Source organism: Candidatus Nitrosopumilus sp. bin_32a (genome assembly GCF_054095935.1).
The window spans coordinates 1-56,202 of sequence record NZ_JBSWSN010000003.1 but is presented as its reverse complement, the minus strand read 5'-3'; the positions used below and the strand labels follow the sequence as shown (position 1 = coordinate 56,202).

At 32.1% G+C, this 56,202-nt stretch carries 68 protein-coding genes; 37 read left to right on the top strand and 31 right to left on the bottom strand.

Annotated features, from left to right (window positions below; genetic code table 11):
- Positions 1-208: 208 nt before the first annotated feature.
- Positions 209-1,411: a Cdc6/Cdc18 family protein gene (locus ACW9XH_RS03015; RefSeq protein WP_457759167.1), complete on the top strand. Its 1,203-nt coding sequence runs from the start codon at positions 209-211 to the stop codon at positions 1,409-1,411.
- Here ACW9XH_RS03015 and ACW9XH_RS03010 read toward each other — a convergent pair.
- A complete protein-coding gene (locus tag ACW9XH_RS03010) occupies positions 1,388-2,833 on the bottom strand; it encodes a DNA-directed DNA polymerase II small subunit (RefSeq protein ID WP_457759166.1) in 1,446 nt (481 codons plus the stop codon). The two genes, ACW9XH_RS03015 and ACW9XH_RS03010, sit on opposite strands and share 24 nt — an antisense overlap.
- Positions 2,834-2,981: 148 nt before the next feature.
- On the opposite strand from ACW9XH_RS03010, the gene ACW9XH_RS03005 reads away from it, so the two are divergent.
- Together ACW9XH_RS03005 and ACW9XH_RS03000 are read left to right on the top strand one after the other, a co-directional pair.
- A complete protein-coding gene (locus tag ACW9XH_RS03005) occupies positions 2,982-3,449 on the top strand; it encodes a stage II sporulation protein M (RefSeq protein WP_457759305.1) in 468 nt (155 codons plus the stop codon).
- An 84-nt stretch (positions 3,450-3,533) separates the two neighbouring features.
- Entirely contained in the window at positions 3,534-4,466 is a 933-nt protein-coding gene (locus ACW9XH_RS03000; RefSeq protein WP_457759165.1) for a cupredoxin domain-containing protein, read from the top strand.
- On the opposite strand, the gene cbiE is transcribed toward ACW9XH_RS03000, so the two are convergent.
- On the bottom strand, positions 4,463-5,179 hold the full coding sequence (gene cbiE / locus ACW9XH_RS02995) for a precorrin-6y C5,15-methyltransferase (decarboxylating) subunit CbiE (RefSeq protein ID WP_457759164.1): 717 nt from the start codon (positions 5,177-5,179) through the stop codon (positions 4,463-4,465). The two genes, ACW9XH_RS03000 and cbiE, sit on opposite strands and share 4 nt — an antisense overlap.
- Positions 5,180-5,181: 2 nt before the next feature.
- Positions 5,182-5,673, bottom strand: a complete 492-nt coding sequence (locus tag ACW9XH_RS02990) for a hypothetical protein (RefSeq protein WP_457759163.1) — start codon at positions 5,671-5,673, stop codon at positions 5,182-5,184.
- 73 nt (positions 5,674-5,746) lie between these two features.
- Between ACW9XH_RS02990 and ACW9XH_RS02985 the strand changes: the two genes are divergently transcribed.
- The gene (locus ACW9XH_RS02985; RefSeq protein ID WP_457759162.1) at positions 5,747-7,261 is read left to right on the top strand and encodes a peptidylprolyl isomerase; all 1,515 of its coding nucleotides are present in this window, start codon (positions 5,747-5,749) and stop codon (positions 7,259-7,261) included.
- 6 nt (positions 7,262-7,267) lie between these two features.
- Here the strand turns inward: ACW9XH_RS02985 and ACW9XH_RS02980 are convergent, their stop codons facing one another.
- Complete coding sequence (locus tag ACW9XH_RS02980) at positions 7,268-8,626, bottom strand: NAD(P)/FAD-dependent oxidoreductase (protein ID WP_457759304.1); 1,359 nt, start codon at positions 8,624-8,626, stop codon at positions 7,268-7,270.
- 60 nt (positions 8,627-8,686) lie between these two features.
- Entirely contained in the window at positions 8,687-9,352 is a 666-nt protein-coding gene (locus ACW9XH_RS02975) for an ACT domain-containing protein (RefSeq protein ID WP_457759161.1), read from the bottom strand.
- 104 nt (positions 9,353-9,456) lie between these two features.
- Between ACW9XH_RS02975 and hsp20 the strand changes: the two genes are divergently transcribed.
- The 4 genes from hsp20 (at position 9,457) to ACW9XH_RS02955 (ending at position 12,883) form a co-directional block, all read left to right on the top strand.
- A complete protein-coding gene (gene hsp20 / locus ACW9XH_RS02970) occupies positions 9,457-9,957 on the top strand; it encodes an archaeal heat shock protein Hsp20 (RefSeq protein ID WP_457759160.1) in 501 nt (166 codons plus the stop codon).
- Between the two features lie 26 nt (positions 9,958-9,983).
- Positions 9,984-12,125, top strand: coding sequence for a CDC48 family AAA ATPase (locus tag ACW9XH_RS02965; protein ID WP_457759159.1), 2,142 nt, complete (start codon positions 9,984-9,986; stop codon positions 12,123-12,125).
- Positions 12,126-12,154: 29 nt separating this feature from the next.
- Positions 12,155-12,373, top strand: a complete 219-nt coding sequence (locus ACW9XH_RS02960) for a hypothetical protein (protein WP_457759158.1) — start codon at positions 12,155-12,157, stop codon at positions 12,371-12,373.
- A gap of 72 nt (positions 12,374-12,445) precedes the next feature.
- Positions 12,446-12,883 (top strand): hypothetical protein, encoded by a 438-nt coding sequence (locus ACW9XH_RS02955; protein ID WP_457759157.1) that lies wholly within the window; start codon positions 12,446-12,448, stop codon positions 12,881-12,883.
- Between the two features lie 18 nt (positions 12,884-12,901).
- Here the strand turns inward: ACW9XH_RS02955 and ACW9XH_RS02950 are convergent, their stop codons facing one another.
- Together ACW9XH_RS02950 and ACW9XH_RS02945 are read right to left on the bottom strand one after the other, a co-directional pair.
- Positions 12,902-13,822 carry a transcription initiation factor IIB gene (locus ACW9XH_RS02950; RefSeq protein WP_457759156.1) on the bottom strand — a complete coding sequence of 307 codons (921 nt, stop codon included), beginning with the start codon at positions 13,820-13,822 and terminating at the stop codon, positions 12,902-12,904.
- A gap of 174 nt (positions 13,823-13,996) precedes the next feature.
- On the bottom strand, positions 13,997-14,188 hold the full coding sequence (locus ACW9XH_RS02945; protein ID WP_457759155.1) for a DUF1059 domain-containing protein: 192 nt from the start codon (positions 14,186-14,188) through the stop codon (positions 13,997-13,999).
- Positions 14,189-14,320: 132 nt separating this feature from the next.
- On the opposite strand from ACW9XH_RS02945, the gene ACW9XH_RS02940 reads away from it, so the two are divergent.
- A complete protein-coding gene (locus ACW9XH_RS02940) occupies positions 14,321-14,701 on the top strand; it encodes a fluoride efflux transporter FluC (RefSeq protein ID WP_457759154.1) in 381 nt (126 codons plus the stop codon).
- Positions 14,702-14,707: 6 nt separating this feature from the next.
- Positions 14,708-14,938, top strand: a complete 231-nt coding sequence (locus tag ACW9XH_RS02935) for a hypothetical protein (RefSeq protein WP_457759153.1) — start codon at positions 14,708-14,710, stop codon at positions 14,936-14,938.
- Here ACW9XH_RS02935 and ACW9XH_RS02930 read toward each other — a convergent pair whose 3' ends face one another.
- Positions 14,939-15,262 carry a hypothetical protein gene (locus ACW9XH_RS02930; RefSeq protein ID WP_457759152.1) on the bottom strand — a complete coding sequence of 108 codons (324 nt, stop codon included), beginning with the start codon at positions 15,260-15,262 and terminating at the stop codon, positions 14,939-14,941. It abuts the gene before it with no gap.
- A gap of 3 nt (positions 15,263-15,265) precedes the next feature.
- Positions 15,266-15,475 carry a hypothetical protein gene (locus ACW9XH_RS02925; RefSeq protein WP_457759151.1) on the bottom strand — a complete coding sequence of 70 codons (210 nt, stop codon included), beginning with the start codon at positions 15,473-15,475 and terminating at the stop codon, positions 15,266-15,268.
- A gap of 110 nt (positions 15,476-15,585) precedes the next feature.
- Between ACW9XH_RS02925 and ACW9XH_RS02920 the strand changes: the two genes are divergently transcribed.
- On the top strand, positions 15,586-15,885 hold the full coding sequence (locus tag ACW9XH_RS02920) for a hypothetical protein (protein ID WP_457759150.1): 300 nt from the start codon (positions 15,586-15,588) through the stop codon (positions 15,883-15,885).
- Positions 15,886-15,975: 90 nt separating this feature from the next.
- Positions 15,976-16,881, top strand: coding sequence for a transcription initiation factor IIB (locus ACW9XH_RS02915; RefSeq protein WP_457759149.1), 906 nt, complete (start codon positions 15,976-15,978; stop codon positions 16,879-16,881).
- An 83-nt stretch (positions 16,882-16,964) separates the two neighbouring features.
- Here ACW9XH_RS02915 and ACW9XH_RS02910 read toward each other — a convergent pair whose 3' ends face one another.
- Positions 16,965-18,437 carry a cation:proton antiporter gene (locus tag ACW9XH_RS02910; RefSeq protein WP_457759148.1) on the bottom strand — a complete coding sequence of 491 codons (1,473 nt, stop codon included), beginning with the start codon at positions 18,435-18,437 and terminating at the stop codon, positions 16,965-16,967.
- A gap of 104 nt (positions 18,438-18,541) precedes the next feature.
- Here ACW9XH_RS02910 and ACW9XH_RS02905 point away from each other — a divergent pair, with 104 nt between their 5' ends.
- Positions 18,542-19,084: a hemerythrin domain-containing protein gene (locus tag ACW9XH_RS02905; RefSeq protein WP_457759147.1), complete on the top strand. Its 543-nt coding sequence runs from the start codon at positions 18,542-18,544 to the stop codon at positions 19,082-19,084.
- A 36-nt stretch (positions 19,085-19,120) separates the two neighbouring features.
- Positions 19,121-19,636 carry an adenylyl-sulfate kinase gene (gene cysC, locus ACW9XH_RS02900; protein WP_457759146.1) on the top strand — a complete coding sequence of 172 codons (516 nt, stop codon included), beginning with the start codon at positions 19,121-19,123 and terminating at the stop codon, positions 19,634-19,636.
- Here the strand turns inward: cysC and ACW9XH_RS02895 are convergent.
- From ACW9XH_RS02895 to ACW9XH_RS02880, 4 genes are all read right to left on the bottom strand, one after another.
- Positions 19,628-20,443, bottom strand: a complete 816-nt coding sequence (locus ACW9XH_RS02895) for a 3'(2'),5'-bisphosphate nucleotidase CysQ family protein (protein WP_457759145.1) — start codon at positions 20,441-20,443, stop codon at positions 19,628-19,630. The two genes, cysC and ACW9XH_RS02895, sit on opposite strands and share 9 nt — an antisense overlap.
- A 10-nt stretch (positions 20,444-20,453) precedes the next feature.
- Entirely contained in the window at positions 20,454-20,660 is a 207-nt protein-coding gene (locus ACW9XH_RS02890; protein ID WP_457759144.1) for a hypothetical protein, read from the bottom strand.
- Positions 20,661-20,700: 40 nt separating this feature from the next.
- Positions 20,701-21,444: an SDR family NAD(P)-dependent oxidoreductase gene (locus ACW9XH_RS02885; protein WP_457759143.1), complete on the bottom strand. Its 744-nt coding sequence runs from the start codon at positions 21,442-21,444 to the stop codon at positions 20,701-20,703.
- A gap of 263 nt (positions 21,445-21,707) precedes the next feature.
- Positions 21,708-22,139, bottom strand: a complete 432-nt coding sequence (locus ACW9XH_RS02880; RefSeq protein WP_457759142.1) for a hypothetical protein — start codon at positions 22,137-22,139, stop codon at positions 21,708-21,710.
- Positions 22,140-22,219: 80 nt separating this feature from the next.
- Between ACW9XH_RS02880 and ACW9XH_RS02875 the strand changes: the two genes are divergently transcribed.
- Both ACW9XH_RS02875 and ACW9XH_RS02870 read left to right on the top strand, forming a co-directional pair.
- Positions 22,220-22,510 carry a hypothetical protein gene (locus ACW9XH_RS02875; RefSeq protein WP_457759141.1) on the top strand — a complete coding sequence of 97 codons (291 nt, stop codon included), beginning with the start codon at positions 22,220-22,222 and terminating at the stop codon, positions 22,508-22,510.
- A gap of 180 nt (positions 22,511-22,690) precedes the next feature.
- Positions 22,691-23,332, top strand: coding sequence for a Snf7 family protein (locus ACW9XH_RS02870; protein WP_457759140.1), 642 nt, complete (start codon positions 22,691-22,693; stop codon positions 23,330-23,332).
- A gap of 11 nt (positions 23,333-23,343) precedes the next feature.
- Here the strand turns inward: ACW9XH_RS02870 and ACW9XH_RS02865 are convergent, their stop codons facing one another.
- Together ACW9XH_RS02865 and ACW9XH_RS02860 are read right to left on the bottom strand one after the other, a co-directional pair.
- Complete coding sequence (locus ACW9XH_RS02865) at positions 23,344-23,811, bottom strand: transcriptional regulator (RefSeq protein WP_457759139.1); 468 nt, start codon at positions 23,809-23,811, stop codon at positions 23,344-23,346.
- Positions 23,812-23,974: 163 nt separating this feature from the next.
- On the bottom strand, positions 23,975-24,463 hold the full coding sequence (locus ACW9XH_RS02860) for a hypothetical protein (RefSeq protein WP_457759138.1): 489 nt from the start codon (positions 24,461-24,463) through the stop codon (positions 23,975-23,977).
- A 315-nt stretch (positions 24,464-24,778) separates the two neighbouring features.
- On the opposite strand from ACW9XH_RS02860, the gene ACW9XH_RS02855 reads away from it, so the two are divergent.
- From ACW9XH_RS02855 to ACW9XH_RS02825, 7 genes are all read left to right on the top strand, one after another.
- Complete coding sequence (locus ACW9XH_RS02855) at positions 24,779-25,066, top strand: winged helix-turn-helix domain-containing protein (RefSeq protein ID WP_016940139.1); 288 nt, start codon at positions 24,779-24,781, stop codon at positions 25,064-25,066.
- Between the two features lie 4 nt (positions 25,067-25,070).
- Positions 25,071-26,144: a helix-turn-helix transcriptional regulator gene (locus ACW9XH_RS02850; protein WP_457759137.1), complete on the top strand. Its 1,074-nt coding sequence runs from the start codon at positions 25,071-25,073 to the stop codon at positions 26,142-26,144.
- Positions 26,141-27,160, top strand: a complete 1,020-nt coding sequence (locus ACW9XH_RS02845) for a hypothetical protein (protein ID WP_457759136.1) — start codon at positions 26,141-26,143, stop codon at positions 27,158-27,160. Before ACW9XH_RS02850 ends, ACW9XH_RS02845 begins: the two co-directional genes overlap by 4 nt.
- Before the next feature lie 42 nt (positions 27,161-27,202).
- On the top strand, positions 27,203-27,397 hold the full coding sequence (locus ACW9XH_RS02840; RefSeq protein WP_457759135.1) for a hypothetical protein: 195 nt from the start codon (positions 27,203-27,205) through the stop codon (positions 27,395-27,397).
- A gap of 41 nt (positions 27,398-27,438) precedes the next feature.
- On the top strand, positions 27,439-28,152 hold the full coding sequence (locus ACW9XH_RS02835) for a 7-carboxy-7-deazaguanine synthase QueE (RefSeq protein WP_457759134.1): 714 nt from the start codon (positions 27,439-27,441) through the stop codon (positions 28,150-28,152).
- Positions 28,153-28,216: 64 nt separating this feature from the next.
- Positions 28,217-28,774 carry a GTP cyclohydrolase I FolE gene (gene folE / locus ACW9XH_RS02830; protein ID WP_457759133.1) on the top strand — a complete coding sequence of 186 codons (558 nt, stop codon included), beginning with the start codon at positions 28,217-28,219 and terminating at the stop codon, positions 28,772-28,774.
- Between the two features lie 43 nt (positions 28,775-28,817).
- Positions 28,818-29,069: a hypothetical protein gene (locus ACW9XH_RS02825; protein WP_457759132.1), complete on the top strand. Its 252-nt coding sequence runs from the start codon at positions 28,818-28,820 to the stop codon at positions 29,067-29,069.
- A 2-nt stretch (positions 29,070-29,071) separates the two neighbouring features.
- On the opposite strand, the gene ACW9XH_RS02820 is transcribed toward ACW9XH_RS02825, so the two are convergent.
- From ACW9XH_RS02820 to ACW9XH_RS02810, 3 genes are read right to left on the bottom strand one after another with little or no spacing between them, the layout of a single operon-like run.
- Positions 29,072-29,746, bottom strand: a complete 675-nt coding sequence (locus ACW9XH_RS02820) for a 7-cyano-7-deazaguanine synthase (RefSeq protein ID WP_457759131.1) — start codon at positions 29,744-29,746, stop codon at positions 29,072-29,074.
- Positions 29,747-29,757: 11 nt separating this feature from the next.
- A complete protein-coding gene (locus tag ACW9XH_RS02815) occupies positions 29,758-30,681 on the bottom strand; it encodes a homoserine kinase (protein WP_457759130.1) in 924 nt (307 codons plus the stop codon).
- Positions 30,682-31,440 carry a PRK13768 family protein gene (locus ACW9XH_RS02810; RefSeq protein ID WP_457759129.1) on the bottom strand — a complete coding sequence of 253 codons (759 nt, stop codon included), beginning with the start codon at positions 31,438-31,440 and terminating at the stop codon, positions 30,682-30,684.
- Positions 31,441-31,577: 137 nt separating this feature from the next.
- Here ACW9XH_RS02810 and ACW9XH_RS02805 point away from each other — a divergent pair, with 137 nt between their 5' ends.
- The 3 genes from ACW9XH_RS02805 to ACW9XH_RS02795 all read left to right on the top strand — a co-directional run bounded on the left by ACW9XH_RS02805 (position 31,578) and on the right by ACW9XH_RS02795 (position 33,673).
- The gene (locus ACW9XH_RS02805; RefSeq protein ID WP_457759128.1) at positions 31,578-31,736 is read left to right on the top strand and encodes a hypothetical protein; all 159 of its coding nucleotides are present in this window, start codon (positions 31,578-31,580) and stop codon (positions 31,734-31,736) included.
- Between the two features lie 85 nt (positions 31,737-31,821).
- Entirely contained in the window at positions 31,822-32,838 is a 1,017-nt protein-coding gene (locus ACW9XH_RS02800; protein ID WP_457759127.1) for a lysylphosphatidylglycerol synthase transmembrane domain-containing protein, read from the top strand.
- 34 nt (positions 32,839-32,872) lie between these two features.
- Positions 32,873-33,673, top strand: coding sequence for an SDR family NAD(P)-dependent oxidoreductase (locus ACW9XH_RS02795; RefSeq protein WP_457759126.1), 801 nt, complete (start codon positions 32,873-32,875; stop codon positions 33,671-33,673).
- Positions 33,674-33,675: 2 nt separating this feature from the next.
- Here ACW9XH_RS02795 and ACW9XH_RS02790 read toward each other — a convergent pair whose 3' ends face one another.
- The 4 genes from ACW9XH_RS02790 to ACW9XH_RS02775 form a co-directional block, all read right to left on the bottom strand.
- Entirely contained in the window at positions 33,676-34,077 is a 402-nt protein-coding gene (locus ACW9XH_RS02790) for a hypothetical protein (RefSeq protein ID WP_457759125.1), read from the bottom strand.
- A 6-nt stretch (positions 34,078-34,083) separates the two neighbouring features.
- Positions 34,084-34,404 (bottom strand): hypothetical protein, encoded by a 321-nt coding sequence (locus tag ACW9XH_RS02785; protein ID WP_457759124.1) that lies wholly within the window; start codon positions 34,402-34,404, stop codon positions 34,084-34,086.
- A gap of 152 nt (positions 34,405-34,556) precedes the next feature.
- Positions 34,557-35,792 carry a glycosyltransferase gene (locus tag ACW9XH_RS02780; RefSeq protein ID WP_457759123.1) on the bottom strand — a complete coding sequence of 412 codons (1,236 nt, stop codon included), beginning with the start codon at positions 35,790-35,792 and terminating at the stop codon, positions 34,557-34,559.
- A 30-nt stretch (positions 35,793-35,822) separates the two neighbouring features.
- Entirely contained in the window at positions 35,823-36,935 is a 1,113-nt protein-coding gene (locus tag ACW9XH_RS02775; RefSeq protein WP_457759122.1) for a thiamine biosynthesis protein, read from the bottom strand.
- An 84-nt stretch (positions 36,936-37,019) separates the two neighbouring features.
- Here ACW9XH_RS02775 and ACW9XH_RS02770 point away from each other — a divergent pair, with 84 nt between their 5' ends.
- The 3 genes from ACW9XH_RS02770 to ACW9XH_RS02760 are packed head-to-tail and all read left to right on the top strand — an operon-like array spanning position 37,020 to position 39,588.
- On the top strand, positions 37,020-37,733 hold the full coding sequence (locus ACW9XH_RS02770) for a phosphoadenylyl-sulfate reductase (RefSeq protein WP_457759121.1): 714 nt from the start codon (positions 37,020-37,022) through the stop codon (positions 37,731-37,733).
- Positions 37,734-37,746: 13 nt separating this feature from the next.
- Positions 37,747-38,889, top strand: coding sequence for a sulfate adenylyltransferase (gene sat, locus ACW9XH_RS02765; protein ID WP_457759120.1), 1,143 nt, complete (start codon positions 37,747-37,749; stop codon positions 38,887-38,889).
- Between the two features lie 30 nt (positions 38,890-38,919).
- Positions 38,920-39,588, top strand: a complete 669-nt coding sequence (locus tag ACW9XH_RS02760) for a hypothetical protein (RefSeq protein ID WP_457759119.1) — start codon at positions 38,920-38,922, stop codon at positions 39,586-39,588.
- Here ACW9XH_RS02760 and ACW9XH_RS02755 read toward each other — a convergent pair.
- Positions 39,572-40,222 (bottom strand): endonuclease III domain-containing protein, encoded by a 651-nt coding sequence (locus tag ACW9XH_RS02755; protein WP_457759118.1) that lies wholly within the window; start codon positions 40,220-40,222, stop codon positions 39,572-39,574. The two genes, ACW9XH_RS02760 and ACW9XH_RS02755, sit on opposite strands and share 17 nt — an antisense overlap.
- Before the next feature lie 55 nt (positions 40,223-40,277).
- On the opposite strand from ACW9XH_RS02755, the gene ACW9XH_RS02750 reads away from it, so the two are divergent.
- Positions 40,278-41,432: an aconitase X gene (locus ACW9XH_RS02750; RefSeq protein ID WP_457759117.1), complete on the top strand. Its 1,155-nt coding sequence runs from the start codon at positions 40,278-40,280 to the stop codon at positions 41,430-41,432.
- Entirely contained in the window at positions 41,429-41,818 is a 390-nt protein-coding gene (locus ACW9XH_RS02745; protein WP_457759116.1) for an aconitase X swivel domain-containing protein, read from the top strand. The genes ACW9XH_RS02750 and ACW9XH_RS02745 overlap by 4 nt, the downstream gene beginning before the upstream one ends.
- Before the next feature lie 131 nt (positions 41,819-41,949).
- Here the strand turns inward: ACW9XH_RS02745 and ACW9XH_RS02740 are convergent, their stop codons facing one another.
- Positions 41,950-42,642 carry a hypothetical protein gene (locus ACW9XH_RS02740; RefSeq protein ID WP_457759115.1) on the bottom strand — a complete coding sequence of 231 codons (693 nt, stop codon included), beginning with the start codon at positions 42,640-42,642 and terminating at the stop codon, positions 41,950-41,952.
- Positions 42,643-42,718: 76 nt separating this feature from the next.
- Positions 42,719-42,937 carry a hypothetical protein gene (locus ACW9XH_RS02735; protein ID WP_457759114.1) on the bottom strand — a complete coding sequence of 73 codons (219 nt, stop codon included), beginning with the start codon at positions 42,935-42,937 and terminating at the stop codon, positions 42,719-42,721.
- Between the two features lie 115 nt (positions 42,938-43,052).
- Between ACW9XH_RS02735 and ACW9XH_RS02730 the strand changes: the two genes are divergently transcribed.
- The 3 genes from ACW9XH_RS02730 (at position 43,053) to ACW9XH_RS02720 (ending at position 48,317) form a co-directional block, all read left to right on the top strand.
- Positions 43,053-43,826, top strand: a complete 774-nt coding sequence (locus ACW9XH_RS02730) for a hypothetical protein (protein WP_457759113.1) — start codon at positions 43,053-43,055, stop codon at positions 43,824-43,826.
- Between the two features lie 99 nt (positions 43,827-43,925).
- A complete protein-coding gene (locus tag ACW9XH_RS02725; protein ID WP_457759112.1) occupies positions 43,926-45,080 on the top strand; it encodes a glycosyltransferase in 1,155 nt (384 codons plus the stop codon).
- 120 nt (positions 45,081-45,200) lie between these two features.
- Positions 45,201-48,317 (top strand): prealbumin-like fold domain-containing protein, encoded by a 3,117-nt coding sequence (locus tag ACW9XH_RS02720; protein ID WP_457759111.1) that lies wholly within the window; start codon positions 45,201-45,203, stop codon positions 48,315-48,317.
- A gap of 102 nt (positions 48,318-48,419) precedes the next feature.
- Here the strand turns inward: ACW9XH_RS02720 and ACW9XH_RS02715 are convergent, their stop codons facing one another.
- Positions 48,420-49,070, bottom strand: coding sequence for a Snf7 family protein (locus tag ACW9XH_RS02715; RefSeq protein WP_457759110.1), 651 nt, complete (start codon positions 49,068-49,070; stop codon positions 48,420-48,422).
- A gap of 103 nt (positions 49,071-49,173) precedes the next feature.
- Between ACW9XH_RS02715 and ACW9XH_RS02710 the strand changes: the two genes are divergently transcribed.
- Entirely contained in the window at positions 49,174-49,938 is a 765-nt protein-coding gene (locus ACW9XH_RS02710) for a glutamate racemase (protein WP_457759109.1), read from the top strand.
- On the opposite strand, the gene cobM is transcribed toward ACW9XH_RS02710, so the two are convergent.
- From cobM to ACW9XH_RS02690, 4 genes are read right to left on the bottom strand one after another with little or no spacing between them, the layout of a single operon-like run.
- Entirely contained in the window at positions 49,919-50,689 is a 771-nt protein-coding gene (gene cobM, locus ACW9XH_RS02705) for a precorrin-4 C(11)-methyltransferase (protein ID WP_457759108.1), read from the bottom strand. The two genes, ACW9XH_RS02710 and cobM, sit on opposite strands and share 20 nt — an antisense overlap.
- A complete protein-coding gene (cobI, locus tag ACW9XH_RS02700) occupies positions 50,682-51,404 on the bottom strand; it encodes a precorrin-2 C(20)-methyltransferase (RefSeq protein ID WP_457759107.1) in 723 nt (240 codons plus the stop codon). The genes cobM and cobI overlap by 8 nt, the downstream gene beginning before the upstream one ends.
- Before the next feature lie 36 nt (positions 51,405-51,440).
- Positions 51,441-52,031: a precorrin-6Y C5,15-methyltransferase (decarboxylating) subunit CbiT gene (gene cbiT, locus ACW9XH_RS02695; RefSeq protein ID WP_457759106.1), complete on the bottom strand. Its 591-nt coding sequence runs from the start codon at positions 52,029-52,031 to the stop codon at positions 51,441-51,443.
- A gap of 28 nt (positions 52,032-52,059) precedes the next feature.
- On the bottom strand, positions 52,060-52,539 hold the full coding sequence (locus tag ACW9XH_RS02690; protein ID WP_457759105.1) for a hypothetical protein: 480 nt from the start codon (positions 52,537-52,539) through the stop codon (positions 52,060-52,062).
- 103 nt (positions 52,540-52,642) lie between these two features.
- Between ACW9XH_RS02690 and rqcH the strand changes: the two genes are divergently transcribed.
- Positions 52,643-54,571, top strand: a complete 1,929-nt coding sequence (gene rqcH / locus ACW9XH_RS02685; protein WP_457759104.1) for a ribosome rescue protein RqcH — start codon at positions 52,643-52,645, stop codon at positions 54,569-54,571.
- A 408-nt stretch (positions 54,572-54,979) separates the two neighbouring features.
- The coding region (locus ACW9XH_RS02680) for a hypothetical protein (RefSeq protein ID WP_457759103.1) at positions 54,980-56,202 on the top strand (1,223 nt) is incomplete at its 3' end.

Here is a 56,202-nt window from a genome sequence, read left to right as displayed (position 1 = left end):
CAACTCTGTTAACTCATACCTGATTTAGGATTAAACCCACACACCAATATTTCCACTCTATCTTTTTTTTTATTTTTTTTTAATAGAAAATCTAAAACTAACTAAAAATAATTAATTACAAACTAAACTACAACTACTATTCTATACTATACTCTCTTAATTCAGATGTAGTTGTGTTAGTGTTGAGAAGAAATGAAGGTGTGTGAGTATGTCTGATCCGATAGATGACTTGCTTAATGCAGCTGAATCTGGAAAATCAATAATTAAAAATCGAGATATTCTCCATTTTTCATACATTCCTGATATCATCCATCATAGAAAATCTGAACAAGAACAAGTTACCCAATCTCTCTTACCAATTTTAAAACAATCAAGACCATCAAATCTTTTAGTATATGGAAAACCTGGAACAGGCAAAACCTTAGTAGTAAAAAAGGTACTTTCTAAAATTCAAGAAAGGGTAGAGAAATCTAAATTTCCAATTAAATTGATTTATTCAAATTCAAAAGAAGAGACAACGTTATACGGATTATTAGTCAGTCTAGGCAGGCAATTAGACCTGAGTGAGAAAGAATTACCCACAACAGGACTTGCTATCAGTGAGGTCTTCAAGAGACTACTTGTCAAAATTGATGAGGGAAAACTAAACGCTATCTTTGTAATTGATGAAATTGATTATCTAGCCCAACTAGTAGCAAAAACAGGAAAGGATATTCTATACCAATTAACTAGAGCAAACGAGCGTCTCACTCAAGGCTCATTAACTTTGGTTGGAATCTCAAACGATCTAACATTCAAGGAAAAACTAGATCCCAGAGTAATTAGCAGTCTAGGAGAAGAGGAGGTTGTTTTCACCAATTATGATGTTGAACAAATTAAAAAAATACTAGAAGAAAGAATCCATGATTCATTTATTGAGAATTCGGTGGAGGAACCAGCTCTAAATCTTATTGCTGCACTTGCTGGAGGAGAACATGGAGATGCTCGACGAGCAATCGACTTGCTTCGGGTAGCAGGGGAACTTGCTGAACGACAACAATCAGATAAAGTTACGGCTGAGCATGTTAGGGAAGCCACTCAAAAAATGGAAGAAAATAAAGAAGAAAAATCTCTCAAATCCTTCCCACTTCACGAAAAACTGGTTCTTATTGCAATAATGAAGGCAAATGGTTCTTCCACTGGTGAGATCTACTCTTCCTACAAAAATCTCTGTAAAGCAGTTGGAAAAGATGAGCTTACTCAAAGAAGAATTACTCAGATGCTTAGTGAAATTGAATTATCTGGATTAATCTCTGGAAGACTTATCCATCAAGGAATTCATGGCAGGACGAAAAAATTCAAACTTACAATATCGTCTGAAATGATAAAAAAGACATTCAAAGATGATCTAACTTTGCAAGACATTGTCTAAGTTAGAACTATAGTTTTGATGGAAAACTTGGAAAGTTTTTAGATTGACAATTATAGCAATGCCTGGATTTGGAGTCATTCCTACACTAGCCTGAAAAGGTGTTTGTTTTTGCCAAGATCCGGAATTTATCAATAAAATTCCTTTGTACATGTCTAATTGGGCTCTATGAACATGGCCTACATGAAAGATATCTGGAATGTCTTGAATTACCAAAAGATCCTCCATTTCTGGCGCAATTGGTGTTTGACTACCATAAATTGGACTAAGATGTCTTGCTCTAAGGAGGTGTTTCATTACATTAGTAGGCCTATCATAACTAAGGCCTGGTGTAGTCTTTACAATATCATCTATACTTTGTCCATGAAACATTGATACAATAACTCCATTTAATGAGACTACGGCTGGATTGCCTACCATCATTACATTTTCTCTTTCCCATAAACCTGAATTGTATTTTTTAGGAATAGCTGGTTGCGGTAATGCCCTTCTACCAGGATCATGATTTCCTGGCATTATGATGACTTTGACATTTTTAGGAATTTTATCAATCAAATCCTCTGCTTTTTTTAATTGCTCTTGGATTGTCTGACATACTAATTCTTTATTCTGATTTGGATAAATTCCAACACCGTCTACCATATCTCCACCAATTAGGACAAATCGAATTTTTCTTGCAACCGGATCTGGACTAGATATCCACGATACAAAATCTGAAAATTCCTCTTCCATGAAATATTTACTTCCAATATGTAAATCGGAGAGAAATACTGCATATGCATCACTTTCTGACTTGTTTTTTGCTTGCTCTGGAATATCAGGTAAGATTAGATCCTTAATGATATATCCTGAGTTTTTAGCAGAACCTATTCTTGCCATGACAAATTGATCCATTAGTAAGGTTCCTGCAGTTTTTTGCAATTCTTCATCAAAAATTATGCCTTCAAACGAGCCTGAAGGATCCTCTAAAACTATCTTTGTAACATTTCTCTCAGAATTTCTAACAGTGACTAGTCCGCATACATACAAGTCATCATCAATTTTTGCATTTTTTAGAGATGCTGCAGATTTGAGAAGTTTTGATTCTGGTCTATCTGAAATGATTCGCTTAAGCTTGTTAAAACGACTTGAAAACAGGGCATTATACCCTTTGACCCCCTCTCCAGACGTAATTTTACCAGTCGGATCAGATAATATTTTGACTTCACTTTGTAATGATGAATCTTCTTTAATTCCAAGATATGTTTCAAGATCATCTTGATTAATTTGAAATAACTTTTGCCTAGTCTTTTCTCTTACTATTTCTTTAATTATCTTCTCTAATTTCTTAACATCCACATTTTCCAATATTTTAAAAGCATCAGGATGAATCTGAAATCCCTTGTTTAATGCATAGTTTAATGCAAAGGACAGTTCCCTTTTCATATCAAAAAATATCATTTGGTTTAATTAAATCTGCGCCTACACCAACCCTCAAATATTGTTCATGAGGTATGGCTATGTGAATAAAACTAGAATAATTACATTTTTTGTATTTCTTGGACTATTTGCCACTGCATATCAAATTGGGTCTATGTCTACTGTTAGTGAAGAAGAAGCCAATGCTTTCATGACAGAATTTGAAAATCTTATTTTAGATATTGATGCCTTTGGAATCTTCATTCATAATTTGACTATTTCACTTCCAATGTTTATTCCAGGTTTTGGCATAGCATGGGGTCTTTTCTCTGCCTGGTCTACTGGATTTGCTTTTGCCTCAATAGCACTAACGGCACCACAAATTGCTGAAATTCCTCCACTTTCAATTCTTTTCTTATCTCCATTTGGATTAATGGAATTAGTTGCATACTCTTTTGGAATTTCTAGAAGTTTTATTTTGATTAGAGCAGTAATTAAAAAAATTGATCTGGTTCCATTCATCAAACCAACACTAGTTGAAATTGGAATTGTAGTGGGTCTACTTTTTGCTGGAGGATATCTTGAATTCTACATGATTGAGTTAGCTCAACAAGAAGGACTAATGGATATGCCTGGATTCTAATTTTTAGGCTTAGCCACGAATTTGCCTATTCAGTCTAAAATAATTTAGTAGCAAATTATAAACCAAATTAGACCAAAATTAATCATGAAGGCAGGCTTAACGTTACTAGCTTTACTTGTAGTTTTATCAGGTTATTTTGTAAATGAATCATTTGCAGAAATTTCTGAAAATCATGCATTTCTTTTAGAAGGTTCGGGCTTTGCAGTAACTGAAGAAATTATTAAAATATCTGAAATTGATTTAGGTTTATCTTCTCAAGATCAAAGTGGAAGTACAATTAATTTTCTAACTGAAGATGGTTTCATTACATTAGATGATGAAGAATTTATTGTATCTAATTTAAAAGGAAAATTTTTACGTGAAGGCAAGTATATTCGATTGAACGGTAATATAGAAAGTTCAAGTGGATTTGATTCTTCAATTAACTTTTTTGGAAGACTAGTTGAGGAAAGTAAGGATGCATCAATTTACGGATTTACTGGTAGAATTACAACAACTGATGATACTTACAAAGTAATTTACACTACAAAATTATCTAGTTTGACTAAAATTGATTTAGTCTCTTCAAAAACACAAGAATCAGATGATCTTACACTTCATATCTTTAGGGGTTCAGCATCTAGAGGAATTGTAGCGGATCAAACCGTTCAAGGTGGCGGTGCTTTAATATCTGAAGCTGCATCAAAACAAAGTGCTGATTCGCCTCTTAGACTGAGATATTTCTCACAAGATAGAATTGAAGTTCCACCTGGTACCACTATTACCATTGTAAATGATGATGTTGTTTCACATAGTATTCTGAGTGGTTCAAAAACAAATGATCGTTATGTCCAATACATTGCAGATAATAGAATTTCAACAGGAGAAATTCTACCTGGTAAATCAACTACAATAACTTTTGATGAATTAGGTTTCTATAGATTGTATGATCCTAATTATGAATGGATGGGAATAATTGCATATGTTTATCCACCTTCTGACAGTTTAGTGTTAGGTCAAGAAAAAACTCGTAACTAATTTTCCCATTGCCATCTATAATTCATGTATGAATCAAGACTTGTTTGATTAAACACCATTACAGATAAATCAGAAAATTCTTTTCCTTCCAAATCTTTTACTACTCCTTCAAAACTGGTTTCGTTTTCAGTAGTTATTGCCTCATAAACATGAACTTTCATCTTTTCAGTCTCAAAATTATGCTCTCTAAGATAAATTGCAATTTCTGAAGGCATGAAATGTTTGTCTGGCTGTTTTGGCCAAGGCCTTGGCACTAAAATGACACTAAAACCATCAATCAACGATTTTTGCAATTCTAATTTCTTGTCTTCAATTGGTGTTGTAACATGCATTGTAATTACTTTGCATTTATCAAGAGGAACTTTTGCTCTTGATGCAGCAACCTGTATTGAGCTAATGCCTGGAACAATTTCAACATCACCAAAAATTTCTATTAATCTATCAACAACTTCTGATTCTGAAAAATTTACATCACCAGTAAATGGTATGACTAGTGTTCTATCCCCTAGTTCTGGAAGAATCTTTTGATAAGAATCTTCTTGATCATTCATAGTGATTTCATAAACTTCTTTTCCCTCAATCAAATCCTCTATTGTTTTTAGTGTGTATTTGTAACCAATAACTATATCACAATTCTGAATTATTTCTTTTACAATTTCTGTGACATATTTTGGGGAACCAGGACCAACACCTACAGCGTAAACTTTACTCAATTTTACTTTGTAAATTTTTGTCTGTCTTTAATATATTGCACAAAAGGTTCCCAATCGACTTTCATGTATTTTGTAGGCTCTTTTGCAGGATATTTTACCCAATCTTGGGCTATTGAATACTGAAATTTCTCGTCTTTTCCATCTTTTTGATATTCTAATTGTAATGAACTTCCCCAATCTTTCTCTGTAAAACTAACACTGGAAATGTCATCGAAACTTAATTCGATATTTCGATCATCCTCACAATCATTCATCAAATCTTCTTCATTATAGCCATCATGACGAATCATTGTATTTTTTGATTTGATAAAATTAACAACTTGTCTCTGAGTAATGGCCTTCCACCAATTCATTTTAGATTCTGTCTTGTGGATAAACATCAAATGTTTGTCAGTTAACACCAACATGCCTTCTTTGCCTCCAATTGAAAAGAATTTTCTGGATTCTCTCCACACTGATACTATGTGTGCCTGAATCTTTTCATCAGGTTCCATAACTGATAATTTATTCAACTTTGTTAAAAACTAATACAATTAGCTTTTAAGTGAGAATTTACGGAAAAAATTATTGAATAAAATATTCTTAATTTTAGCAGCCTCATTACTTTTAGTTGCTTTTGGAAATAATTCATTTGCTGAATCCTATGATAAATTAGCAGTATTGGAAACAAATCTTGGAACTATTGTAATAGGGTTTTTTCCAGATGATGCACCAAAACATGTTGATAATTTTATTGGATTAACTGAATCAGGATTTTATGACGGAGTACTATTTCATAGAATCATTCCTGGATTTATGATTCAAGGTGGCGATCCTAATACAATAGATGGTGATCCTAACACATGGGGAACCGGCGGTCCAAGTACAAGTGTGGATGCTGAATTTAATACCATTAAACATAATCGTGGAATTGTTTCCATGGCAAGATCAGCTGATCCTAACAGTGGAGGTTCTCAATTTTTTATCGTTCATGGTGATTCAAATTTTCTTGATGAACAGTATACTGTATTTGGTAGAATTGTGACTCCAGAAAGTTTTGAAACACTTGATAAAATTGCCAAAGTTGAGACAAAGTCTGGAGATAAACCAGTGGATGCTGAACAAGTAAGAATCACAAAAGCTACAATTGTTAATCGCTCTGAAATATCAAATCTTCTTGAATTACAAGAACCTGAACGTACACAGACTAATGTGATTTCTTCAACTGGCAATCAAAAATATGAAAGTGCTGAACATGAAATAGGATTTAGTGTTCCTGAGGGTTGGTTACTACAAACACCAGAAAAAACAGAACCGAATGCTCCTGATGTTGTTGCAGTTGGACCAAAAACAGGAATGATGAATCCTGTTATCTCATTAACTGTACAAGAAACAAATCAAAGATCTTTACGTGATCTTATCTCTGAAAAAACTATAACATTACAAAAAATACTAGAATCAGGCAATTTAAGAATTATTTCACAAAATGAAGGAACTATCAATGGAAATGATGTATATGAGATTGAAGCAGAAGGGGACTTTTCATCTAATGGTGAAAAATTCAAAGTAAAATTTAGAGAAGTATTGATTTATGATACTGAAAAATATTATACACTTGCATACAGTAATGGAATAGATGATTTTGATTCACATCTTCCAAAATTCATTGAAACAATTGATTCATTTGAAATATTATCTCAAGATGAATCAAACAATACATCCACTGAAGAAGGTGGAGGGTGTTTAATTGCAACTGCTGCATTTGGTTCTGAACTTGCACCACAAGTACAACAATTAAGAGAACTTAGAGATAATACAATTTTACCAACAGAATCGGGAACTGCTTTTATGAATGGTTTTAACCAATTCTATTACTCATTTTCACCAACAATTGCTGATTTGGAACGTGAAAATCCTCTTTTCAAAGAAGCTGTAAAACTCTCAATTACTCCAATGTTATCTACATTATCAATTCTCAACTATGCTGAAATTGATTCTGAAGGAGAAATGCTGTCTTATGGAATTGGAATAATTTTGATGAATGTAGGAATGTATTTTGCAGCACCAGCAATAATTATTTATAAAATTAGAAAAATAATTTAATTTCTTTTACCAAACATCATCTACTTCATCTAGTAGTTTGTATTCTTTCTCAGTTTCACGTTTCATTAGTTTTAGTCTTGAGATGTCTCTATCAAAGAACAAATCTATTGTCCAGTCAAGAAATATGCGAGTTTTTTTATCAAATGTTGTAATTTTTGAGAGGTAAATATTTCTCCAAATCAACCAAGCCCAAAAACCTGCGATATTCATTCCCAAAAATGTAGCAATTCCTGATCTTTTTCCAATAATTGCCATTTGTCCTTTAGAATGATACACAAATTTTTCTTTTTTAGAATTTTTAATTAATGCAATTAAATTTTTAGCTGCAATCTTTGCCTGAGCTTCTGCAATTTGTGCAGTTGGAGGTATCGGTCTTTCTGTTTTAGGGTCAATATGTAATGCACAATCACCTATCGCAAACACTCCTGGAAATTCTGAAACTTCTAGATAATCATTTACTATTACTTTTCCTTTCTCTGTCTTGAACATTGATCTCTTGATAGTATTTACTGGAGTAACTCCTGCTGTCCAAATCAATGTCTTTGTAATTATTGAATCAATTTCAGTTGAATCGATTGCATCACTTGGATTTTCATCCAGTGACTTTGTTGTAACTTCATTTCCATCAAAACTAGTAACTGCAGTTTTTAGTCTAATGTCAACACCTCTTTCCATCATCTTATCTTTTGCAAAATCTGCAAGTTTTTTGTTAAATCCAGGCAAAATCATTCCTAGAGCTTCTAAAACAATTACTTTAAGATCTTCTTTATGAATAGTAGGATAATGTTTTCTTGCATCCAAAAGAAGATCCATTAATTCCCCTGCAGTTTCAATTCCTGCAAAACCTCCTCCTACAACTACAAAATTTAAAAAACTTTTTCGAAGAATTGGATTGGTTTCATTTTCTGCCTGTTCTAACATGTCAATTACTCTATTTCTTAACATGACAGCATCATTGAGTGTCTTCATTGTGTATGCATTTTTTTCAACATCTGCCATTCCGAAAAAGTTAGTCTCACTTCCAAGTGCAACTACTAAAAAATCATAATGTATTGAAATACTTCTTTTATCACCTGTACCCCATAATGTTACTAGTTTTCCATAAGGATCAACATTTTTGACTCTGCCTTCATAGAATTTTGTTTTTTTACAAATTGTTCTAATAGGCAAAACAATATGTCTAGTTTCGATCATTCCAGATGCTACCTGCGGCAACATTGGTGTAAATAATAGAAAATTATCCTCACTTACCATCACCAATTCGATCTCAGGATCATTTCCAAATTTTGATTCTAATTGTCTGGCACATTCTACTCCTGCAAAACCTCCCCCTAAAATTACAATTTTCTTCTTATTTCTTGCCAATCGTGTCTTTTCCACAAATTGGGTGAATATATGCTATAAGAATAAAATTCACTATTATTCCTAGGCTCTCATAATATCTGAATGTAAAATATCATATGCCCTTGATGAATCTCTTTCATTTAGAATTATTATGATATTATCTTGACTGAAAAATGCATTTACTAACTCTATTCCATTTGCATGTAATACCTCAGCAACATAAGATACTACATCTGATTGATTTTGACCACTGGGAATTGAAATTCTAATTTTTGCAAGACCAGTACTAAACATATCATCTCTTGTTGAGACACTGTTGAAAATCTGCCTAATATCTTCCATATCTTCTGTAAGAAATCTAAATGAATCAGAAAGTCGAAAAAACTCATAGTTACTAGTTACCTTAGAGAATTTGTCTAAAATTGCCATTGGATCCATTTGATTCGAATCCTTGATTGAAAATTTGACATCCATTATCCCATCAGTTAATGCCAATCTTGCATTTTTCAAGACTGACTCTTCTTTTACTTCATTTTTGATTTCAAATGAATCTGCAAATCTTTTGATTGCAACTACTACGGTATTGAGATTAACAGGATTTCCTAGAATTTTCTCTATCTCTGGTTGAAGTTTTACTGCCAGTGCTGTATAATTAATCAAATCCATTTTCATACAATCATAAATTGAACGATTTCTGGTAATGATTTCTTTTACGACCTCAGGAATTGATACACTTGAAAGTCTCATTAAAATTATTATATTGTGTCAGTTATAATAGGATTATGTAAGAAATTAAAGAATAAACAATAATCTTTATATAATGTAATATGTATTACATTAAGTAGATAAATATGACAAACTTCTTTGATAGTGAATTTGATAGAATTTTCAAAAGAATGTCAAACTCTTTTTTTGACATAAATGACATTTTTGAGGAATTCAAGGGAAATGGTTCTGAATCTGGTCCATATTATTACGGTTATACAATGACCGTTGGTCCTGATGGAAAACCTGTGGTAAAAGAATACGGAAATGTCAAACCAGGATTACTTCCAACTTCTGAAACACGAGAACCACTTGTCGACACAATTGTAGATGAAAAAGAAAAGGTAGTAAAACTCATAGCTGAAATGCCGGGAGTAGAAAAGTCTGATGTCAAAATTGTTGTTGAAAACAAAATAGTTGATCTTTCAGCAGAACACAATGATAAAAAATATCATGTGAAAGTTCCTGTGCAACACAAAGTTGATGAAAACTCTGCAAAAGCTTCTTACAAGAATGGAGTTTTAGAAATAGTCTTCAAACTACTTGAAGAAGAAAAACCAAAGGGCAAAACGGTGGAGGTTGAATAAACCCCTCTAATTTTTGAGGTAATAATATGAGTGAAATAATTTTAAAAATTGAAGAAAGTCCTCAACAACATGTTGGAAGAGGTAGAGCAATTGTTGATCCTAAAATTATTGAGGATCAAAAATGGAATACAGGACAAATTCTAGAATTAACATATAACAAAAAAACACATGTAAAACTTTGGCCAGGCGCACCTGAAGAATATGGTTCAGGGATAATCAAAATTGATGGAATGACAAGACAAAATATTGGAGCTGGAATTGGTGATAAAATTACACTGAAATCAGTAGAAGCAGTAAATGCTGAACAAATTGTTTTGTCTCCAACTGAAAAGATTGCAGCAGAAGGATTGCAAGAATACATGATTTACAACTATCTTAATCATGTATTTACAACTGGAGATTCAGTATCTCTTAACACCCAGATGGGGGGAAGAGTTCAGTTTGTTGTCACTAGCACCAAGCCATCAAAACCTGTCATTGTTACAGAAGATACAATATTCAAACTTGGAGCAATGACAAAAGGGATTGATTCATCTGTACCAAGAATAACCTATGATGAACTTGGAGGCCTAAAACGAGAAGTTCTGAAAATTCGAGAGATGGTAGAATTACCAATGAGACATCCAGAACTATTTGAGAAAATAGGCGTAGAAGCACCAAAAGGCGTCTTGCTATATGGTCCTCCTGGAACTGGAAAAACACTATTGGCAAAAGCAGTAGCTGGAGAAACTAATGCCCACTTTATCTCACTAAGTGGTCCTGAAATTATGGGAAAACATTATGGAGAAAGTGAGGAGCGAATCAGAGAAATATTTACTCAAGCTGAAGAAAATGCACCTAGCATAATTTTCATTGATGAAATTGATTCCATTGCTCCAAAAAGAGATGAAGTATCCGGAGAACTAGAGAAAAGAATAGTATCTCAACTTTTGACATTAATGGATGGCATGAAATCTCGAGGAAAAGTTGTAGTAATTGCAGCTACCAATAGACCTGATTCAATTGATCCTGCACTAAGAAGACCAGGAAGATTTGATAGAGAAATTGAAATTGGAATTCCTGATGATGAGGGACGATTTGATATTCTCTCAATTCATACACGTGGAATGCCAATTGATGAAAAAGTAGATCTTAAAAATATCTCAAAAATTACACATGGATTTGTAGGAGCAGATTTGGAAGTTTTAGCCAAAGAAGCCGCAATGAGATCTCTTCGTAGAATTCTTCCTGAGATTGATCTTGATGAAGAAAAAATTTCATCTGAGATTCTTCAAAAGATCCAAATCACTGGTGATGACTTTAGAGATGCATTAAAAGAAGTTAGACCAAGTGCACTTAGAGAAGTTCAAGTTCAAGTTCCAAACGTTAGTTGGGATGATGTTGGCGGTTTAGATCAGCTAAAAGAAGAACTTCGAGAAGCTGTCGAATGGCCAATCAAATACAAGGATGCATATGATTATGTTGATGTAGAGTCACCAAAAGGAATTCTACTTCATGGTCCACCTGGAACTGGAAAAACCATGATAGCAAAAGCTCTTGCAAAAATGACAGAGTCTAATTTTATCAGCATCAAAGGTCCTGAGCTACTCTCAAAATGGGTAGGAGAATCTGAAAAAGGAGTCAGAGAAATCTTTAGAAAAGCACGACAAGCGGCACCATGCATTATATTCTTAGATGAAGTTGATGCACTTGTTCCAAGAAGAGGCAGCGGTGGTTCTGATTCACATGTTACAGAGAATGTGGTATCTCAAATTCTAACTGAAATTGATGGATTGGAAGAACTACACAATGTGTTGATAATTGGTGCTACAAACCGATTAGATATTGTAGATGAAGCACTTCTCAGACCAGGCAGATTTGATAGAATCATCGAAGTTCCAAATCCTGATGAAAAAGGACGACAACACATCTTTGAAATTCATACAAAGAAAAAACCACTTGCAAGCGATGTTAAAATCTCAGAGATAGTAAAGTTGACTGATAATTTCAGTGGTGCAGAGATTGCAGCAGTAACTAACAGAGCAGCAATAGCCGCTTTGAAGAGATACGTTTCTGCCAAGTCAGAGAATGTCAAGGAGATCAAAATTACACAACAAGATCTAATTGATGCTGTGGATAAGGTAAGGCCTCGAAAAAAAGAGGCACCTATACCTCAATCCATAAAATAGTCTAAATACTAAGAAAAATGACGAGAAATATGAAACTCTATCTTGACTTTGAGCCATGTAAAGAATGCAATACCATGATGACTGAATTGAGCAGTCCTGAAATGTTATTTGCAGACGAAAAAACTAGAGCAGACGAATCAGCAAAGTTTCTCAGACATCTTACGTATAATCATAATGAAGTAGTTCAAGCTGTTATGGAAGATCTTCCAAAACAGAAACGAGATCAGGAACCTGATTTCTACAAATAATCTCTTCATTCTTTGAAATCAATAATCATATTCATATACAAAACTACTCTAATGTTTTTGTGAAATTATAACATGAAAACCAATCTTGTTTTTAGTATAATTGTTCTACTTGCATTTGTTAGTTTTTTACAAACTACATTTGCTATTGAAACAGAACAAGAGCCAGGGCCACCACAAATTCCAGAACCTAGTCCTACACCTGAACCCATTAGAATGCCAGAACCTAGTCCTACACCAAACCCTTTCCCAGAAGAATCTGATTCAGAAAAAGTAAAACGACTAACTGAAGAAAATAATAATCTAAAACAGGAAAACAAAAATTTACAAAATCAAATATCCTCTTTAAATAATGAAAAATCTAGATTGCAAGCCGAAATATCAGAACTAAACAGTTCCATACAAAGTCTTAGAGAAATCACATTAGAACAAATTCGTGTAATTATGGAATTAGCAAATCAATTAAGAGAAACAATATTTGAAAAAATATTTTCTCCTACAATACAATTGTAGGGATATTTTTGGAATAATCTACTCAATTAACTTTAATGTTTTCTTAATCAAGACGGCTCTGTTTCTGATTGTAACATCACTTATTCCAGATTCCACTGCAAATTTTTTCTGACTGATTTTTTCCCCATTTATAATACATGATATGTATAATGATGCAGCAGCTTGTGCTACGGGGTGTTTTCCAGCAGTAATCTGTTTTTTCTCGCAAAGGTCTAGTATTTTGAACGCATCTCGTTTGGTCTTTTCTCTTAGATTCATGTTGTTTGAAATTTTTGAGATAAACGAGGATGTATCGTACTGATTAAGATTCAGTTCAAGCTTTTTGATTATGGTTCTCAAGTCTCGAGAAAGTATTCTTCTTTCAACATTTCCAGCATTTGCAATATCGTCTAATGTTCTAGGGATGTTATTTTCTCTACATGCTGCATAAAGTGAGGCTGCAATTAGCGATGCCATAGTTCTTCCTCTAGTTAATTTTGCATCAACCACTTTTCTGTAAATATAGGCTGCATTTTCTACAACATTGTCTGATATTCCTAATTTTGTTTTCATTCCGTGAAGTAAAGTGAAAGCCTTGCTAAAACTAGCCGTCTTTCTTGATTTACTTCTTTGATCCCAAGTTCGTAATCTATTGAATTCGTATTTTGTTTTGCTAGATAGTGTTTTTCCAGTTGAATCTTTATTCGTACCAATTACAGTTGATAATCCCCTATCATTCATTGTTAATGATGTAGCAGGACCTGTTCTTGATAGTTTCATAAAGTCTTCTGAGCTGTAACCGTTGTTTTCATATGATGCGTCGGCCATATTTTGCAATAAGATAAGACCGCATCCCCCACAGACAATTTCTCCTCTTTCAGAATCTGTTATCGCAGGATAGGTTTTGCAAGTATCTAGTTGACACCTGACATCATAATCATTTGAATAATTTTCTATCACTATTGAACCCTTTTAGTGATTATAAAATAAAAATAATATGATTCAGGTAATTTTGTAATCGAAACTAAACTTTACAAACTAAAAGTTCCTAGAATTTTCTTAAAAACTAAATCTTAATTGCAATATAACACACATTGTAATAAATGTTAAAAATGAAAATATTTTTTTATAAGTTTATTTTCTGATTGATTCTAAAGAATGCCCGCGATTAGTAATCATTTGAGTAACTGCTTCAACAGTGTAATCAATTCCGTGCTCTTCTTCAAAATGATTTCTTAGTTTTTCAATTGTAGCTATAGTTTTTGCTTCATCAATAACATATTCGCATTCAAAACCATAGTCATCGCATCTCAACTTTAATGTCATTCAGTTTGGAAAAAATATCAAACCTATAAAAACTGTGATTATATCTTTCTAAATTAAAACTGGATTAGGCACAAATTATGCCTAAAATCTATTCAAATAGCACAAATAATGTCAATTGTCTCAATTGTATAGATGAAGGGTTTGGAATTTGTTTTTCTTGCAGTAGGTTCTGTACTTGGAGCCTATTTGAGATTCAAAGTCATTGAATCTCCTTTACTTTTCAATACAATACCTGTCAATATTTTAGCAGTTAATGTACTTGGAGCATTTATCCTTGGAGCCTTTATCGTAATGTCTCAACAGTGGCATCTTGATGGAAAATATTCTCTTTTTGCTGCTATAGGATTCTGCGGTTCACTTACTACGATGTCTGGACTTGCACTTGAATCAAGCACGTTTCTTGAACACAGTCATTATGGAGCATTAGTAATCAACTTGATAGCTAACATTGGCTTTTCTATTGGAGCACTAATTGGTGGAAAGTCATTAATGAGTGCAATTATTAATAATTAATTAGAAATGGTTTATTCATATCAGGTTATAAAATTTCAAACAATTTCTTTTGTCCAAGGACCTCATTGGTCACAATCAGTAGGAGATAAAGGAATTCTTTACAAATCACTTAAAGATCCTTTCTCAAAACTTATTGTTCAATCTTCCAATGGTTCAAAAAAATTATACCATGTTCCAAAAGACAGAACTGTCATTGTAACAAACAGCACTATACATTTTCTAGGTGAAATAGCCTAGTTATTTAAAAAATTGATCGACCTGATCTCTATATTTTAAAGCAATCTTTCCAAATTCTGTAAAATCATCTACAGTTGGATTTTTCATTTTCATTGCAAATTGATTTACGAATATTGATAATGCACTTCCTATGATTAAATTGTATACTCCATCAGCAACATTATTTGAATATGGAAATGCTACTCTGATAAATGGCAGATATGTCTCAGTTTGAGAAATCATTAATTTAATGTGTTTTTCAACAACTTCTTCAACATCTGCAGGAATTGCCATAATTACACTTGTATTTGATTTCTTATAAGTAGAACTTTGATTCCTAGGCATGATTTATCTTATAATTTGAGCCAAATACTTTTCTTTTCCTTTTCTGCTTCTTGGGAGACATCTGAGTTGCCTGTTACAACAAGGACAAGTTAATCCCTCAAATTCTACAAACACTTCACAAAAATTGCATCTTTTTTGCCCAGCGGCATACCTGCCAATTTCTGTTGGTTTAAGAGCCTTGTATTTTTTGCATTCTCCTATACAATAAGTCATAAAATAGTAAGAAATTATCTAAAGATAAAACGTTTGATTGCACTGCACCCACATTTTCAACTTTGATTAAAATGAAATTAAATTTATACCACTAATTTCACTTTTCATTATTGCTTGATCTAGATAAAAAAGTATTTGGAAGTATAACCACTAAAGAAATCATAGGTGCTGATCCGCCAGCACTCCCTAACACTAAAGAAAATCTTGAAAATGAACTTGTAAATCTACTTGTAGAATTAGAATCAACACCTAAAGAAAATCTTGAAAAACTCTTAGATGAACAAAAAATCGCTGAAAATCATATCAATAGTAGACCTGGAGCAATGGCATTGGCTCAAGATAAAATTCAACTATTCAATGAATATAATAAAAAATATGTTCAATCAATAAACAAAAAATTACAATCTTAATCTATACATTTTTGATTATTTTATACCTAATTTTTCCGTAAAAATTAATGATTCATAAATACCAAATCTAATACAGTTCCAGAATAGTATATGGTTAGTAAAACAAAAGAACTGTGTCCAAGATGTGCTCAAGGAAAGTTAGTTACTGATACTGAATCTGGAGAAATGTTCTGCTCAAAATGTGGGTTTGTAATAACTGAAAAACTGCAAGAGGCTGGCCCTGAATGGAGATCTTTTACTCAAGATGAGGGTGGCAACAAAGCCAGAGCTGGTGCACCAACATCTCTAACCATGCATGATATGGGTCTTGCAACAATAATTAATCCTGTTAACAAAGATGCTTCAGGCAGACCTCTCTCTTCAACAATGAAAAGCACTATTGAGAGACTAAGAACTTGGGATAGCAGAAGTCAGGTTCATGAACCAGTTGATAGAAATTTTAGACAAGCATTTAGTGAATTAAATAGATTAAAAGACAAACTTGCAATTTCTGATTCAGTAATTGAAAAAGCTGCTTACATTTACAGAAAAGCTCTTGAAAAAGGTCTAGTTAGAGGTCGTTCTATTTCTGCTTTAATGGCATCAGCATTATACGCTGCATGTCGTGATACATCAACTCCAAGAAATCTAAAAGATATTGAAGAGGCTGCAAATATCAAAAGAAAAGACATTGCAAGATGTTATCGATTACTAGTCAAAGAATTAGAGTTGAAAATGCCAGTAACAGATTCTGTTCAATGTGTTGCAAGAATTGCAAGTAAGATTGGAATTGCTGAGAAAACAAAAAGATATGCTACCAAAGTATTGAAAATGGCACAAGAAAATGAAGTGTCTGCAGGAAAAGATCCAATGGGGTTAGCTGCAGCAGCACTATACCTATCTTGTGTGAAAAATGGCGAGGATAAAACTCAGCGAGATATTGCAGAGGCTGCAAATGTAACTGAGGTAACTATTAGAAACAGGTACAAAGGTCTTAAAGAATCACTAGATCTTTAATCTGAATTTTATTTTTACATGGAAAAATAGAGAAATTATTTTTTTAAAATGTACAAATTTCCTAATTATCTAAAAGGTAGTTTCTATTTTTTTTGAGATTCATCAAATTTTTCTTTGATAAATCTACCTTGGATATTATCTTCTATAGGAATATTTGATATTTTTTCTACTGTTGAATTATCTTTAGATTCTTCTGATGGTTTAACAAATCCACCTTCAACAGATTCTGGTGGTAGAATTTTCTTTGATTTTCCTAATCCGATCGTTGTAATTATTACTGATGATAAAATAATAAAGAATACTAGTTGAGGATATGCTTCAGCATTAGGCAATCCCATAGTAATTGGATATGTTGCAAGTACAGCAGCTGCTAATCCTCTAGGAATCATGGAATTTGTTACTGCCCTATCCAAAAGTGAAAATCTTTTTGTTAATGTAATCTTTCCAACAAATATTCTTCCAAAATAAACTACAATAGTAATTAAAACTCCAAATATCAGATACTCTATTTGTCCAAAACTAGCCATCAATCCTACAAATACAAAGAAAAATGATCTTACCAAAAATGTCAATTGATTATGTGTCGGATCATCAAGCTCAATTCTTGGCAATTTAAATCTGAGAATTTTTGCTAAATGACTCTTGTTTCCAATCATTAAACCAAATACTAATGCAGTTAACGCTCCTGATTCTCCAAATGAGTTTGCTAAGAAGAATAATACAAACAAAACACCTAACGTAAGCATATAGGCGTGTTGTGCATTTCCAAGTTTTGTAGAAACATACATCCAAGGAATTCCAACTCCAAATCCTAGTACCAAACCTACTACAACTGCACGTCCTATGGTTTCTTGTAATGTTTGAATATCAAAATGCCCTGCTAAAACTGCTTCAAATAATATGAATGCAATAATTGTGGCTAAAATATCAGTTAATGCAGATTCAAAACTTAACATTGATTTAGTTTCTTCTGAAATTTTGACATTTCTAACTAAACCAAATACAATTGCAGAACTACTTCCCCCTACTATGGATCCTAAAAGAATACTTTCTAACCATAACCATCCTAATGCAAAATGTGCAGCAAGAGTAATCATTACAACTGATAAAATAAAACCAAGGACAGCTAACGTCACTGAAAAATGTGCAGTTTTGATAACATGTTTGATATCTAGATTTAGTCCACCATCAAACATGATAATAATTAGTGCAAGAGCTGCAAAATATGGAACTACTTTAATCACAGCTTCAGGTTGAATTAATCCAAATACTGGCCCAATAATTACACCAAGAATCATCAGAAAAGCTACATCTGGAATGCCAGTTTTTTTGAAGAATGCTTCACCAGCTACTCCTAGAAAAATAACAACACCTGCAGCAAGTAATATCACATGGGCTTCAGCAATAGGTCCATCATGACTAGATAATGTCCCAATAGAATTTTGTAACTGAGTAAATTTATCAAAAATTATACTTGTATCAAAATTAGATATTGAAATTATATCTCCTGTTTGTCCTCCAAATAAATTCAAAATTGATAAAATTACAGGATTCATTAATAACTGAATCTAAATTGATCTGGATAAAAATTAAACTCGATTAATCTATATTCATTGGCTATTTGCTGATTTTTAAATAACATAATTAAGAATAGAATATTATGAGTGCTTCAAATCAGCTTCGTGCAGATCATGATCAAGTTCGTCGTTTAGAAAAAATAATATCAAAATGTGCTGCTGAACTATACAAAGGCACTAAAATTCCATTCTCAGATCTAACAAAAATTACAATAGTAATTTCAGAATTTGTCGATACCATTCATCATTCAAGAGAAGAAGATTCGTATTTTCCATGTGTGGCAAGTTATGATTCTTTAAAAGAAGAAATTAGAAAATTTATGATTGAACATGAATTTGGAAGAAACATTGCTAGACAAATATCACACCATCTAAAAAGATGGAAAAATGGGGAGGATGCACAAGAACCTGTATCAAGATATCTCAGAACATATGCAATTTTTCTAAATGATCATCTTAACAAAGAAAATAAATTTTTTGATATTGCAGAAGCTGAAGTTTTATCAAAAGAAGAAGAAATTGAAATGTATGAACAATACAGATCAGTCTTTGCAATAGTGAAAAAAGTTGAAGAACTAATTGCAGATATTGATTATTTGGAAAATCAACCTTGGGCTACAAATTAACGTAAGCTCTTTATGGGTTATTTGGATATTTCACTCATGAAACCTTTCATTCTTTGGATGACTGGTCTTCCTTGTTCAGGAAAGACTACGATTGTAAAAGATTTGCAAAAAGATATTCCAAACTTGGCAATGCTTGATGGTGATGAACTAAGAGAATGGTTTTCTCCAAAAGATTTTTCAAAAGCAGGACGTGATGAACATAACAAAAAAGTTGCTCATTTAGCAAAGCTTTTGTTAAAACACGGCGTTCCAAGTGCAGTATCTCTTGTATCTCCATATCTTGAGAACAGAGAAAATGCTAGAGAAATTATTGACGCAGGTGATCAGTTTGCAGAATGTTATGTAAAATGTTCACTAGAAAAATGTGAAGAAAGAGATGTCAAAGGTATGTATGCCAAGGCTAGAAAAGGGGAAATCAAAGGATTTACAGGAATTGATGATCCTTATGAAGCTCCAGAAAAAGCAGATTTAGTTATTGATACAGAACATGATTCACTTTCAGACAGTGCGCAAAAAGTAAAGGACTTCCTTAAAGGAAGAAACCTACTCTAATTTTTTAAATTCTTCAACTATTTTATTGTGAACTAATCCATTTGTAACAAGAATTCCATTTTGATGATACACATCTTCATTATTGTATGTGATGTCATTTCCTAACATGTCTGTCATTTTACCTCCAGCTTCTGAAATTATACAATAAGAAGCAGCTGAATCCCATTCTTTCATTTTATTTGTAGTTGTAATGTATGCTTCTGCTTCACCAGAACTAATCTTTCCAACTTTTAATGAACTACCAATACTTGTAAAATCTTCAATACCTAATTTTTTAATAAATGATTTTTCTTTATCTGACAAATGATGTCTAGAACCTACAGTTCTGCATTTTGGAACTTCCGAAATTCCTGTTACTGAAATTTTCCTCCATTCTCCATTTGAAAATCTAAATGCTCCACTTCCTTTTTGAGCTACAAACAGTGTATTTTCTGTAGGCCATCCAATTATTCCTAGAATTGGTTTTTTATTTTTAATTAAGGAAATCATAACTGTAAATTCGCCTGTTTTGTCAATAAAATCAGAAGTCCCATCAAGCGGATCTACAATCCAAATTGTTTCTTGTGATAATCTATTCAAATCATCTTTATCTTCTTCAGATAAAATCCAATGTTTTGTTTGTGATAGGATTTTTTTAATGACCTCATTACTCTTCAAATCTGCATCTGTAATTGGAGAATTATCCTTTTTTGTAGATGTTTTGTAATCTTTTTGATAAATTTCTAAAATTGCATTCCCTGCATCTATTGCAGCCTTGATGGCAATATCTAATTCAGGAATTTTATCAGAAATAGGGATATCTTTCAATTAAAGCTACCTAAGTTGTTAGTTCTGGCTTTAACGTCCAGACAACTCCAAGAACTATGAATGGAATTGACATTACTCCGATGATAGTAAGTATGGTGTTGAATTGCGCAGTTGATACCTCTGGATTATTTACTATCCACGGTAAAGGTAATGTAATAACTATCCAAATTATTCCTAAAAGTATAATCAATTTTGCTTTTGATTTTCTATCTTTCATTGTTTTCTCTCCTTTGGTGTTGTATTAAATCCATATGAATTCATTTTATTGATTCTCCTCCATCTACAGTCAGTATTGCACCGGTTGTCCATGATGCGTCATCTGAGGCAAAATACAAAACTGCTTTACCTATTTCTTCAGGTTGTCCAATTCTACCAATTGGATGCTCGCTATTCATGAATTCTTTGTCTTTTTCAGTCTTCAAAAATGGTTTTGTCATATCTGTATCCACTACTCCTGGACAAATACAATTAACTCTGATCTTGTCTTTAGAATATTCTAGAGCCCAACATTTTGTTAGTAAAATTAAAGCGGCTTTTGATGCAGAATATGCATCGGCATTAAATCCCTGATATGCCTTTATTCCTGCATCTGATGAAATATTAATTATTGAACCTGATGTTTTTTGTAAATGAGGAATTGCTTCCTTGGTAAATCTAAATTGTCCTGTGAGATTTACATCTAGAACTTCATTCCATTCATCCTCATCAATTTCATGTAATTGTTTTATCTTGGGAAATATTCCAGCATTATTTACAAGAATATCTAATTTTCCAAATTTTTCAATTATCTTACTAACAACATTTTTCACATCATTTGAATTTCTAATATTAGCTACAATTCCTATGGCATTAGGAATTTCTTTTACTGCATTTTCTAATCTCTCTTTGTCTTTTGCAGTAATTACTACTGTAGCTCCATTTTCTGATAAAATTTTTGCCGTTGCTAATCCTATTCCACGACTTCCACCAGTTACTAGAGCAATTTTACCTGATAATTTCAATAATGTCTAAACTAAAATTCGTAATTTATAGATCGATTAATTAAAAATAGATATAAAAAATTATAAAAAAATCAATGAATTTTTATAATATTTCATGTTAAATCTTAAATACTTAAAGTTACTATAGTAATTAATGTCGAAAGATATAATTGCTATCGACTAAACTTGCGTAGCCCCGCAGAACGAAAAAGGTGATCAGTTGTTTAACAACTGACTATGAGAGGAAATCTCTCATTGTTCTGTAACAAAGGGGTATACGCCTTCTAATTTTCTAAGATATCTACAGATACAGAACCCATAGTTTCTCCATTTGGATTAATTATAATTGAGAATTCTTGCATTTCTGAAATGAAAATATTTTTTTGTCCATCATAATCCCATGTAAAATACTCGGAAATTTCAGTTTGGTGCGGTGTTCCTATCAGCTTAAAATTTTCAGAATAATCGAATGTATTTCCATTTAATGTAATTGACAAAATTTTTGGACTGCTGCCATTTGGAACAAATCTGAACAAATATTCTCCTTCCTTAAGAATAAATTTTTCAGTATAAACACCATTAACATACAGATTAGGATCTGCAAGTGTAATGTGAAATAAAATATTACTTCTTTCTGTAGTTTCATTTGATGAAAAACCTACTAAAACAATTGCTAATATGCCAACTATGGGAATTATAATAATTTTTTTATTCAATAAACTATACATTAAATTCTATTATAAAAATAAACTCTATCAATACGCTTAATTTTACAATCATCATATGTTCTTTGGAAATGAATTTTATTTGTAAAAAATGCGAAACTACATTTCATTTAGAAACAGATAGAGATTTAATTTGTGAAAATTGTAAGATTCAGTTAGATTTACTAGATCAACAATTAAAAGTTAATCAAGAAAGAATCAATAAACTTGAAGAGCATAAAAAATGTGAATTAAAAAACCCTAAATCAAAAAATCCAGAAACGCATTTAGAAACTATGAAACGATTAGATTATAATTTACAATTAGAGTATAAGAAGCGTGATGGAATCATAAAAACAATGAATTCTAAAAATATATTCTAAATTTTTTTTATGATTTGAAATCATGTTTTTGTTTATAACTCTCTTTTTAATATTTGAAAAATATGGTGTTTTGTTAGTTATGAGAGAATTTTGAAATATTCTGTTTTACTTAGTTATTTTTAATGTCATGTGAACCATTTTTTACACTGGAAATTAAGTACATATTTTAGAATCAAACTCATGCCTGGTTTATCCGATAAATGGTCACATCAACCAAAACCTGGTATTACTGAAAAAATCAATGACACTATCAAGCCTAAAGGTGCTTTAAAACCAAGAGTTCAGGAAGGAATTAAAAAATTACAATTACAGATAAAAAAATTAGATACTATGCTATCAAATTTACAAGAACGTGATGCAAAGTTATTCCAAAGAATTGTAGATGCAACACAAAAACATGATATTCAAACAACTAAAGTTCTTGGAAATGAATTAGCTGAAGTAAGAAAAGTGACAAAAATTTTGAGTAGTGCTAGAATCGCATTAGAACAAATAGAATTACGATTAACTACATGCAGTGATCTTGGAGATACTGTAGTAGCTATAATGCCAACAATGGGATTGATGAAGAATCTTAAATCATCTCTTGGAAAAATTATGCCAGGAGCTGAACAAGAAATTGGTCAAATGGCAGAAATGCTTGGTGGCTTTATGACTGAAAGTTTCTCAGGAGATGCAGCATTTGGAATGGATGCAACAACTAATGCAGAATCTGAAAGTATTTTAAAAGAAGCTGCTGCTGTTGCTGAAAGTTCAGCAGGTCAAATGTTCCCTTCAGTTCCAACAGATATTAAAGAAGCATCAACTAGCAAATATCTTTAATTTTTAAAATTTTATTCATTAAATGAATCTCTAGATTCTTTAATTTTTCTAACTCTACTTCCTTCATCATCAATTACTCTATCGACACCAGAAAGTCTATCTCTTAAAGTATTGATAATGGAGCCCACCTCATCTGCTTCGTTTTCAACTTTTTGTCGCTTATTGGCAAGTTCTACAATTCCTCTGTTTTCTTCCTCTATGTATTCACTAACTTTTTGAAGCTTTTCTTTGAGATTTTTTATGTCTACTGACTCTTCTTCAATATCTTTTTCAAGTAAAGTTCTCTTATCTTTGAGATTTTTAATCATTAAACCTACGTAATCTATTGCTTCTTCCAATTTTGCCCGTTTTCCCATTAATTCTCCAATTCCAATTTGACTGGTTGATTCTATTGTAGAATTAGATTCTTCAGTATTATCGTTATTACTTTTTTCTTCTACCATTTCTCCTCCCTCTTCATTTTTGAATTTATCAAACATTTTATGATTTACTTTTCAAAATGGGAATAAAAAGTTACACTGCATCTCAAAGCTGACCTTGTGAATGATTTTTAGTCCATTAAATAAAAAATGGTGACATTTCACCAAAATGAATTTTTAAATTTTTGGTTAGACCCATTAAATCTTCTGAAATTATGATCGATTATCCTATCTGTAATAACTTGAGATTTTGAGCTGTTTCTGGATTTTTAATCACTAAATTCATTAATGAAACTGCAATTACATTTTCCTCATCCGATTCTGTAATTTTTCCAGAAAATACTATTTTGAAGCTTATTTCCTCATCCAAGGTTTCTTCATTGATTAAAATCTCCCATAGATTTTCTCCCAACTTTGAAGCTTTTCCATCAAAAAGAACTATTCCTGCATTATATGACTTGAAATTTTGATAAACCCAAGACATTTTGCCGTTAATTGACATAGTTTGCAAATCTGTCTCTGATAAATCATCAGGTAAGGCATAATGATTGACTTCCAGCTTTCCATTAATCATTTTTTTTGTCAGAATTGCTTCAAGTTTATCTGGATTGTCATCATTTTGACCAAAAACATAGGTAACAGATAGGGGTGAGGCCGCAAGCATCAGGAGAATGACCACTGCTTCAAAATTTTTAATTTGGTATTTTACCATGAAAAAATACTGTCAAAATGATAGATTAGGAACGACGAGGAATCATCCTGTTCTTTATATATTAAATTTCATTATAATTCCTCAAAATCAGGGTAAATAGATTATTTTTGTCAAAAAAAATTTCAAAAGAGAATTTTTCTAGGAAAACAAAGATTTTTGAATTTTTTTTAGGCATAGTATTTTTCCAAATTTTCCAGTATTTTTTCAAAATCATCAAAAATTAGGTAATTTTTGGATGAAACTGCTGTTCCGCTGTGCGTTCCGCTATGAAGTTTCAAAATGTTCCTCATTAACTACATTATTCTATACTAGAGCATGTCAAAACAACAATACAGGTCCGAAATGGGCATAATGGGTGATATCTTAGACGTTACCGCTGATGGCGGTCGCGGTGGAGTCATTGTATCTGCAATCTCTCGCAAAGCCAACCTATCTCACTACGCAGTACTAGACAAATGTGAGAAACTGGTAGAAGCAGGCTTAGTCGAATCCGTCAAAAACGACAGAAATAGAGTCTTTTTGATAACTGAAAAAGGACTTCAGTTTTTCCAGGAATTCAAGAGATTTCAGGGACTCGTAGAAAGCATGAATCTAAGGTATTGAGCATATGTATCCAGAAATCGTACCAATTCATAGGAAAGAGTCTCTTCGAGAAGATGGAATGCTTTTTGTAAGGACTGAGGGTATCCTCGAAACAATGGTTAAGGCACCTTTGATAATTGCTGGCTTAATGGTTGTTGCACTAACGATGCCAATTCAGACCTCATTCGGTTCTACTCGTATGCTTGATCTAACCCTTTATTCAGACGGTTCAGCTCACATTTCATCTCAGATAGATGTAGATCCTCTGAATCCTGACTATGAAGTTAGCTTGTTTGGTCCCTCCATTGATAATTTTATCGTTGTAGGTGAAAATGGATTTTTGTTATCAAGTGAAATAATAGATGATAAAGCAATGATCGATACTTTTGGTTCTTCATCAATTACAATTGAATATGATATACATGATTTAATTTCCAAAGAAGGAAGAGTCTGGACTTTTGCTTTAGATTCTCCAACTGACTATTCTTTATTGATGCCTCCAAATTCAATTATTGTAGGAATGGATGCACTTCCATCTAACATGGAATTGATAAATGATCAAACAAAATTAGATTTGAGTTCCGGTTTATCTGAAATTAATTATGTTTTTGGAACTTCGCAACCACCAATTACACAACCACCAATTACACAACCACCGATTACACAACCACCGATTACACAACCACCGATTTCAACATCTGACCAACCAAGTATTGATTTAAGTACAATTGCATTAGTTGGTGCTCCTATTGCAGCAGCTATTACTGGAACAGCTATTCTGATTAAAAGAAAACAAAGAAAATCTTCATCGGTTATACAAACTGAAGAAATTTCTGATTCAGAAACTAATACAAATGACACTGAAAATATTTTTAATTTGAGGCCAGAAATGCGTGAGGACGATAAAGAAATTATTAAATTCATTTCTGCAAACGGGGGAGAAGCTTTAGAAAGTGATTTAAGAAAAAAATTCTTACAACCTAGAACCACAATGTGGAGAGCAGTAAAACGATTAGAACGATTAGGGGTAATAGAAATTTCAAAAAAAGACTTGCAAAATCTTGTTAAATTAAAGAAAGATTTGGAGGAAGAGGAATGAAATCTGTAGCAGCTTTTGCTTTACTAATTTTAGTTGCAAGTATGGCTCTTGGAGGCATGACTAGCAGTGCATCTGCTGCAGATGATCCTGCAATTCTAAAGATTGCAAAACGTGCACAAGAACAAATCAGTAATCAAATATCTGATGAATCTTCCGATGAAATCAAGAAATTGTTTCAAGAGGGAACACGACAAGTTGAATTCCTTGAAAAATCATTACAAAACAATGATCTAAACTCTGCAAAGGAGAATTTCCTTTCAGCCATGAATATTTTCAAAGAAATTTCTAGGCATCTGACAACTTCTGATTCTGTATCGGATATTGAATCTCAAGAGGAGTCTTCTTCTGTTAGAGATACTGCAAAGAATCCATCTAACGATCTTCAGAGATTACAATCTTATGTAAATAATCTAAAAACGATTGCAAAAAAATATGATGCCTCAATTAACTTTTCTGAGTTAGATGAATTGTTTGTAAAAGCCAGCCAACAAATTAGTGATCATCAATTTGCTCAAGCCCTAGATACGATTCATGAAATTAAAGAAACAATTGTAGATGTTAACAAAGAACTACGTGAGGAAGCATCAAAACAAGAGTCACAACGTGCTAAAGTGTATGCCCAAAAATATTTGGAACAACTTGATAGATTAATAGAAAATGCCAAAAACCAGGGTGTTTCTGATGAAATTATTGAAAAATTAGAATCTGCTAAAGAAAATCTATCTTCAACAGATGATCCACGTCAAATTATTGAAGAAATAAGAAAAATCATGTCTCTAAAAGATCAGTTTGAACTAACAAAAAATGATAGACTAGAGTCTAGAATATTACAAGTTGAAAAAACTCTCTTTCGACTTTCTCAAGATGATGGAGTAAGTGAGGAAGATTTGTCAGATGCAACAAATACTCTAGAAAGTATTAAACAGAATTTGAATGATGGTGAATTTGAAACTGCTAATGAACAATTAAGAGATTTAGCAAAACAACTGGCAGAAATTAAAAATCCACCACAATAAATTATCATAAAATTCATATACATTTTCTAATCAGCATTTAGCATGGCTTCTAAAGCAATCATAGCTGGAGTAGGTATTCCAATGATAATTGTTGGCGCTTTGATGGCATGGCTATGGGCTCCAATTGAAGGAGATTTTCAAAATCAAGTAGAATTGATTGGAAGCACAATTGGAATCTTGGGAGTGATATTCTTTATCTCTGGATTATTTTATACAAAAGAACCAGTAATGCATTAGAAACTCACTGAATAAATAATGAAAAAAATTACAATTATTACTTGAAAGTTAGATTATTTGAGATATTTACGTCAGTAGAGGGCGAAGGAATTCTTTATGGAACAAAGACTCTCTTTGTAAGACTAGCAGGGTGTCCTTTTACCTGTTTTTACTGCGATACAAAAGAATCTCTTCCTCTTGATTCTGGTACAGAATATTCTATTGAAGATGCAAACGATCTAATTGATTCCAATTTAGTGAATCAAACTTACAAGGTAAATTTTACTGGCGGTGATCCTCTAATTCAACATCAAGCAGTAGCATTACTTGCCAAACATATTCAAGAAAAAAAAATTCCAACATATCTAGAATCGTCATGCTTTGATATTGATCGATTTAATCATGTATTGCCGTTTATTGATATTGTTAAAATTGAGTTTAAAACAAAAGATTCTGATTTTGTTGATACAAATCATTATGAAAAATTAATTGGTCATACAATGAAATGTCTTCAGTCATCAGTAAAATCTAAGAAAACAACATACATCAAAGTTGTAGTTAGTTCAAAAACTTTACCAAATGAATTTGCAAAACTGGTACAGGAAATTTTTAATATCATATCTAAAGATGATATTGATGGTTTCATCATTCAACCTACATATGGAATTTCTGAGCCTTCACTAGAACTTTTATTGGAATTATATGATTTAGTGTATCCTCATTACATTGATGTTAAGGTAGTTCCTCAATTACACAAATTCATTGGTGCTCCATAACATTAGCACCTGCCTAAAAACCAGATTAGGTTCAAATACTAGAAAAATTCTGTGAGAATATCCAATGGATCAAGAACGTGTAAAAAAACTTGTTAGAGAATTAATTATTGAACTTGGAGAGGATCCTACACGTGAAGGATTACGTGAAACTCCTGAAAGAATCGCAAATATGTATAAAGAAATCTTTGGTGGATATGATTCAGATTCAGAACTATCTGTTCAGTTTTCAGAAGACTCTGACGTAGTAATTGCACGAGATATTCAATTTTATTCAATGTGTGAGCACCATATGTTACCATTTTATGGAAAAATTCACATTGCTTATTCACCAAATGGTAGAGTCTTTGGAATTTCAAAACTTGTCAGATTAGTAGAAAAATATTCAAAAAGACTCCAGATTCAGGAACGACTAACAAAAAATATTGCTGATGAACTACACTCTCAAGGAGTAAAGGGTGTTGTAGTTTTAGCTGATGCTGAGCATCTTTGTATGAAAATGCGTGGTGTAAAAAATGATGCAACACTTTCTTCATCAGCATTTAGAGGCATTTATGAAAACAAGGAAGAAAAAGCAGGCATAATGGCTCTACTTAGAAACCATGCCTCAGATCTCTCTTTTTAGAGAATACTGAAAAATTAAATAATCACCATTTTTGATCACAAACATGGGAGCAAATCCATACATTCACATTCCAAAAGAATCATGGCCAAATTGGACATGGTATGCAATTGAATGTATCATTGTAATTGCAATTTCAATGCTAACTTCAAGTAAAATTACTGATTCAATTGAAGGACTTACTCCAGAAGTACAAAACTATGTGTTTATGGGAATTGTTGGTGGATTCTTTCTAATTTGGTATATTGGAATCAGAGGTTTAATTCTAAAAAAGAAAATTCTTAGAAATAGATACTAAAATTATTTTAGATATTTTGTTTTATCAATAATTCCAGCTTTTTCAAATGCAATTTTTCTATTATTGCATGATTCACAAATACCACAATGGTATTTTTTGTTTAAATAACAACTCCATGTTTTGAATATTGAATTTCCTAAAACTTTCATTCCTGATTTCAGTAAATCGCTTTTTGATAATCCTACTCTATATGGTGACCAAATTTCAATATTTTTTCGTAGTTTTGATTTAATTCCATCAATTTCACCTTGATTAAATGCACTTTCTAGCTTTTTTGCAAAAATTGGTCTACAATCTGGATAGTGTTTATCCCCTGTATGGGCACCATATACTACTAGGGATGCATTTAGTGTAAAAGCCCATGCTGAGGCAATTGATAGAAAGACTGCATTTCTAATTGGTACTACAATTGAGTACTCAAACTTGCTAGGAATTTTTCTTTTAGAACTTGTTAAAACATTAGAATTTCCATACAAGTCTTTCATAAAACCAATATCTATGATTTTATGTTGTTTCAAGCCTAATTTTTTTGCAAAAGATTTTGCAGCAGCAATTTCACTGTTTGCTTTTTGACCATAAGAAAACGTGATGCCGTATAACTCATATTCTGATTTCAAATATGATACAGCGCAAACAGAATCGACACCTCCACTAAAAACAATAACTGCTCTTTTCATAACTCATTCAACTATTTTCTTTTGTCTGCTGCACCTTTACTTGGTTTACATATTATGGTTTGACATTTTGTATTTACAGATGCAAATCCTTTTGCCATGGACAAACTAATCTTTTTTAAATCTGCTGATCTTTTTGAAAAAGCAATCACTGATGGCCCTGCACCACTAATAGTAACACCTAGCGCTCCTGCTTTGATGGCATTTTCTTTCACTTTGGCAAATCCTGGAATCATATGTTGTCTGGCAGGTTCAACAATCACATCTTTGATTGAATTTCCAATAATTTCAGAATCTTTTTTCATAAATCCTGCTACAATTGCAGCGGCATTTGATAAATTCAAAATACTATCAGACAACTTGATTTTTTTTGGAATTACACCTCTTGATACCTTAGTTTTCTTTTTTGGAACATTAATTGTTGGAACTGCCACACACATTCTTAGATCAGTTGGAGGATCAATTCTGATTACATCTAAAGGGTCTGTTTTTACAATGACAAATCCTCCTAAAACAGAAGCTGCAACGTTATCATAATGAATTGTACCTGCACTTGCTTTTTCACCAGATCCTGCAAATTCTACTAATGAATTCCCATCCAATTTCAATCCAAATAATTTATCAAAAGCAACTGCAGTTGCAGCTGCTGAAGCTGCACTACTTCCCATTCCATATCCTGCAGGAATTCCTTTTTTGATTTTGATTTCAATGCCATCTTTGATTTTAAATTTTTTCTTCATATTTTTTACAACTAATCCTGCGGTATTTTTTTCTGGATTTGTAGGAACATTACCATCTGTAATTATTGTAATTCCATTTTTTGTTTTAGTTAATGTGACTGTATCATAAAATGCATCTATTGCTAATCCAAATACATCAAATCCTGGTCCTAAATTTGCAGTAGATGATGGTGCCTTGACTGTAATTTTTGATACCAATTAATTTTCTACCTCCTCACCTAAATTAAGAATTCTACTTAGGGCAGCTTCAAGATTTAGAAAACCGTCTTCAGTAACATTTGATATTGGAATTAATCCTTGTGCAAATCCTCCCAGATTCAAACCTCTTAAAATATTTGTAGTCAATGAATATGTATCACCATCCGTTTCTTTACCTATAGCATTTTCTAATGTTTTTAAATTTGTAGACCATTGCAAAATATCTTGCAATTTGTCTCCAATAAGATCTGTTTTTGTTAAAACATTAATTGTTGGCAAATTCAAACGTAGTCTAATTGATGTTGCAAGCAATGCAATTGAAACAAAATTTACTGGTGAAGTAATAAGTGATCCATCAAAAAGAAAAATATTTGTTTTTTCTTCAGATGAAATATTATCCACTATGAAACGTCCACTAGATCGATATGCAAATAATTCAATTTGACCAGGCGTATCTACAATTAGATAATCTGGATTTACTTTGTTTACATCATTTTGAATATCGTCAATTTTTGATGCAATCAAATCATTTGCCATGACCATAGCACCATTTGGACCAAGTTCATACTGTTGCATAATTGACACATAATCAACATAATCTCTAACATCAACGTCACAAGTGTATGGCATATTTTCTACACCTGGATCCAAATTCAAAATTGCAGCAAATGCTCCGTTTTTTGAATAATAACCCTGTAACTTTGATGAAAGTAAAGATTTTCCAGAACCGGCAGTACCTGAAACAAAAATTGTTTTCAATCCGTCTAATTTTCACTATTTGCTTATATTTCAAACTAGCTTGTTTCTAGATTATCATCATTAAAAATACCAAATTGGTAATCAAAAAGATGGAAAAATTCCATCTGATCTTTAACTGATTTAATTTTATCTTATTTGTGAATCAAACTACTCTTGAAAAAGAATCTTATCTCAAAGATTTAGTTATAAAATTACTCAGAGATAGGAATCTTTCAGACTTTGATATGCTGGACTCGTTATTTGAAGAAATCAAGCAAGAACTTTCCAATCCCGATAAAGCCTCCAATTCAGCATAATATCTATGCCTAGTTATATGCAGTAATTTTTCCTGACTGAAAATGTACTCAACTTTCATATTTGATTCCTCAAAAAAATCATCAAATGAACTGGAGACTAGTAGCTATCCCTATCACCCTAATTCCTATTTTCATTATTGCAATTCAATTTGATATTCAAATAGAAGATGTTCTAGCCATTGGATTATTTCCATTTGTTGGCGCAATTATTGCCATGTTGCTAAAGTTAGGACTACAAGGAATCAAATTTGCATACATTACAAGAAAATATCTTGGACCTTTTGATTCATTTTTCAAATTAGTCGGTGTTAGAGTTGGCAGTGAATTTATCAAATTTACAACTCCGATGTTTATTGGAGCAGAATTTGTTGTAATTTATTATTTGCACAAAAAAGGAGTAAAACCTGCAAAGGCTGCATGGATTGCAATTATGGATATTGTAACTGAAGTGTTTGCAGCGGGATTGTTATCTATTATGGCAGGAATAATTGCATTACTAAGTGGTGCATATGTGGTTGCAGCAGTAATTTTAGCAACGAGTATTGTTATTACATCTTTATGGATGGTAATGTTTTTCCTTTCATCCAAACACACATTCCAAGTTCCCAAAGTTTTAGAAAATCTTGCACAAAGATTTGCAAAAGAAAAAGGTGTAAAGGCAATCAAGAAAACAAATACCTGGATGGAGGAAGTATGTATAATGAGCAGAGAAAATCTAAAAACTTCTGAATCTAAGAAAATATTTACAATTTCATTTTTGTTTTCTTTAGCTTCATGGTCATTTTATGGAATTTCATTTATGATTATTGCAATGGGAACAGGATTTGTTATCAATGCATTTGATTCTATTATGGCAGTAATGGGTGCAAATGCAATTGGAAATCTACCAATTACTATAGGAGGTTCTGGTTTGGCAGAATTTGGAATTATAGCTTACATTAATAATTTAGATCCTTTTGCATTTGAAATCTCAGAGGGAGTTGTAGCTTGGGATGCAGTAATTGGATGGAGAATTGCAACATATTATGTTCCAATTGTGATTACATGGCTACTTTTAGTAAAATTAGCCTTGAGCAAAATACCAAAATCACAGTCTTCATAGAAACCACTTTATCTTTAATCAATTTTTCTGATTTGTGGATTTTAAAAATAAAGTTGTTTTAATCACTGGTGCATCATCAGGAATTGGCAGAGATGCTGCAATAGAATTTGCAAAGAGAGGTGCTAACATTGTTTTAGTTTCAAGAACAAAACAAAAACTTGAACAAGTTGAAGATGAATTAAAAAAATTCAATGTAACTGTTTTAGTTTGTCAATGTGATGTGTCTAAAAAAGACCAAGTAAAAGAAATGTCAAAAATAGTCTTAGAAAAGTTTGATTCAGTTGATATTTTAGTAAATAATGCCGGTTTTGCAATTTACGGTTCTGTAACTGATCTTAGTATTGATGATATGGAATCCCAAATGGAGACAAATTATTTTGGAATGATTTACTGCATCAAAAGTTTTCTTCCATCAATGTTGGATAAAAAATCAGGACATATTGTCAATGTAGCATCTGTAGCTGCAAGTTTTGGTTTACCTGGAATTGCTTCATACTGTGCATCAAAATTTGCAATGTTGGGATTCTCAGAAGGTCTTAAACATGAATTAAAAAATTCTGGGGTTGGAATTACTGTTGTTAGTCCTATCATGGTCAGAACTAATTTCTTTGATCATCCTTCATTTCAAAAAATGCCAAAATTTTCTCCCACTTCACTTAGTTCTAAAACCGTAGCAAAAGCAATTCTAAAAGCAGCAAATTCTCCTAGATTAGAAATTATAGTTCCGTCTATAGTGCGAGTGGCTGTGTGGATGAAAAACACATTTCCATATTTTATCAATCCTATCTTGGGAAAGGCTTTCAAAAAACAATTAGATTCTATGAAAAAAGATTAACTTTATTCTTCTAAATCTTCATCTACAGACTCACTAGAGCTTACTTCTAACAATTCTAGTGATTTTAATTCAAATTGATAAATTGCCTTCATTTCTATCTCTTTTTCTTTTTCTAAAAATTCAGACACTTTTTTGCTTAATGGAGCTTTATGTTGATCAAAAACAAATTCATAAACTTCACCTTTTAACAAATCGCCAATTTTGATATCTTTAGATACGTCCATAGTTACAATATGTCGTCCATCTTCTACTGCATCATACAATTGAACATCTATCTTATTGTCTTCATAATAGAATTCTAGAATATATCCTGATTTTTTAATCTCTTCAGGTTTCTTAAATTTTGCATTTTGAATTTCATCAGTAACCCATTCAGGGATTTCATCTTCTTTCTTTTTTACCATGATGATCTACTCTGCACTTTCTGCTTTTTCTTTTTTACTTTTTGACCACCATTCTAGATAGTCATCATGTTTATCATCACGTGTTTTCTCTCTTTGATTTAATTTGAATCTGATATCTGAAACTTCTTCTCTTGTTGCGTATAATCCACATCGTTTACAGATGAAATGTCTTCTGTTTTTCTCATCCATTTTCATTGGAATGTCAATTTCATCAAATAATTTGAATAATGCGTCTCTACTTCTGTCTTCTTCTTCTGGAAAATCCTCCACGTATTTTGTTTCTATCTTCTTTTTCTCTCGGAATGTACATTCGGGACAGTTAGGCACTGTTGTTTTGGCTTAATTTTTTCCATAAAAGCGTTCCCACAATCTCTATTGATCGATATTATCCGACACGCGGATTTTTTCATCATCCCTTGCGGTCCGTTCGCCCATCGAAATCCCGCGTGCCAGATAAGAAAAATCAGCAAAATAATCTATTATCTCTTTTCTTCTAATATCTGAGCAGCAATTTTTGCTGAATTTTCTGCTCCAGTAGGAACAAAATTCTTTGAGAATTCATTCAAATTATCCTGAAATTCTTGATAATTTTCTTTAATTTTGGTTATGCCTTTGGTTACTTGGCTTGCTTTAATTGCAAGTACGCCCAGATTCTTTTCTTCAGCCCATCTGATATTGTTTGTGTGTTCGTCATAAATTGGAATTCCAATTATTGGTTTTGACTTTCCTCCCATAATTTCACCCATTACCGTGTGAGAGCCGTTGACAACTGCATATTTACACAAATTGAGAATTGTATCTTTTTCTTGTTCTGCAAGAAAACCAATATCAATTTGTATCCAGTCAATTTTTTTCTCAAAAGCCTCCTTTACAGAATATTTCCCCCCGTCTTTTCCTAACACTGTATCTATGCTTGGATCATTTCTTGCATGTGAGATTATTCTTTTTTCTTTTCTCATTTCATCTTGATGAAACACTTCTTCATATCTTTGACCAGTTCCGTCATTAGTTGATTTGTTTCCTGTTCTCATCCAATAACCGAATTCATTATTTTCTACTAATTTCTCAAGATCTGATTTATTTTCCTTTTTGATTTCTTTACTATTTGTAAAATGTCCAACGTAAATTATTTTTTCCTCTATGCCTTTAATGAAATTTAGATTGTATTCACACATCGTATATGGTGGTGGTGAATCAGCCACAAGAATTTTTGATGCTTTAGCAATTTGTTTTGCAACAAAAATCAATGAAGGATAAAGATATGATCTTGAATTATACAGTTTCGGTCTAAACTGATTTGTTATGAACAAACTAGGAATGTTTCTATTTTTTGCAAGAATGTTTGAGCCCATATCTCCATCATTAATTACAAGATCAAATTTTTCTTTATCATAGAGTTTTCTTTCTTCTCTCAAATAATTCATAATTTGCTTAACTAGTGATGGGTTTTTTGAAACTGGTAATAACAAATTCATTAATGATTTTGAAACACTTGGACCAAACTTCCCGTCAATTGGTGTTGGCATTAAAATTTCATGGATTTTTTCCCTTTGATCAGGAAATTTTTTTAACAATTTTTCATAAACATGATCTTTGCTTGAAAAATGAACTTCAAATTCTTCTTTGATGTGTTCTCCTAAGGCATCATTTAGTCTCATCATTCTAGAATAGTGACCGCTTCCCCATGGATAGATGAATTCTCCTATTTTGAGCACAATATGAAACCAAATATGCTGTTTAAATTCTCAGTGATTTTCAAGAGAATCTAAAATATCGTGAACATTGTTAGGACCTATCTGAATATTGATGATTTTTTTTGTTTTAAGTGCAGATTCAACTTCTTTTTTTGAAAAAGAAGGAATTTCATTAGTAGATATTGTGATCATTTTTTCCATTTTTTTGATATTTCTTTCCAGTCCGATCTCTTTTGCATCATCAAACAAAGTAAAATCGACTCCAGCAAGCGGTAAAATTGGAATTTTCTTTTCTCCAAATACTCGCTTCAATGAATTATCAATAAAATCTGAAGAATAGATTAATGGGGATAATGCCAATGACACACGACTGTTAGAATATTGTAATAATATTTCTAATACTGAATTTACATAAATTAAATAATTTTTAATTCCATTTGGGCTGATTTTAAGTTGTAAAAATTCCAGCTCAATCTTGTCTTGCACTAATCTTGGAATAATTTGATTGATAATTTTTGCAAGATTCATCAATTCAGATTTTTGTCTATAGCAAACTATTATCTTTACGTCATAACCCTGTTTGATTGTCTCAAAACAAGAGACTGCTGAAACTTCATCATATACTGCACAAATGGTTTTATGATTTTGTGATTGATATGGAATTCCACCTTTGCCTTTATCTGAAAATATGCAAATGTATGCATTGTTTTTTGTAAGATATGTGTACAATAACTTGTCAAAATTTTCGTCTGTTCCTGGATGAGCTCCCAATTTTGCTTTTTTTTCAATTATGTTTGATGTTGCTGCAATTTCCACATCTTTAGTGACAAATCCCTTTGAAATCCCTTCTACTTTAACAAGAAATTTTTCTCCCTTTAAGAGTAAATTACCGCCAATTGAAGTAATTTCAGAAATAATATTTCCAAAATCGTTTTTTATTTGTCTTGCAATGGCAATTTTTTCAATTCCAAAAAGTAAATTGATTGCAGATGATGCAAACACAGGATCATTTGCATCAACAAGAATTATGCCCCCATCTCGTTTAACCGACTTGAATTCTTGATTTTTTATTTTGAGAATTTTTTTGATATTTGAAATTAATTGCGGAACTTTATTTTTTGAAAATATTGTTGGAAAAACTATAACATATGATATTTCATCCATATTTTCTATTTTGAATTCTACTTGTTTATAATTTAGGATAACAATTCGGGTAATCAATATAAAACAAATAATCCAAGTGAAAATGTGACAAAATTCACACAAGAACAAGTAGACGATTTAAACTCAAAAATTAAAACTGCTCAGGAGGCATTAGAATGGGTTTCAGAGAATCTTCATCCCAAAGTTGCAAAAGCATCAAGTTTTGGAGCTGAAGATGCTGCAGTTATGGATATCATGCTAAAAATTAATCCTAAATTTCGGTTCTTTACACTTGATACAGGAAGATTACCACAGGAAACCTATGATATTATAGATGTTGTAAGTAAAAAATACAAAATTTCTATTGAAGTATTATTTCCTGACACAAAAGAAGTTGAAGACATGGTTCGTGATAAGGGAATGAATCTATTTTATGACAGCATTGAGAATAGAAAACTCTGCTGTGAAATTCGTAAAGTCCATCCAATGAACAAAATGTTAAGCACTTTGGATGGTTGGATTACTGGATTACGACGCGATCAGACTAAAAATCGAGAAAATGTTACAATCTTTCAATTAGATCACGGACATGGTGGAATTTTAAAAATCAATCCAATTGTTGATTGGACTTGGGATCAAATCCAAGAATATATTAAAAAAAATAATTTACCATACAACAGCCTACTTGACAAAGGTTTTCCAAGCATTGGTTGTGAGCCATGTACTAGAGCAATTAAACCTGGAGAAGATATTAGAGCAGGAAGATGGTGGTGGGAACAAGAAGGAAACAAAGAGTGTGGCCTTCATATAGACCCTTGATCGAGGATTTATGATGTCAGAAAGTGACTCGATTAAACCACATGGTGGAATACTAGTTAACAGAATTACCAAAGTTGATCCTACGGGATTATTTTCAATTACAATCAGTGAAGATCTTGCAAACGATGTCGAAAACATTGCAGATGGAATTTTTAGTCCATTGGAGGGATTTTTAGGACAACAAGACTTTGAAAGTGTCATTTCACGTGGTAGACTGGCTAATGATTTAGCCTGGACCATTCCAATTGTACTTGACGTAGATGAAGAGACTGCTTCTAAAATGAAAGAATCACGAGATGTTTTATTAAAAAACCCAGATGGAACAGGAGTTGCAGTGTTACATGTTGATGAGACATTTACTTTTGATAAAGAAAAAGCAGCTCAGGGAGTATATGGAACTAATGATTCATCACATCCGGGAGTTGCATATACAATGTCAATGAAAGATTATCTGGTTGGCGGAAAAATTGATCTTATTCAAAGACCAGATGATACGGAAATTAGAAAAAACAGACTGACACCAATCCAAACACGAGAATCTTTTGCAAAGGCAGGATGGAAGACCATTTGTGCATTTCAAACCCGAAATCCACCGCATGTAGCACACGAAATGCTACAAAAAACGTCAATTACTACACGTGATGGCGTATTTGTGAATCCAGTAATTGGTCAGAAAAAATCTGGTGACTTTGTAGATGAGGTCATTGTAAAGTGCTACGAAACCATGATAAAATTATACTATCCAGAAAACAGATGTCAACTTGGAACATTACACACCCAAATGAAGTATGCAGGTCCAAAAGAAGCAATACACCATGCAATTATGAGACAGAACTATGGTTGTACACATATTATCATTGGACGAGACCATGCAGGTGTCGGCAAGTTCTATGATCCGATGGCAGCTCAAAAAATCTTTGATGACTATCCGGAGTTAGAAATTGCTCCGGTATTTTTCCCACCATTCTTTTACTGTAGGAAATGTCTTACATATACAACTCCTAAAGCATGTCCACATGGTGATGATGTGAAAGAGCAAATCAGCGGAACTGCACTAAGAGAAATGATTCAAAATGGTCAGGCACCTTCAGAATTCATTCTAAGACCAGAGGTTGCCCAAGTAATTTTGGATCATCCAAAGCCATTTGTTGATTAGACTTTTATTCAATCAAATCTGTTCTAGCTTGTGAAGTATCTATTTTTAATAATTCTATTTGCTGGAATTTTTGTGTCATCTGCATTTGCTGAGGAAACAAACAACCCGTCACTAATCATTGACACACTGGAAATTCCTTCAGATGAATTCAACACGGTACTGCGTGAAGCACCAATTAGAGTTTTAGATGATGTACATGGAGTTAGCTGGCAAGTAACAATTGATAACAACCTACTGTATGCAAACCCTGAAGGAAATGCAGTTTTACGACTATATGATCAAGCTACACATGATGAACTTATCGAAGTCGGAATGGGACCAGGACCTGACAACAAGTTTTGGGTAGCAGTTCAAACTCCAAAGGAAGGATACATTGTCGTTCATAGCGATTTAGATAGAGGATGGTATCCTCAGGCAAAATCTATCATATCTTACACTGATAGAGCAGGACTAACCGTAAATAACGGGGCTAGAATCGTAGTCACTAATCTCGATATAGGCCAATTTGCAATTCACTCGTATTCTGTTCATGGAATGGCAGGCTCCACTGATCCTCCAGCAGTAAGCTCTGGCAGCATGATTGTGGAATTCCTATCAGGTGATCCTGCAAAGAATGTATTTGCATTTTTTCCATTTTATGTTGCAGCAGGTATTGGAATACTTGTAGCTGCTCTATTTGTCACTAAGAAGCGTTCTTAGATTTATAAAATTTACAATTTTTCTTAATCTGACATACGTCACACATTGGTGAAATTGGTTTGCAAATATTCTGACCGTACATTACAAAAGTATCATTAATGTCAATCCAGTATTTCTTTTTGATTTTCTTCATTAATTCCTGTTCTGTTTCTTCGGGATTTTTTGTTTCAACCAAACCCAATCTGTTTGAAATTCGATGAACGTGAATATCCACTGGAATTGCTGGTTTTTCAAATGCATACACAAGAACACAATTTGCAGTTTTTCTTCCAACTCCTGGCAATTGTACCAAAGTATCAAGGTCATCTGGAACCTTGCCTTTGTATTTTTTATCGATAATTTTTGCAACCTCGATGATTCTTTTAGATTTTACATGAAAGAATCCAATCGATTTTATTATTTTTTCAACATCCTTGATTTTTGCATTTGATAATTGTTTTGGATTCTTGTAAATTGAGAATAATTCCTTGACTGCCTTTGTTGTAGCTTCATCTTTTGTTCTTGCAGAAAGTATGGTTCCAATTAAAATACTGAACGGGCCAGTCTCTGCATCATGAAGATCTCTTAGTGCAGTTATTCTTGGAGGCTTTACTGCATTCATTGTCTTTGTCATTCCAGAAAGTATTTTTTCCATTTCTAACTGAAAAATTACGTACAAGTATTATAACTGTAATAACAAAAGAATTCCATTGGAGTTAACTAAAGACGAAGAATCTGCACTCAAAGGCGAACAAGGGGAAACTTTGCAGATGGCCTACAGAATTCTTGTTGCAACAGGTGAGGCAACTGACGCTGACAAATTAGTACCAATAGAGTGGGCTCATCTTTCAGGAGTAAATTACAATACGATTGGTGATGCAGGAGAAGAATTTCTATCTAGTATCAGTAAAGATGCACGAGTTACAGTAAAAACAACTTTGAATCCAATGGGATTTGATATTGACAATGTAAAAAATTATGGATTAGATGAGAATTTTATTTCAAAGCAACTATCAATTAGAAAATCATATGAAGCAATGGGCGTTATTCTTTCATTCTCATGCATTCCTTATGAAATATTTGATATTCCAAAAGATGGAACTCAAGTTGCATTTGCAGAAAGCAATGCTGCAATTCATGCAAATTCATTTGATAATCTAAAGACAAACAAGGAAAGCGCATTTAGTGCATTAGCAAGTGCCATTGTAGGAAAAAGCCCGTACTCTTCACTACGAAAAGAAGATTCTCCAAACATTACAATTAGAATGAAAGTGAATGATCCAAATGAATTGACATATGGGATGCTTGGATTTTTTGCAGGAAAAATTGGTGATACATCTGTAAATATTTCAGGACTAGGGGAGATGGATAAAAGACAAACCAAAGCAATGTGTGGTGGAATGGGGACATCTGGAACTTGTGCTAAATTTATCTTTGGAGATGGAGATTCTGATTGTGAGAAAATCGACTTTGATGAAAAAGAGATGCACAATGTTCACGATGAGCTAAACACTGCAGAAAAAGGTGACATCATTACACTTGGCAGTCCTCAATTGGGATTAGATGAGATTTCTGATCTTGCTGGAAAATTAAAGGGCCGCTCTTTTAAAAAAAGATGTATGGTGTTTATGCCTAGAACTGTAAAGGAGCAATCAGCAAAAATCGGATATACTGCAGAACTAGAACGCGCTGGATGTGAGATTCTAGCCGATTGTTGCACATGTTTATCCCCATTGATTAGTAAAGACAGTGTTGATGCGGTAACTACAAACAGCATCAAGGGGGCATTTTATCTTAAGAATTCTAACGGTGTAGGCGTTAATCTAAAGCCATTGTTGCAAATAGTTGAAGATGAGACAAGATGAAAGTTCTAGTTTCAGGTAAAGTAAAAGGAATTGTTTTAAAATCTGAAAATCCAATTAATTTTTTAGGCACAGTCGATAAAAAAACTGGCATAATCAGTGACAAGAATCATGAACTTTTTGGAAAATCAATCAAGGATGTCATACTTGTATTTCCATCTGGTGTTGGAAGCAGTGTTGGGGCATATACAATTTATTCAATAAAGTCAAATGATACTGCCCCACTTGCAATGATTTGTACAAAAGCAGATCTTACAGTAGCTACTGGATGTGCACTTGCCAACATTCCTTTAGTAATAATATCTGAACAAGAATTTACATCATTGCAAAACGGGCAAAAAATATCTCTTGATACTAAATCTCCAAATTATATATTTTTTCTCAAATAAATATTTCATTTGATACATTACTATGTTCTTTCAGTATGAGTCTTAATTTTTAATATCGTTGTTTATTGTTTAATTAAAATAAAAAGAAAAGACGATTGATTTTATTTTAAAATAAAATCAATAATTTCCTACTATGTTCCACTTATTGTGATTGTCCATTTTACAGACAAGCTATCCCCATCAGAAACTGTGATTCCATTGGCACCAGCTAGTTCTTGTATTGAAAACATATCAGTGGTTCCAATACTGGTACAACGGCCTTCACTATCTTGTGTTGTTGCACCATTAAAGATACCTGACTGTTTTACTGCTGTAGCATTACCAGCTTTAAATGTGAATGGACTTGCTGTTTGAAGTTCAACAACTGTTTGATCTACAGTAGTACTATCAAATGTTGGATTGACTAATCTTCGTGCCATTTCTCCATCATTTGTGGAATCTGCACAACCAGATCCACCACTTACATCAAGTGTTGTTTCTAATCCGTCAGGTGCACCGAGTGTATGGTTTCCAATTGCGATGTACTTGAATTCAGCAGTTCCACTGTTACATGTACCTGAACTATCTGCACTATCAAAGATTGCTAATGCAGTACAATCAAATCCCATATCAGTGACTGTGTTGTCGTTTTGTATGTAGGCTTTTACTTGACCTGATTCATCTAATACGGTGTACTCTACATGTCCCAGCATACCAACTTTATCTTGGCTTTGCGGAATTGCAGATACCATAAATGATGAAGCAGAATCACCGCTTAGAATGATTGCTCCTATGGCAATTGCAAAAATGCCAGCAAACACTCCAATCGTTTTTGATCTATTCATTAGATAATCATTATTTTGCTATATTATTAGTAGCTTGGCAAAAATCACGTTACAAAAGGATCCATTTTGGAATATTCTAAGGAGTTTTGATTCCGATAGATTCTGATAATTCTATTGTCAAATTTCTACCTGAAGGCACTTCTATGAGATTATCTTCTGAACCAATATTTTCTTCTAATTCAATTTCATTTTCTGATGATAATTCATCATTCTTCATTTCATTCGGAATAGAAAATGCAATTCCGATAATAATTACAATTCCGATAATAATGCCTACAACAATAGCTTTATTCACATAAAATATCATATGATTCAAGTCTATAAACTTGGCGAAAAAAGGCTTTATTATTTAATATTTCAACATAATCTGGTCACTTGTGAAATTAAATAAATTAATTTCTATTTTGTTAATGTCATCTTTAATTATATTTTCTCTCAAAGATGTTTATGCTATATCTGAACCGATTCTAATTACACAATCATCTGGAATGAATGATGTGATTTTTGATGGAAAATGGACAAATTATTTGGAATGGAAGCCATCTAGCTATAACATGATATCATATGATGATGGTTCAAAAATATATCTTAGAACAGCTCACTATGAGAATTTTATCTATGTATTTGTTGATCCAATAAATGATCAAACGTTAGATAAGAATTCTGATAAAGCGACAATTTGCATTGATGGTAAAAATGAAAAAAATATGCTTCCTGATAATAATGATTTTTGTTTTACGGTTGCATTAGGTCAAAATCAAGGAAAAGTTTTTCAAGGTAATTCTATTAGTAAACAAAGTGGGCATTTCAAAAGAATTTCCACTATTGATAATTTTATTGCAATTAGTAATACATCAGATGAAAATGATCGTTATACAACCATTCCTCATCCTAGCTATGAATTTAAAATTCCAATTGAAATAATTAAACGCTCAAATAATTATGGATTTTATATGTCCGTTTATGATGCAAACACAAATACATTTTATTCATGGCCAAAAGAAATTCACCGAGATGGGCACTTTGATATTCCATCTCCTGAAAAATGGGGAGATATAATATCTCCTGATAAATCACTTCCTGAATTTAATTTTTCATCTTTTATTCTGATATTTCTTGTATCTGCAATAATTATACTTCAGACTAGAGTAAAATATGGAAATTCTAGAATTTTTTTTATATGATCTCACTTGTGTTTTAAGAATAAATCCATACCAAATCTTATTCAGGCATAATTTTTTTAGTAAATTAATATTCATTTGATTTGATGTTTAGTTATGGGTATGAAAAGTAATAATCCTCAAATTTCTATAATTTTGCCTACCTATAACGAGTCTCAAAATATTCTAAACATGTTAAAATCTATACATGAAAATATCCCTAAAGGGATCAACACTGAAACAATTGTGGTAGACGATAATTCCCCTGATCAAACAGGAAAAATTGTAGAAGACTATATTTCCGGATTAAAAAAAATTACTGAAAATACTATTGATATAATTCACAGGACAGCAAAAAACGGTTTGTCATCTGCAATCTTAAATGGAATACAAATTGCAAAAGGAGAAACCATAGTAGTTATGGATTCTGATTTCTCACATCCTCCACAAATAATTCCAAAAATGATTGAAGCTTTCAAGCAATATCAATGTGATCTTGTTGTAGCTTCAAGATACATTACAGGGGGACATATTCAAGGTTGGACAATTAAGAGAAAACTTATGAGTAAAATTGCAACCATGATTGCAAAAAAAGGATTGAATGTAAAAACAAAAGATCCAATGTCTGGATTCTTTGCTTTTAAAAAAAATATGATTAAAGAATTAAATTTTGATGCACTAGGATACAAACTTCTCTTAGAAATCCTTGTTAAAACTAAAGGGATAAACATAAAAGAAATTCCATACACTTTTGAAAATAGGAAATCAGGTTCAAGTAAATTAGATAATTCTATTATATTTGATTACATTAAATCTGTCTGGAAATTATACAAAAATGGAAAAATAAAAACTAGTGATGAAAAGCGTAATTCAGTACATTTTCTTTCAAAAGCTGCTAGATTTTTTACTGTTGGCGCGTCTGGATTTGTTGTAAACTATGCAATTTCAATGCTTTTTGCATCTGGATTGACAAATTTTTGGTATGTCTATGCAAATATTTTTGGAATAGCTGCATCCATATCTAGCAATTTTATCTTGAACAAAGTTTGGACATTTGAGGATAGAGACTTTTCTAGGAAGAAATTATTTACACAATACGGAAAATTTAGTTTGTTTAGCTCTCTTGGTGCATTTGTACAATTAAGTATGGTGTTTTGGTTAGTAGATTCCCATAATGTCTATTACCCTTTGGCTTTAATTTTAGCAATTACTACTGCTGCATTTAGTAATTTTGTGTTAAATAAAAAATTCACTTTCAAGGAAAAACTTTGGAAATAAATTAAATTTTGAAATTATTTTGTGTTTTCTAAATTCCCAAAAATGGGAAATAGAATTTTTAGTATTTTTAAAAACTTACAGTTGCATAATTTTATATGAAAATCTATACTAATGCAATAGATGAGAAAAAATCAGACTCTAATATTATCATCCGTTTTTCTATTATTACTAATTTCAGTATTTTCGCTTGATGATGTGTTTGCAGAAAAACTAGTTGTTGCTTCTGCTAAAAGCGATGATCCTACACAATTTTCTATCATTAACAAAACCTCTGGAATTGAAACTCAAATTTTAGACAAAGGTTCTGATGGATTACTTAGTGGTTTAGCATTTTCACCAGATGGAAAATTGATTGCATCATCTTCAGGAAACAAAAGAGCTAGTGATCCAGGAATTTCTCAAATATCCTTCCTCATAAATCATGGAGAAGCAAATACCCTTGTTACAAGAATAAATGGGTTTGATGATCTTTATTGTCATGATATTTCTTTTGCTCTTGACGGAAATCTTTACTGCGTGAAAAAGAAATCTCCAAATGGTTTAAACTTGTATAAACTTGATCTAAATTCTGGACAAATAATATCTACAAAAAGTACTGGCATTTCTACTTCTGTCGGAAATGGATTGGCAGTAAGCTCAGATGGAACAATCTATCTTGGGAATCAAGATGGATTGTATAGTCTAAATCCACTAACAGGAATAGGAACTCAAATTGGATTGTGGACTCCTGACTTTCAAAACTGTAAATCTGGGGCAATGGATTTTGATTCATTAGGAACACTTTATGCTTCATTTGACTGTAGTTCTGAAGGACAGCAAGCAACAGCGACTGACATATTTTTGGTAACTATTGATCCACTAACTGCCGAAATAACATCCTCAAATCTCATAACTAGAAATACTGCTCTTTCAGATCTTCCTGCCAACATGAAAACAGATTCTATAGCATTTTCCTCATATAATTTTGATTTTCTTATTGGCTCTACATATGGAACAGTTACTGATGGATTTGACTCTATATCCGTTTCAGGTGATCCTCTAAGCGGAATGGAAATTTCTTCATCTGCAAATTCCAGTGTTAATGTATGCGATAACACGTCATTTACAATTGATTCACTAGATCAAGTAAAACTCATTTGTAATAACACAACAATCGAAGTTTTATCAGGTACAGTTGAACCTGTTTTTACAGCAAATGATGATTCTATCTTATCTGCAATTTTAACAACTGGTGATATCATAGTTTTTGATTCTGAAAAATATGCACTAACAAATATTGGACCAAACAACATTCAAGTCACATTTGAAAATACAATTTATAACATTCCATCAGGAAAAACTCTTCTTGGACAACCAGACGGAGTAGAACAAATTTCTAGTGTATTTGTTGGCAAACATCAAGAAATTAAAACTGATGACGATAAAGACAAATCCAAAGACGATAAAGACAAATCCAAAGACGATAAAGACAAATCCAAAGACGATAAAGACAAATCCAAAGACGATAAAGACAAATCCAAAGACGATAAAGACAAATCCAAAGACGATAAATACAACCAAAATAAAGAATTTACAACATTAGGTCATTTTATTATCGGTGAGGACAAATTCAAAAAGGTAAAAAGTACTGGAACATTCCAGATTCAAAATACTCACGATGAATGTGATTTAATTTCTGGCAATGGAACCTTTGATTTTAAACAAGGTAATACGTTTGACGTTGAATTTAATGGAGATATCTGTGGAAAAAAATTCTTAGGTAAAGGAGACTTGGAATTTGTGATTATTGGAGGAACAGGAGAATTTGAATCTGTACTAGGTAATGGAGATATATCTTTAATTGTTGGAAAGAGTCATTTTGGTGGAAAACTTTCGGGTGAAATTCAAATTCCATTTGATCCTATAGTTACAACATGTGATGATTGTATTCCAGAACCAATACCTCCAACTTTAATTATTGAAAAGAATACAGACAAAGACAATACATTTAATTTTAATATAGTTAGTAGTGATTCTTCAGAAAACACATCTGTGCAAATAACTACTTCAGGTACTGGCGGTGGTACTGGCGGTGGTACTGGCGGTGGTACTGGCGGTGGTACTGATATTGGATTAGGTACCTCCAATCCAATTATTTTAACATCTGGTAATATCTATACAATATCTGAAGAACTTTTAGATGGTTATGTTTTAACAAATGAAATTTGTACACGTAATGGTTCTACAATTTCAACTACTTTTACAGCTAATAGTGATGATGTTATAGTATGTACATTTACCAATGACTTCCAAGAGTCTGCAACCCTTAATATTAAAAAGATTACAGATAAGGATGACACATTCGAATTTAAGATACTAAACAACAATCTTGGTACTTCTCAAACAAAGACCATCACCACAATCAACAAAACTGGTGCTACAAACGCCTTTGATTTAGTCCCTGGTAATAGCTACACTGTATCTGAAATACCATTAAATGATTTTGTTTTGAAAACCACAAAGTGTACACGTAACGGTACTCCGATAACTCCTCTAGGTACTACTACCTTTATTGCTAATTCTAATCAAAATATAGTATGTACATTTACCAATGACTTTAATGATCCTCCAACTCTTAAAATCATAAAGAATACTGATGAAGATAACATATTTTCATTTAATGTAACAAACAATAATTCAGGTATTAATCAAACAAAATCAATCACTACAACCAACAAATCTGGTGCTACAAACGCCTTTAATTTAGTCGCTGCCAATAGCTACACTGTATCTGAAACACCATTAGATGGTTATGTTTTGACAAGTAAACAATGTACACGTAACGGTACTCCGATAACTCCTCTAGGTACTACTAGCTTTACAGGAAACTTTAATGATAAAATAATATGTACATTTGTTGATACTTATAATACAGAATCTGCAACTTTGGAAATTCTATTATTTACAAATCAAAACAACATCTTTGATTTTAATATAATAAATAATGATTCACCAACTGATTCCCAATCAGGTCAAATTGATCTTACTATTCTCAATGATGGCTCTTTAGGCCCTCTCAATCTAATTCCTGGTGATAGTTATGCAGTATCGCCAGTTGTCCTAAGTGGTTATTATGTGGAAAGTAAAACATGCACACAAAATGGAATTCCAATAAATCCTCCTGGAACTACTTCATTTGTACCTGTAAATCAAGATGTTATAATATGTACATATCATATTGATAGTGCAGAAGAATGAATAGCATTTTTTTAAAATTTAATTAATTTATGAACTTTGAATTTTTATTTAGATTATTTTAAAAAATTAAAACAAAAAGAAGAACTATTCGTCTAAATCAATCTACTCAAAGGTAGAAGTAGAGGATTGTGACGAAAGTCCAGTTGAAGATGGTACAGATGGGAATTTGTCTCCTATCTGTTGCTCAGCTACTGCAGATGCTTCTTGAAGAATCTTTTCTGTTTCTTCACTTGAAGCACCAGACTCCATACTAAATGAGTCTCCTGCAAGTGAATCCATCATTAGTCCATTAAGTGTCTGGGTCATACTGTTCAATTCTGAATCAGCTTCTGGCATGAATCTTCCTAGCGATGACTTCAATCCCTTCATTGTAGACATTGCTGGTCCAATTGCTACCATAGCATCACCAAGATCATGAATAGTTGTCAGTCTTAGTTGGACTTGTTCTAATGACATTCTTGCGTTGCCGAGCATCTTTGTAACTTTACGAATTTCAGCTAATTCGTTAGACAAAACTCTACTTGTGCTAGTATCATGTTGCTGCATTGCAGTCACTACTCTCTGAAAGAGTTGCGCATCTCTTTCGTGCAGTTTACCTAACATAGAGTCCATTTTTGAGATTTGGACTTGTAGTTTGTTCACTGCAGTTTGAATTCGTGGCTTTAATGCACCTTCAGGCTTTACTGCATCACGTAGTTTGCCAGTTACGCTTTGGGTCTCTTGATGAGCCCAAGTCTTATCGAAGTTTGGCATGACAGAGAATTTAGAAATTTAGTCTTAATCAACGGTGTAAATTTAGATCAGTTTTTGACTAAATTTAGCTAACAAACATTACTCTCAAATTTTATGAAAAATCATGGCTAAAATCGTGGTCTTTGATTCAGGTCTAGGCTCATTGTCAATAATTAAGGCAATTCAAAAAATATCCAAGTCAGATATAATCTATTTTGCAGACCAGGTAAATTTTCCATATGGAGAAAAATCACAGGCTCAACTATCAAAAATAATTCAAAAATCAATTACAACATTACATGAATTTTTCTCTCCGGACATCATAGTTGTTGCATCAAATACACCTAGTCTAATGCTTAATGTAACAGCAAAGAAGATTATTGATGTAAAACCACCGTTAATTGAAGCTAAAAAACAATCTAAAACAAAACAAATTGGAATATTAGCAACAAAAAGTGCAATTAACAGCAAAGGGTTAACACAATATATCAATAAAAATAATTTTCCAAAAAGTTTTAAAATTTTTAAAATAAATGGATCAGAACTAGTATCTTTGGTAGAATCTGGAAAATTTATTTCAAATAAAGAATATTCTCAGAAAATTATTAAAAAAATTCTTAATCATGTCTTGTCTCAAAATAAAATTGATACAATTACACTTTCTAGTACTCATTTGTTATTTTTAAAACCATTATTACAAAAACAATATCCAAAAATTAATTTTATAGATCCTTCTAATATGGTTGCAGGAAAAATTTTTTTAAAGATTAGAAATAATCAATCCAAAAAAAATTCGTTAAAAATTTTTGTAACGGGAAATACTAAAGTATTTCAAGTAAAATTAAATAAAATAGGAATTAAAAATAAAGTTAAATCATTTCCTTCTTAGCTTTTCTATAACCATGACTAAATTTTTTATCATATAGTTTAGAATATTCGTATGTTTTAGGATCTATTACATCACTAATTATTACAATTGCAGTGCGAGTGATTTTTTCTTCTTTAATTTTTTTAGCAATATCACCTAGTGTTCCTTTGATAATTTTCTGATCAGGCCAGCTTGCCCTATAAACAATTGCAACTGGTGTAGATTTTTTATATCCACCTTCAATTGCTTCAGTGACTAATTTAGAAATTAGTTGTATGCTAAGATAAAAAATCAATGTAGCTTTATGTTTTGCAAGTTCTGAAATTTTTTCACGTTTTGGAACTTTAGTTCTAGATTCTGCCCTTGTTACAATAATTGTTTGAGTAACCCCTGGAAGTGTTAATTGCATTCCAAGTGCAGCTGCTGAGGCTAAAAATGCAGTAACTCCCGGTACAACAATTGATTTAATTCCTTTTTTCTCAAGATTATCAATCTGCTCTTTTATTGCACCATAAATTGAAGGATCACCATCATGTAACCTAACTACGAGTTTGTCTTTTTTTGCATTTTTGTAAAGTAAATCAAAAATTTCCTCTCTAACTAATTTAGCTGCATCATACAACTTTCCTTTTTTACATAATTTTAAAATTGGATCAGGAATTAGAGAACCTGAATATACAACAACATCTGCTTTTTGAATTAATTTTTTAGCTTTTACAGTAATTAGTTCAGGATCGCCTGGACCACAGCCAACAAAAAAAACCTCAGACACGTTTTACCACCAATATTGAGAAATATTTTGTAGTTAATGTATCGTCATTTACTTCACCTAATGTCATTTTTCGAATAATTTCATTTTCTGTTCCAAGATCTTGCCCAATTGCAAAGATGGAATTATCTGGAAATCCAGATTCTTTGAGAACCTCGATAACTTTGTCAAAGTATCTTCCATCTTTAAGAAATATCATTGATTCAGAATGTTTTGCAATCTCTTTTACACTTGACAAATCATAACAAGAAGGAATAATTGCAACTTTTTCTGCACCTTCAGCTACACTTACACCAACTTTAGCTGCAAATGTAAACATGGAAACAATTCCAGGAATTACTGTAATATCCATATTAGGATAATTTTCTTTTAGATCTTTATGCATATAGATCCATGTACTATACAAGAAAGGATCACCTACAGTAAGATATACAACATTTTTTCCAGTTAATACAGTTTCAGCCATTATTTTGGCATTTTTCTTCCAAGTAGCTTCTAAAACAGATTTGTCTTTTGTCATTGGAAAGATTAGCTTTACAATTTTTTGATTTTTTGATTTATCAATTATGGGTGAAACAACTGCAAATGCAATACTTGGTCTGTCTTCATTTGAAGCGGGACACATTATGATATCAGCATTCTGAATAGCCTTGACAGCCTTTACAGTAAGTAGTTCTACATCCCCAGGACCTACTCCAATTCCAATTAATCCGGGCATGAAAAGTATGATTTTCTTCCTAATTAAAAATCTAGATTAGATTTTAGTAGCAGATATGATAGTCACAGGATTTCTTGCAAGCATCATGGTTCCAGTACTGGTCTTTCTACTTTTAGATACAGTAACTTGAGTAATATCAACAGATTCAAACTGTAATTTCTCTAGTACTTGCAAAACAGAATATAGGGTTTCAATCAATATTATCCCAATTACAATTCTGCCTCCTGATTTTAATTTATTTTGTGAGATCTCAACTATTTCTTTAGTGTCTTTACCTGTTCCTCCAATGAAAATAGTGTCAGCTTCTTTAAGGTCTAAAATTTTTTCTTTGGCATTGCCATAAATTACTGAAATATTAGATAGACCAAATCTTTTAATATTCTTTTTAGTTAATTCTATAGCATTCTCATCATAATCAACTGCCAAAACTTTACCTGATGATTCTATTTGTAATGCAGCTTCAATGGATATAGATCCACTACCACATCCAATATCATAAACAATTTGTCCTGGTTTTAATCTGGCTTTACTAATTTGAATAACTCTAATTTCTTCTTTAGTGATAGGAACTTTTTCTGCTCTCTCAAATTCTTCATCAGGAATACCTGGTGTTTTAAATTTCCACATCTACTATTACCATTTTTTAATTTTTAAACTAGATGTTAATTCCACTAGTCACACTTCCTAAATGAGTTAATGTATAACTTACAATCCATGAAAACAAGTACAAGAAAACATAACTACCAATAGCTTGTGTAACAATTTTTTTCTTATCCGATGATGGTAACTGCATTTTCATTCCTTTTGCAACTATTATTGTTGCAAAAAATATTACAATCATAAATCCAATTGATGCCCATCTTCTATCTTCACCTTCTATATCTTCAAAGATGAAAGTTGCTGCAGTTCCAGCAATTATAGCCAAAGCAACACGCATCCAAAATAATTTGTTTAATTTCTTATCTTTTTCACTTTTTTCAGCAATACTTACTGGTGAATCTCCCAATGGAGTATCTGGAATAGATTCTGATTTTTCTGTTTCTGGAATATCTACAGTAACATCATCTATTGATTCCTTTTTTGAATCATTAGGGTCTACTGTAGGTTCAGATTTTTTCTTTTTGAATTTTGCCAACTAATTTTCTAGCGTGACTCAAGCAGACCATGTTTAATATCTTTGGTCAAAATTTGAGAATATTAAAGCAAGAGTATAATTTTAGACCCCTAATAGTGATGATATGACTCTATCTGGAATTGAATTACGATACTTAGTAAATCAAATTTCAGAACAAGTTCAAGGCTACTATATCAGCAATATTTACGGAATTACAAAAGATAGTCTTCTATTCAAACTTCATCATACAGAAAAAAGTGATCTTTTTATGATGATTTCGACATCTGGCGTTTGGCTAACTAAAGTAAAAATTGATCAAATGGAACCTAATAGATTACTAAAAAGATTAAGAAGTGATCTTCTTAGATTAAAATTAAAAAAAATAGAACAAATTGGTGCAGAAAGAATTGCATATTTTACTTTTGAAGGATTTGGAAAGGAACTTGTTTTAGTTGGAGAATTTTTTGGAGATGGAAATATTTTACTATGTAACAATGAAATGAAAATACTCGCATTACAACATTCAATAGATGTAAGACATAGAAAATTAGGTGTAGGTTTAGAATATGTTCAACCACCAGGGAGCAATCTGGATATTTTTGAATTAAAAGAATCTGATTTTGATGAACTTAAAACAACAGATTTGATGGCAGCAAAATGGTTTGGAAGAACTTTAGGTCTGCCAAAAAAATATGTTGAAGCTGTTTTTGAAATTACAGAAATTGATGGAAAAAGAATTGGTAATTTACTTACAGATGAAGAAATAAAGAAAATTTTTGAAACTATAAAGAAAATTGTTTTAGATATAGTCTCTGGAAATCATCAAACTGTAATAATCAAGAATGAAAAAACAGAGGTTCTTCCTTTAAGATTAGGAAAATTAGAAGGAGAAGTAACATCAGCTAATAGTTTCATTGAAGGATTGGATACTGTTTTTACTGAAAATATTATAGAAAAAGGAAAATCTGTACAATCAAGCGGTTCAGATAAAAAAATTAAAGAATTACAAACACAAATTTCTGAACAAGAAAAAGCTATTGAAACTGTCATAGAAAGATCAAAAAATATTACAAATATTGCTAATTCTCTTTATGAAATGATATCAAAAGGAATAATGTCAATTGAAGATAATTTAGCACAAGAAATTTTAGCAAATAACAATGCAAAATTAGTTAATGAAAAAGGAATTTCATTAATTATAGTTCAAGATGAAAAAATAAAGATAAACACTCAATCTCAACTTCAATCAATTGCTTCGGTATTATTTAATGAGGCAAAAAAACAATCAGGTGCAATAAAATCGATTCAATCAATAAAAGAAAAAACTGAGAAAAAATTAGAACGGTTTCAAAATAAAACAGAAGCTGAAAAAGATTTGTTTGTGGTTACAGAAATTAGAAAAAAAAATTGGTATGAAAGATATAGATGGTTTTTTACATCTGATGGATCACTTACAGTTGGTGGGCGTGATGCTGCATCCAATTCGGCTGTAGTTAGAAAGCATTTAGATAAAAATGACAAAATATTTCATGGAGATATTTTTGGTTCACCATTTTTTATTTTAAAAGATGCAGAACATGCAACTGATACAAGCATGAATGAAATTGCACATGCAACAGTTTGTTTTAGCAGAGCTTGGAGAGAAGGATTGTATGGAGTGAGTGCTTACTGGGTTCATCCTGAACAAGTAAAAAAAGCAGCGCCAAGTGGAGAATTTTTACCAAAAGGATCTTTTACAATTGAAGGACAAAGAAATTTTATAAAATCAAATACTCTAAGATTGGCAGTAGGGATTATTCGACTAGATGATGATTATGTTTTGACATGTGGTCCTCCTGAACCGATTAAAAAATATTCTCTTTGTTATGTAATTATTGAACCACATGGTTCTGCAATGGTTGATACTGCTAAAAAAATTAGACTTGAATTTTCCAAGTTGGAAGAAGATATTGCAAAAAGTATACCTATTGATGATTATGTACGAGCTTTACCAGCTGGACAAAGTCAAATAATAAAAATTGAATATGGTGATTCAAACATCATTCCATTATAATACTAAATAATTTTTATTTACTACAACATTTTATTTTCTAAAAAATAATTCTTTTATTTTTTATACAAAAATATTATTATCAGAAATTATTATAATTCAAAATTTGAGATCTAATTTTTCTGTTTTTATCAAAAATTCTTCAAAAATCAGAGATCCAAATTGGATCAACGTATCATCTTAATTTCCATCATGGAATCGGTCTTTTGAGTACATTTCCACCTTCTTTATCGCTTTTTTTGAATCATTTTTTATTGGTGTAGAAGAAGATGAGGTGTTTACCTTAGACTATCCTATGGATAGCATTAATTGGTTTTTGGACCCCCTAGAGAATTCTCTACACCAAATTTTTGCAAATCAAATTCTACACCAAGAAGTTTTTGCAAACATTTGCGTGGAGGATTTCTTTAATTGAGAACTCTTCTATCTTTTATTGCAATTTTGTTGTTGGCAACATCCAGCTTACCAATTGGATTTGCAGACATTACACCAGTTGATTTATCAAATATTGAATCAACAGATCAACAAATTACACAAACAACCCAATCAATTTCTATAAACCTTGATGAGACTTTAGGACTGTCATCTGATTCTCCAAGAAAAAAACAAATTGAAAGTGTATCTATTTTTATTACAGATCACACAACAAAATCAATTCATCTTGATGAAAAATTATCTGTTCATTCATCAACATCTGATAAACAAATTCACTATGATTATGTTGTAGCTCAATCACAACCATCATCTGAAAGAATTTTACACACAGACAAACTTCGTGATGATAGAAAAAAAAATACTAAAATTGAATCACTTTATCTTGATAATTTATATCAACAACAATCTACAGATTTAATTTCAATTGATTCAAATGTTATACAAACAACATTCTTTGCTGATCCATTTAACCTTATTTCAGATTATATCTCTGGACAAAATATTATAGAATCTATAAATAATTTAAAAGAAAATTCACTCATAATTTATTCTGTTTCTAATTTTGACCTATCTTTTCTTTTAGATGATTCTTTTGTTATTGTCATATTTACTCCACTTGTTTTCTTGTTGTTAATTTTTCTTGAAGATGTTAAATTTAAATTTGAAAAAATTCGTCCTTTTCTTTCTTTAATTTTTATTGTCATAATCTTATCAACAGTTGTTGTAACACCATATTCTATTTCATCTACTTACTGGCCTGAAGCTTATGCTGATACTGGTAACATGGATGAACAAATTCAAAATAACATAACTGCCTCAACAGATAACACCTCATCTTCTTCTACACCAGCTGAAGATACTGAATCTACTGAGGTTTCATCTTCTACTCAACCAACTGCCTCGACAGATAACACCTCATCTTCTTCTACACCAGCTGAAGATACAGAAACTGTTGAGGATTCAACATCTAACCCTGATGCCTCAGTAGGCTCAACCTCATCTTCTTCTACACCAGCTGAAGATACTGAATCTACTGAGGTTTCATCTTCTACAAACAGTACAACAACTGTTCCTACAAACAGTACAACAACTGTTCCTACAAACAGTACAACAACTGTTCCTACAAACAGTACAACAACTGTTCCTACAAACAGTACAACAACTGTTCCTACAAACAGTACAACAACTGTTCCTACAAA

What these genes read in the sequence shown, in the direction of transcription:
- ACW9XH_RS03015 (WP_457759167.1), top strand. Translation starts at nt 209, where the DNA reads ATGTCTGATCCGATAGATGACTTGCTTAATGCAGCTGAATCTGGAAAA.
- ACW9XH_RS03010 (WP_457759166.1), bottom strand. Translation starts at nt 2,833, where the DNA reads ATGAAAAGGGAACTGTCCTTTGCATTAAACTATGCATTAAACAAGGGA.
- ACW9XH_RS03005 (WP_457759305.1), top strand. Translation starts at nt 2,982, where the DNA reads ATGTCTACTGTTAGTGAAGAAGAAGCCAATGCTTTCATGACAGAATTT.
- ACW9XH_RS03000 (WP_457759165.1), top strand. Translation starts at nt 3,534, where the DNA reads ATGAAGGCAGGCTTAACGTTACTAGCTTTACTTGTAGTTTTATCAGGT.
- ACW9XH_RS02990 (WP_457759163.1), bottom strand. Translation starts at nt 5,673, where the DNA reads ATGGAACCTGATGAAAAGATTCAGGCACACATAGTATCAGTGTGGAGA.
- ACW9XH_RS02975 (WP_457759161.1), bottom strand. Translation starts at nt 9,352, where the DNA reads ATGAGACTTTCAAGTGTATCAATTCCTGAGGTCGTAAAAGAAATCATT.
- hsp20 (WP_457759160.1), top strand. Translation starts at nt 9,457, where the DNA reads ATGACAAACTTCTTTGATAGTGAATTTGATAGAATTTTCAAAAGAATG.
- ACW9XH_RS02965 (WP_457759159.1), top strand. Translation starts at nt 9,984, where the DNA reads ATGAGTGAAATAATTTTAAAAATTGAAGAAAGTCCTCAACAACATGTT.
- ACW9XH_RS02960 (WP_457759158.1), top strand. Translation starts at nt 12,155, where the DNA reads ATGAAACTCTATCTTGACTTTGAGCCATGTAAAGAATGCAATACCATG.
- ACW9XH_RS02955 (WP_457759157.1), top strand. Translation starts at nt 12,446, where the DNA reads ATGAAAACCAATCTTGTTTTTAGTATAATTGTTCTACTTGCATTTGTT.
- ACW9XH_RS02945 (WP_457759155.1), bottom strand. Translation starts at nt 14,188, where the DNA reads ATGACATTAAAGTTGAGATGCGATGACTATGGTTTTGAATGCGAATAT.
- ACW9XH_RS02940 (WP_457759154.1), top strand. Translation starts at nt 14,321, where the DNA reads ATGAAGGGTTTGGAATTTGTTTTTCTTGCAGTAGGTTCTGTACTTGGA.
- ACW9XH_RS02935 (WP_457759153.1), top strand. Translation starts at nt 14,708, where the DNA reads ATGGTTTATTCATATCAGGTTATAAAATTTCAAACAATTTCTTTTGTC.
- ACW9XH_RS02930 (WP_457759152.1), bottom strand. Translation starts at nt 15,262, where the DNA reads ATGCCTAGGAATCAAAGTTCTACTTATAAGAAATCAAATACAAGTGTA.
- ACW9XH_RS02925 (WP_457759151.1), bottom strand. Translation starts at nt 15,475, where the DNA reads ATGACTTATTGTATAGGAGAATGCAAAAAATACAAGGCTCTTAAACCA.
- ACW9XH_RS02915 (WP_457759149.1), top strand. Translation starts at nt 15,976, where the DNA reads ATGGTTAGTAAAACAAAAGAACTGTGTCCAAGATGTGCTCAAGGAAAG.
- ACW9XH_RS02910 (WP_457759148.1), bottom strand. Translation starts at nt 18,437, where the DNA reads ATGAATCCTGTAATTTTATCAATTTTGAATTTATTTGGAGGACAAACA.
- ACW9XH_RS02905 (WP_457759147.1), top strand. Translation starts at nt 18,542, where the DNA reads ATGAGTGCTTCAAATCAGCTTCGTGCAGATCATGATCAAGTTCGTCGT.
- cysC (WP_457759146.1), top strand. Translation starts at nt 19,121, where the DNA reads ATGAAACCTTTCATTCTTTGGATGACTGGTCTTCCTTGTTCAGGAAAG.
- ACW9XH_RS02890 (WP_457759144.1), bottom strand. Translation starts at nt 20,660, where the DNA reads ATGAAAGATAGAAAATCAAAAGCAAAATTGATTATACTTTTAGGAATA.
- ACW9XH_RS02875 (WP_457759141.1), top strand. Translation starts at nt 22,220, where the DNA reads ATGAATTTTATTTGTAAAAAATGCGAAACTACATTTCATTTAGAAACA.
- ACW9XH_RS02870 (WP_457759140.1), top strand. Translation starts at nt 22,691, where the DNA reads ATGCCTGGTTTATCCGATAAATGGTCACATCAACCAAAACCTGGTATT.
- ACW9XH_RS02865 (WP_457759139.1), bottom strand. Translation starts at nt 23,811, where the DNA reads ATGTTTGATAAATTCAAAAATGAAGAGGGAGGAGAAATGGTAGAAGAA.
- ACW9XH_RS02860 (WP_457759138.1), bottom strand. Translation starts at nt 24,463, where the DNA reads ATGGTAAAATACCAAATTAAAAATTTTGAAGCAGTGGTCATTCTCCTG.
- ACW9XH_RS02855 (WP_016940139.1), top strand. Translation starts at nt 24,779, where the DNA reads ATGTCAAAACAACAATACAGGTCCGAAATGGGCATAATGGGTGATATC.
- ACW9XH_RS02850 (WP_457759137.1), top strand. Translation starts at nt 25,071, where the DNA reads ATGTATCCAGAAATCGTACCAATTCATAGGAAAGAGTCTCTTCGAGAA.
- ACW9XH_RS02845 (WP_457759136.1), top strand. Translation starts at nt 26,141, where the DNA reads ATGAAATCTGTAGCAGCTTTTGCTTTACTAATTTTAGTTGCAAGTATG.
- ACW9XH_RS02840 (WP_457759135.1), top strand. Translation starts at nt 27,203, where the DNA reads ATGGCTTCTAAAGCAATCATAGCTGGAGTAGGTATTCCAATGATAATT.
- folE (WP_457759133.1), top strand. Translation starts at nt 28,217, where the DNA reads ATGGATCAAGAACGTGTAAAAAAACTTGTTAGAGAATTAATTATTGAA.
- ACW9XH_RS02825 (WP_457759132.1), top strand. Translation starts at nt 28,818, where the DNA reads ATGGGAGCAAATCCATACATTCACATTCCAAAAGAATCATGGCCAAAT.
- ACW9XH_RS02820 (WP_457759131.1), bottom strand. Translation starts at nt 29,746, where the DNA reads ATGAAAAGAGCAGTTATTGTTTTTAGTGGAGGTGTCGATTCTGTTTGC.
- ACW9XH_RS02800 (WP_457759127.1), top strand. Translation starts at nt 31,822, where the DNA reads ATGAACTGGAGACTAGTAGCTATCCCTATCACCCTAATTCCTATTTTC.
- ACW9XH_RS02790 (WP_457759125.1), bottom strand. Translation starts at nt 34,077, where the DNA reads ATGGTAAAAAAGAAAGAAGATGAAATCCCTGAATGGGTTACTGATGAA.
- ACW9XH_RS02775 (WP_457759122.1), bottom strand. Translation starts at nt 36,935, where the DNA reads ATGGATGAAATATCATATGTTATAGTTTTTCCAACAATATTTTCAAAA.
- sat (WP_457759120.1), top strand. Translation starts at nt 37,747, where the DNA reads ATGTCAGAAAGTGACTCGATTAAACCACATGGTGGAATACTAGTTAAC.
- ACW9XH_RS02755 (WP_457759118.1), bottom strand. Translation starts at nt 40,222, where the DNA reads ATGGAAAAAATACTTTCTGGAATGACAAAGACAATGAATGCAGTAAAG.
- ACW9XH_RS02745 (WP_457759116.1), top strand. Translation starts at nt 41,429, where the DNA reads ATGAAAGTTCTAGTTTCAGGTAAAGTAAAAGGAATTGTTTTAAAATCT.
- ACW9XH_RS02740 (WP_457759115.1), bottom strand. Translation starts at nt 42,642, where the DNA reads ATGAATAGATCAAAAACGATTGGAGTGTTTGCTGGCATTTTTGCAATT.
- ACW9XH_RS02730 (WP_457759113.1), top strand. Translation starts at nt 43,053, where the DNA reads ATGTCATCTTTAATTATATTTTCTCTCAAAGATGTTTATGCTATATCT.
- ACW9XH_RS02725 (WP_457759112.1), top strand. Translation starts at nt 43,926, where the DNA reads ATGAAAAGTAATAATCCTCAAATTTCTATAATTTTGCCTACCTATAAC.
- ACW9XH_RS02720 (WP_457759111.1), top strand. Translation starts at nt 45,201, where the DNA reads ATGAGAAAAAATCAGACTCTAATATTATCATCCGTTTTTCTATTATTA.
- ACW9XH_RS02715 (WP_457759110.1), bottom strand. Translation starts at nt 49,070, where the DNA reads ATGCCAAACTTCGATAAGACTTGGGCTCATCAAGAGACCCAAAGCGTA.
- ACW9XH_RS02710 (WP_457759109.1), top strand. Translation starts at nt 49,174, where the DNA reads ATGGCTAAAATCGTGGTCTTTGATTCAGGTCTAGGCTCATTGTCAATA.
- cobI (WP_457759107.1), bottom strand. Translation starts at nt 51,404, where the DNA reads ATGCCCGGATTAATTGGAATTGGAGTAGGTCCTGGGGATGTAGAACTA.
- cbiT (WP_457759106.1), bottom strand. Translation starts at nt 52,031, where the DNA reads ATGTGGAAATTTAAAACACCAGGTATTCCTGATGAAGAATTTGAGAGA.
- rqcH (WP_457759104.1), top strand. Translation starts at nt 52,643, where the DNA reads ATGACTCTATCTGGAATTGAATTACGATACTTAGTAAATCAAATTTCA.